This window comes from Candidatus Lokiarchaeota archaeon (genome assembly GCA_014730275.1).
Classification (GTDB): Archaea; Asgardarchaeota; Thorarchaeia; order Thorarchaeales; family Thorarchaeaceae; genus WJIL01.
The window spans coordinates 1-41,494 of the sequence record WJIL01000001.1; the positions used below are offsets into that span (position 1 = coordinate 1).

Below are 41,494 nucleotides of genomic sequence, written 5' to 3' on the forward strand. Positions count from 1 at the left end.
CGAATACGAAGCGATGGTTCCTGAAGGAGCCCAGATGTTTCGTGTATGATATGATGCAACGGAGATTGCCATGTCAGCAGTAGAAGGCCATGTTATTGTGTATTGATCATTGACTCCGTCAGAACCGTGCCATGCAGCACCACCACTCCATCCAGAAGCATCATCGGAGATGTAGAAGTGAAGCTGCGCATTGTGTGTATCGAATATGTCAACTGACCAGTAGGAGGTATCCTTGATTGTTCCTGAGATGTCAATCGCAATCATGTGATTGCCAGCTCGCGTCGAATTTGCGATAAATGTGTCAATTGTAATGTTGCTGGTCTGAACCGCCGTTATCCAGCTATTGTATCCCATGCCAAATGTCAGTTGATGTGTTATCGTGCCTGATGAAGTTGGCTCGGTTATGTTGACCTGAGCTGAGTTTACCAGTTTGTCTGACAGTATAGTCAGATAGACCTCGGTAGCACCTATACTACTTGGAACATTGAATCGTGTAGAAATCTGCGTTCCAGCTATGATAGACCGAAGAGCATGTCTTCCAGCTCCGTAGAGATTCCCTGCCGGAACAATTACTGGAATACCACTCGCCGTCAGTACGTCAATCATCTGCTCAACATTGCTTGATCCATCCAAGAACTCGTAAGTCCAAGAACCAACTTCTACCAAGATAATATCAGCACCATGATCTCGTGCCCAGATTAGTCCCTCCTCAACCGTTAGTCCATCATTGCCAAAAATGTTGATAGCCATGACTTCGGCATCAGGAGCGACACCAACATATTTCCTATAACCCAGTTGTCCACCGTTTAGAATGCCTGCGACAGCAGTCCCGTGGCCATCGGTATCGTAAAATGTGGAAGATGTTAGATTGACACCCTTTTCCCAAACTTGAATATTGCTCTGAGCGTTTTCATGTACGATGTATTTTGTTTTCGGCGTTTTCAGTGCTATCAATTCATCAACACCTGATAACGCATTGTCGCCGTCTGTGTCATTCACAACAAAAAAGGTATCACCGTCATCAATAACTCCAAGTGAAGAACCATTGTCCAGCCACACCCAGTCTATGTCAGCTTCAAAACTACCATTCTTATTGATATCGCGTGTGTAAAGGGTTTCATTGCTCTCAATCGCGCTATTGTTATTCAAATCAATCCCGTCAGTTCCATTATCGAAAGTCCATGGTGGTGTGAAGGGCTGCGTCTCAAAGTAACTGAAATTCCCTCCATCGGCGTAGAAGAAATCAGGATGTCTCCATTGAATCCCAGTATCCAAATCTGCAATAAGAAGGCCTTCGCCGGTCAGATTTCTCCCAAACAAATCTTTCATCTGCCAAGCAACATCAGCGTAGCAATCCTGCATTGAAACGTCTCTTGGCGAAACGTAGTGCTTCTTGTCGCGCTGTGGTTCAGCCACGACAAATAATGGGTCTTCCTGCAGCAGTTGTAGAGCTTCCTTTGAAACCTCTGCAAGATAGACGCTTCCTATGCGTTGGATTGAATCTCCAAAATCGATTCCCTTCAATCTGTAATACGCAATTTCGGCCTCAGAAAGCTCTCTTGAAAACCGAAGCGATACCTTTACTTTTTCTCCGTCGAAATCCATGCTGAGAGTGGTATCGAGTTCACTGGTGGCGTTGGTGTTGCTTTTGCCCGTGACCGTTGCGCTAGGAAAAAAGAATACTCCGGTCAGCAGACTACAAAGAATCAAGACTGCTATGCGTGCCTTTTTCATGTGATGTCCCTCCGCGGGACGTAATACTTCAAGGGAGAGCTTTCTAATAAGAATATCATATGTCTATTTCGATTTCAAGCTCTAAGTAAATTGGAGTTCCTTAGCATCCCTCAGTCTTCCCACAACCGTTTTTGATCCCAGATGTGAACAAGGACAATTAGAGCGAAGGGACCTCCTGCAAGAATTAGTAAAGCAGGAGAGAATCGTAAATGCATTCTCGTTTGAGCTTTATTGATTCCAAGAGAAGGCAAAATCCAGCGACATAAAATATTTTCAGCATCCGCTGATTCATGAAGTGTAGCCGCTGTAATTACTGTTACAATGCCCGCATCCGGTAATACAATGATGCCCTGCGAGCCCCATCCTAAGGCAAAATAGGCATTCAACTCGGGTAATGTCCACCAATGCAATGAATAGCCAACCTTCTCATTGACTTTGACTAGGGTTGTTGATGTTTCCTGAATCCAGTTTTGTGGAATTATTTGGACACCATCCCAGAGACCCCCTCGGAGAAACAGGTAGCCAATTTTGGCCATATCAAGTGGTTTCAACTTGAGCTTAGAACCGCCTTCGTTGATACCTCGGGGATCTGTCCCCCATTTGTAGTCCTCTATTCCCAAAGGCTCGAATAAGTATCGGTCTGCAAATGCCGCTGTAGTCATATTGCTGCTAGTCTGAATAATAGCAGACAGAAGATGTGACAGCCCTGAGTTGTATTGGAAAACAGAACCTGGCGGATTTACGACTTCCTTATTTATGACGTACTGAATCCAATCCTCTGAACGAATCATCCTGTTGTAATCATTTAGTTCAGCTGTGTAGTACTCTTCGCTCCAATCAAGGCCCGCAGTCATTCTGAGAAGGTGCGCAATAGTGACTGCTTTCTTCTCATCATCCAGACTTTCAATTTCTTTGTCCTGGAAGAAAGCTAGCATACTGGCATTCACTGAATCGATGAAATCTCTGTCTTCAGCTATTCCAACCAGGGGGGAGAGTATGCTCTTGGTAACTGAGAAGAGATGATGAAGATCATTCCCCGCATAGTGAGAGAAGTATTCCTCAACTACAAGATAACCCCTTCTCACTACAATCAAGGAGTCAATTGTGATTTCGTCGGTCGAGAAGTATTCCACCATGTTTTGCAGGATTGTTGAGTTGAGATTCACTTCTTTTGGAGAAGCGCGCATCCAAGAATGGGTTGGCCAAGGAGCATAACCTAGCAACGGGCCTGCACTACCAGTTCTAACTGGAGCTATCTGTGGAATCAAGAGAAACGCGAAAACAATGGCAGATAGGCAGCTCCTACGGTCCATATTCATTTGTATAACAATTTCTTAATGTATCTATGTAGTTCTACGCAAGCTGGAATCGGCCTATTCCTTCCAGCAGGCTACATAATGTCCAGGAGAAACCTCGTGAAGAACGGGTTCTTCATCCTCTCGGCAATCTTCTCCAATCTCTTGGCACCTTGGTCTGAATCTGCAACCCGGTGGCAAATCGACAGGCGTGGGAGTCTCACCAGGCAACATGATTCGGTCCCGTTCCTCATCGGGATTGGGAATTGGTACATTTGATACCAATGCCTTCGTATAGGGATGCCGGGGGTTATGAATGACATCCTCCATTTCACCCATTTCGGCAATTCGCCCCAAGTACATGACGATTATGTGATCACCAATGTAACGTGCCTGTGCAAGATCATGAGTGATGAACAGGTATGTCAAATCATGCTCGTCCTTTAGGTCCTCCATCAGGTTCATGACCTCGGTTCTTATGCTTGCATCCAGCATGGAGACTGGCTCATCTGCGATGATGACAGATGGATTAAGGATAAGCGACCTAGCAACACACACCCGCTGTAGTTGTCCTCCGCTCAATTCATGTGTATATCTCCGAGCGAAATCCTCAGCAGGAACTAGGCGTACATCTTCAAGAGCATCATAGACCATATCCAAGAGCTCTTCTTCGTCTTCAACGATGCCATGTATCTTCAGCCCTTCTCCAATAAGTGTGCTAACTGGAAGTCGTGGATCAAGAACTTCGAAGGGGTTTTGGAAAATCATCTGCATATGCAGTCGAAGTTCGTTCAGCTCCTGTCGGTTCATCTCGTAGATGTTCTCACCCCTGAAGAATGCCTGTCCTTCAGTCGGTTCGATCAGGCGAAGTATTGTCCGAGCCAATGTAGTCTTTCCACAGCCGCTTTCCCCAACGACGCAAAGTGAATCTCCCTCTTTAATTTCAAAGCTGACATCATCCACTGCCCGGACGTATTTGGTTGCTCCAAAGAAGGAGAATATACCACTTCTAACTGGAAACCACTTCCTTAGATTTCTAACCTCAAGTATGTCTTCAGATTGTGTCATTGTAATCACTCACTCCAAATCCAGCTCTCCTGCAAAGTGGCACCGAGCGAAATGCCCCGGGTTAACTTCTCGGTATTCAGGGATTTCTACCTTACAGATATCTTGGGCATAGGGGCATCGAGGGTGGAATTTGCAGCCTGACGGTGGATTAATCAGATTAGGTGGTGTCCCAGGAATAAACTCAAGTCGTTTCTTTGGTCCAGATACACTTGGGAATGCACCAATAAGCTTGTGGCTGTAAGGATGAAGACTCCGGTTGAATACGTTAGAGGTTGTACTTTTTTCTACGATGTTCCCAGCATACATTATCGCAGTACTGTCACAGTTTTCTGCAACAACGGAGAGATCGTGCGTGATAAACAGGACTCCTAGATCATACTTTTTCTGCAGACTCCTTAGCAAGTCCAGAATTTTGTTTTGTACAATTACATCAAGAGCTGTGACTGGTTCATCTGCAATAATCAGTTTTGGATCACATGATAGGGCTTGGGCGATGATTGCACGTTGAACCATCCCCCCGCTGAATTCATGCGGATAATCCATCATACGCTCTGGTTCCAAGCCAACCTCGTCAAAAAGGTCCGCTACTTTCTCTTTTGCATCAGACTCCGTGATATCATATTTCTCACGCATCACCTCGATTATCTGATTACCTATTCTGAGCACCGGATTGAAGGCGTTCATCGCGTATTGAAAGACGATTGAGGCGGTCTTCCAACGAATCTTTCTCATTTCTTTCATTGGTTTTGATATCAAGTCATCCCCATCTAGAAGCACTTGGCCGCCGACGATTCTCCCGTTTTCAGGGAGTATACGCATGATACTGTATGCAGTAGTCGTTTTACCACATCCAGATTCGCCTGCCAGTCCAAGGGTTTCCTGCTTGTCTATGGTGAAGGAAGCATCCTCAACCGCCTTAACCCGTTTTTTTCCCAGCAGATAGTGAGTCGTCAGGTTCTTGACATCCAGTACAACCATCTAAGCTCTCCTCCCTCTTAATCTTGGATTAACCACTTTATCCGCGGCATGGCTTACAAAGGCAAATGCCGTAGAAGTGAGCATAATCATAAGCCCCGGCGGGAAAATCCACCACCACTGCTCATTGGATAGCGCAGCCTTTCTAGAAGCCCAATAGAGGATGATTCCCCAACTTGGCTGACCATGAATCGGCATGAATCCCAAAAATGAGATGCCAGCCTCACTTAGAATAGCGTTAACTACTCCGAGAATAACGTTAGCCAGTATAAGTGGAAGCGTATTCGGGAGGATATGCCGAAATAGTATATAGCTGTCTGATGCTCCAATTGCATGAGCAGCCTCTGTGAGTGGTCTCTCTCTGAGAGAAAGAGTCTCGCTCCGAACCATTCTTGCGGTGCCAGTCCATCCGAGTATGGCAATTACAATGATAACATTCTGCAATCCCTGTCCATATAGCATCAGGAAAATGAGCATCAGGGGTAGACTTGGCAAACATAGGAATACATCTGTAATCCGCATCAAGACGGTATCAATCATTCCACCGTAATAACCAGCAAAGAGGCCAATCAGAGTTCCGATGATTACGGCAACGAGACTAGCTGTCAAACCAACCAATAGAGAAATCTGCGTGCCCCAGATAACACGCCCAAACAAATCAGCCCCATCATGATTAGTACCAAAAGGATGCTGGAGACTCGGCGGCAAGAACCAATCCGAACTACTAGGAGACTTGTATGACCAGTGGTAAATAGAACCTAGTGGAGCTATGATTGGAGCGAATACCGCCAGAAGTGCAATGCCAAGTATAAGTAGGAATCCAACTAGCCCCAGTCTATCATGAACAAACTCTTTCCAGAACTCCTCAATACCACGTCTCAAATCCCATGCCATCATAATCAATCTAGGTATGAATATGTAAAGCGGAATAATGATGAAAGCTCCAATGAGGGCGATCCAGGATAATCCGGCATTAGTCAACAAGCCGCCTACTGATCTTGTTAGAAAGGAGGGTAGTAAATCCGCACCAACGATATCTTCAGTCAAGAGAATCTCTAGAAACATCCACGTGCCCAGAAAACCCACCACTGAACCGTGGTATAATTTCATCTTCCGCTTGCTCCAGTTAACGAGCTGCTCTGGATTCCAGAGAAACATCACAAAAGCAGCAATTGCCGCGATTCCTATGCTAAGAACCATGAAGATGAGGAAAACGACTGAGAATTTCAATATGAGAAGGACTATCTTCGCGGGTCTCTTCTCATATAGCGGCTTTCCAAGGAACCCAATCCAGAGTGTCATAACGAAAAGAATGATTCCCAGTACCCGGGCCGCAAGAGTGAGTGTGGTGCTGGTGAAGTAATCCAGCTGGGCTATGTCGTAGGTTATGCTCGTCATGAGTGCGTTGACAGCAGTATCAACTGCGAAAATAATGAAGAATGAAAGCAGAATGAAACTGCCCAGAGAAATCAAATTCACATGCCATGATTTGCCGCGGATATCAAGTTTCTCCATTATTGTTCTCGTTGTTTCGTCTTCTGTTTCCCGTTGCGTTTTTGTTTCAGCATCTTGATTTTGCATACTGCACCCCTCCTCTAGTATCGTATCCTCGGATCCAGATACAGATATAATATGTCAGCCGCCAAATTAGCCAAGACAGTGATTGTCGCTAAGAATAGGAATATGCCTTGAAGAACCGGGTAGTCATTCGCAAGTACAGAGAAATATGTAAGAAGACCGAGACCCTGCCAACTGAATACGAATTCAGTCATGATAGCTCCTGAAATCAAATACGGTAGATTCACAGCAATCACGCTCACCATAGGGAGCATCGCGTTTCGCATCGCATGGGTATAGAGTATGGTTTTTTGCTTGAGCCCCTTGGCTTCGGCTGCCAGCATGTAATCCTGTGTAAATACATCTAGAACAGAGTCTCTCATTATCAAGTAGAAGCCGCCAATGAACGATAGTGTAAGAACAATAGTGGGGCCGATCATATGCCATCCATAATCAAGTGCATATTCCAAGAAGTTCGCGTGGTCATATCCCCTTGTTATTGTTCCAGCAATAGGTATCAGATCGAAGTGGAAGCCAAATACCAGCAATAGGAGCAGACCAATCCAGAAGACTGGTATGCTGTAGGCCACTAGGAATGTAATCGTCGAACCCGTATCAACCTTTGAACCGCGTCTAGCCGCAGCAACTACCCCCATTATCATTCCGATAATGATAGCAATGACAAGCGAGACACCCATCAGGAGAATCGTGTTCATGAATCTATGATCGAATATTGTATACCACACATCTTCGCCGAAATGGGAGAAAGACTCACCCAGATTTCCCTGTAACAAATTAGCCCAGTAGAGCAGATATTGCTCCAGTATAGGTTTGTCAAGACCAAATCGCTCCACGATTCGTTGCCTTACATCTGGTGGCATTTGTTCGGATATCAAGGAAGCTCTTGGATCACCGGGCATAATTCTGAATATGAAAAAATTCAGGGTCACGATGAGAAACCAGACAAGTATGGATTGGGCTACTCGCCGTGCTATGTATCTCAAGGGTTTTTCTGCGTTCTTTGATGGCATCTGTCTCTCACTTCTAGGCTGGTTTTGCCTCTATTAGACTCAACAATTCACAACATGAAATTAAAGCCTATCGGACAAAGCCGATATCTCAAAAAAAGAACGGGGGGAAGTAGGGCAACTACTTCCCGTTCATATACACTATTTCTTCTTCATATAGAAGTAGACAACAATAGCCGCAACGACAAGTGCTCCAGCGCCGACACCGATGATCAATATCAGGTCAACGTCACCTGCTGGTGGTGCAACACCTGGGAACTCTCTAACGCCGTCGTTGTCCACGTCAATGTAGCCGGCATCATCAAGTATCTGATTCGCCAAATCTACATCTTCCTCGAATATCCCACCCTCATCATACAGAGTCGGGAAGAATGATTGAGGAATGACGGTATCCGTCTCGGTTCCGTAACCAAGTCTGCCAACCTCGACCAGATAGGTTCTGTTCATAGCCAAGCTGATTGCTCGACGTACATCGAGATCATCAAAGCCAGGTATGGTCATGTTGAAACCAAGGACATAGTCCCACTGAGAGGTAACGCCGGTCACTAGATGGAGCTCTTCAGCTTCCTGTATGGTCTGAACGTACGGGCCAAAGACCTCGTATCTTTCAGAATCAGCTTCATCATTTCGCATAGCGAGGATACGTGCATCCTGACCTGCGATGACATCAATGCGAATGACGTCGATATATGGCTCGGGGCCCCACCAGTCAGTGTTTCTATTAAGCTCCGTGTACTCGTCAGGGTCTCGCTCATAGAATTCGAACGGACCTGAACCGACGTGAGCTGTTGTATTTGTGGCGTCATCCCATCGAGCATCATCAGCTGGTATACCTTCACGGATATGCTTGGGGAGGATGTACAGATCACCCAAGATTTGCAGACCGAATGAATACGAATCATCCAATTCAACAGTTACATCTTGGCCACTGATTGTGACATCCTCGATGTTCTGCATGAATGAATGCGCTATTGCATCCTCTGGTGCATTCTTGTAGTGATAGAAAGTGAAATTCACATCTTGCGGAGTAAGATCCTCTCCATCATGCCACTTCACATTTTCACGGATAGTGAATGTGATTTCGGTTCCATCAGTGCTAACACTGAAATCTTCAGCCAGCCAAGGAATAGGTTCAAGATTGTTGTTGTAGGTGATCAATGTATCGTAGACGAGCATATCGTACCAGTGAGAGCGCTCACTGCGATAGAACATAGGATTGAGTTCGCCTATGTCTGAACCATAAGCCATTACAAACTCCATGTCTCCGCTTGTATGGTCCTCATCATACATATAGATAGGAGTCTGTGGGTTGAATGCAGTGAATACACCTCCTGGTTTCTTGGTGTAGTTGACCCACTCTTTGCGGATGGCGTGGGTGTCGTCTGATAGCATTAATGGAATATATGGCATGTTATCAACTGCGTATTGTTGTACCAAGGCCGCGTTGTCCTCCAGATTGGCAGGAGTAGAGGTCATGAAATCGTCTAATGCGTCATCTACTGTCGCATTGTCTATGCCATAACAGTTGTCGCCCCAGTCTTTTATGTTCTCAGAGTGCATTCTCCAATACACATGATCTGGTACGCTGCTATAGCCGTGACTCATTTCATAGAGTTGGAATTGCCTCGGCTCTTGATAGATTCCTTCATACATAGGACCGTCGTCTTTGATTACGACTTCGATGTCTATGCCGATTTCCTCAAGCAGTGTCTCTATTGCACCACCCGTGTCTACGCTGATATCGTCCCAACTGAGCACCCAGAGTGGGTATGAAAGCTCAGGTGTGGCATCAGCCTGTGCGTACACTGGAATAGTAGACCAGGGTATGAGTAGAGCTACCGCTAGTAAGGATAGCATTGCTTTTCTCTTATTCATAGATAGGTCAAATCTCCTTCCTCTCTAACTGATAGGAAAGCTATTTCCTAACCTGTTCCTATTGCATATCCTACTCTTTAAAGCTTCGCTTGAAAATTTCAGTTAGATATTACAAGAATTTCTGAAAAATGAGACGAAAACATATTTGATTAAGAGAAAGCAATCGGGACATAGGACGTCCAGATTTTCTAGAATCATTCAAAGTGCCAGATAGAGGGCTTTCCAGAACCAATGGTCGCTTTTGTTTGGTTTCGATACTCTTGTAGAGAATCACTACCATCTCAGCAAACAGACGTGATCCGACTTCCACTCGAGTTGGCTTCTCAGATGGGGACAGGTTTAGTACAATGGAAGTCGCCTTCACCCATGCATCTACACTCGTTTTCTCTTGAGTCATAGTCTCCTGTTGGCGTATGGTTGTGGGTGATCGAGGCAAAAACAAAGATGCTGCGCTCCGGAAAAGAGAGTTACTCTCGCGGATTTTCTTATTCACAGTCTCCAATTCTTGTTGTTGCGACGTGCGTGAATCGAGCATCTTTCCCACGAAATCACAAATAGCATCCTCCTCTGCAATAGGAAGGCTATCAGTAGATACAAGATTCACTTCCTCGACTGCGGCTTCAGTGTATCTAGGTCGCCACAGCAGAAGCCACTCGTTGTTATCAGTCACTGATGAAAAAAGATACTCATCCAGCAGGCTCGATGCCAGCAATCTATTGGACTCACCAAAAAAATGGACTTCACGAAATGGATACAAAAATGGTTCCGAAATTACGTATTCTTCAGTTGGTTGCTTTGTGATAAAACCCTTCTTCTTGCAGTTTTGGTGGGCATATGACTCGATGTCGGCAGTATCGAAATCAAAGCCAGCAAGTATTTCCAATTCACTAGCACCCGCTTCGAAGAAAGTTTTCGAAAAGGATGCATAAAGAGCTTTGTCCAGTTCCTGTTGCCATTTTTCACTGTCACACCGCTCTTAGTAACCTCCCCATAAGCATCACATTGTCTATCAAGTCCGGATTACGGAGCGAGCTTATGTCTTTCAGGGGATCAACACCAGGCTTGAGAACTAGCAAATCAGCAGACTTGCCCTCTTCCAAGGTTCCGATACTACCCTGAATTGCTAATGATTTGGCAGCATGTAATGTTCCCGCAACGATTGCATCCATCTCCGACATGCCGCCCATTTCTACCAGTATCTCTAATTCCTCCATGGAGGATGTTCCAAAAGGAGTATAGGGCATTCCAGAATCGGAACCTAAGACAATAGCCAATTCAGCTGAAACAGCTCTTCGCAACCCCGCTTCCATAAGAGGGTAAAGCTCTTTCTCCTTGCGAATCATATGTTCCGGCAGGAGTCCCTCTTCATGATGGAGCTGGGACTCGTGATACGTTACGAACGTAGGCATGTACATCGTTCCATGCTCTTTCATGAGTTGGATGTTCTCTTCACTGAGTGGCTGACCGTGAACTAGCACATCAACCCCTGCACGTATAGTGTTCGCTATGCCTTGGTCTCCATATGCATGCGCGTGAGTCAGAATACCTACTTTGTGAGCTTCTTCAACTGCTGCAGCCATTTCTTCAACTGTGAATTGAACATGCATGCTTTCGGTGCTCTCGGAACTGATAGCTCCTGTGGCTGCTAGCTTGATGAAACTGACTCCCCGTGCTATTTCCTCTCTTGTCGCTCTGCGAACCTCATCCGGACCATCAGCCTCGTTGTAGTCATAAATTGGATCTCTTCCCCCAGTGATTGTAATCATACGTCCGCATGGCAATATTCTGGGACCATTGACTAGACCTTTCTCAATCGAATCTCGAATTGCAAAAGGCACCTCACCTCGTGCTGCTGCATCACCAACCGTGGTTATCCCTGAACGAAGTAGATGTTCTGCAAGCTTAGCTGCCCGAATAGATAGATATTCATCAGACAGCTTCCGACTCTCAGATGGATCTGGTGTTCCACCATCGTGGCATAGGTGTACATGTGGATCGATAATCCCAGGCATAATTACACGGTCAGAAAAGTCAAGTTTCTTTGAAGCGCTTTTGGTAGGCTTCTTAGTCGTGATCTTTGCTATCTTACTTCCCTCAACAAGCAAAAATGCGTCTTCCAAGAGTTTGCCATTTCCAACAATAACGGTTCCAGCACTGATGAGGTAGCTAGTCATGTCATTTCACCTTTCAAGATTCAAGGGGCTACTTACATTTAAGCCGCCCTATTTGTCTCATAGAGAATCTATTCTTGGAAAGGTGCTGATAAGCTGAACTCATAACAGATAAAAAGCCATGACCTAAGTGATATTCGCTAGATGAGGGGGTTCACCTGTCCAGTCTATATCGTTTCAATTGGCCTAAGATATGTGCAAGATGTGGCTCTACCGAGAATCTTTGTGAAGATGTTGTTAAGATAATCAAGGACAAATATGTGTCCAGACCGGGGCCTGATACAGTAAGGAGCGTAGCATTTCATGCTCGAATCTATTTATGTACGGATTGCGAAATCATTGCAAAAGAGGAGCGGGAAAAGGAAAAATCTGGAGGAACGCAGAAAAGCAGTCAGCTCTGTATCTTAGCATTGGCAGTTACCATAGTAGGGCCGATTATAGTTACAATAACAGCTCTTACGATTTCAAATGCCAGCATGGCTTTATTTCTATCACTAGGCATTCAAACCTTGGTTTGGACTCAATGTATGACTGCAAGTCGTTCGAATCAGCGAATCAGTTTCAGCAATCCAAGAAGACTCTATGTAGATTGGGATACCAATCACAGGATTACATTTACGAACCGTAAGCTCATGCAAGCCTTCCAAGAAAAGAATCCGAGAACGCGTGTCAAGTACACAGATTCAGTAGTTGAAGACAAGCTTGAGTCTGCCACCTTGGGCGATATTTTTGCAGGATGTTGCGCCAGCTTTTTCGGTCTTGGTATAGTATCATGGATTATTCTGTTTCTTGCAGGTAAATGGTGAATAAAGATGGCTAAACACAGAAATTCAAATCGGGATATGATTCAAATCAGAATCACCATCACAAAGCATCTTTTCTCATTTGCCTTTAGTTCTAAACAGTAATTCCATGGAAAGCAATTCATATTCCTACCCGGTAGTCCACTCATCGTTTAAACTTCACAAGTAGGACACCCACCAGCATAGAGAACTTGGTTTTCTAGGCAACCGTCCCTGAAGACAGTGATTCCTTTCAGGTCAAGCTCATGAGCAAGGCGAAAAACCTCCTCTACATCCTCAATTGTGGCGTTGTTTGACAGATTGACGGTTTTGCTTACCGCGTTGTCAACATGATTTTGGAAGGCAGCCTGCATTTTAACGTGCCATTCTGGTCTTATTTCATGAGCTGTTTTGAAAACGCGCTTAACGTCGTTCGGTATATCTTCGATATCCTGCACCGATCCGGTCTTTGCTATCTTTTGTTCCAAGTCATCGCTCCAGAACCCCCTTTCTTTTGCAACTTCCTTGAACTTCTGGTTGACCTCAACTAGCTCAGTTCCTTCCGCTAGAATCCTACGATGTGTTATAGCGAAAAGAGGTTCAATCCCACTGCTCGTTTGTGAAATCAAACTGATACTTCCAGTTGGTGCAATGGTTATCAATGCGGCATTTCTCTTCCACGTGTTTCTTTCTTTCAAATAGGCGAAGTTCTCGAAGTTACCCCTGATTTTGGCCAGCTCAGCCGAAGCCCGTTCAGCTTTCTGCCGGATGAATGACATTACCCTGTCAGCTAATTCAAGAGCTTCTTCCGAGTCATATGGCACACCCAAATCAATAAGCAATTCAGCCCAACCCATGACTCCCAGGCCTATCTTTCTATTTGCTTTTGTCGTCTCCTCGATTTCTTTGATTGGATACTTGTTCAGCTCTACAATGTTGTCTAAGAACCGAACACCAAGCTTCGTAACCTCTTCAAGGCGATCCCAGTTGATTTCTCCATCTTCAACCATATTTGAGAGATTGATACTACCAAGCACGCAGGACTCATAGGGCAAAAGAGGCTGTTCTCCACATGGGTTTGTAGATTCGATCTCCATGCCTTCCAGCGGATGGTCTCTGTTGATTTGGTCGATAAAAACAATACCAGGATCTCCAGTATTCCAAGCATTATGGCAAACCGAATCGAAAATAGCCCTAGCGCTCATTGGCTTTACAACTTCGCCCGTGTGAGGAGAGACAAGGTCGATATCGCCATCCACCTCTAAGGCTTTCATGAATTCGTCGGTAACAGCCACGGAGATATTGAAATTCTGGAAGGAATTCCTATCAGACTTGCAAGAAATGAAGTCCATTATGTCCGGATGGTCACATCGAAGAATTCCCATGTTAGCTCCCCGCCTCTTTCCGCCCTGTTTTATTGTGTCGGTTGCAGCGTTATAGATTCGCATGAAAGATATTGGGCCACTTGCGACACCTCCTGTTGAACCGACTGTCGCCCCCTTCTCTCTTAGGCGTGAAAAGGAAAAGCCTGTTCCTCCACCGGACTTCTGAACCAAAGCCATGTGCTTCAAGGAATCAAAAATCGATTCCATGCTATCCTCTATTGGAAGAACAAAACAAGCACTGCATTGTCCAAGGGGAGTACCTGCATTGAAAAGCGTCGGGCTATTTGGCATAAACTCAAGATTCGCCATCATCGAATAGAATAGCTGCTCGTATTGATCCACGTCCGCATCGCTGTCAAATTTCTTCTCGATACCAGCTACAGCCGAAGCGACCCGTTTGAAGAGTTCCGAGGGGGTTTCGGTGGGTTCCCCATTTTCATTCTTGATGAGATACCGTTTCAGTACAGTAGCAGCATTGGCACCAAAATCCAAATCATCGATGACGCCCATCTTCTGGAGTAGCAATCTTTCCTCTCTATGCCTTTCGCGGTACTTGATGTATGCCCGTGCTACATCGGTATAACCTCGCAGCATCAGAGTGTCTTCTACAATGTCTTGAATCTCTTCAATGTGAATTGTATCGACATCTCGCTCGCGGATAATTCTAACAACTTCGTTGGTTAAACCCGAAACAGGATCCACTTCCACTCCTTGCGATTCAAAGGCACTGCGTATAGCTTTTTCAATCTTGGAATTGTCAAAATCTACAATCCTTCCATCTCTCTTTTCAACTTTCAATTTGTTGCCTCCCGGCAGCATTGTACAGTTTGTGAGTAATCAAAAAGACGCAGCTGCAAAATGCCGATACCGGTTCCATTACGTCTTCCGATTTAGGCCTTTTCCCGAAATCGGATGCATGACATACTAATGATTCAATTTCAGAAATTAGTTATGCTCAGACCTTATGAAGTCCAATATTGTGTTCAAGGTTGTCAAATTTTAAGTACTTAGAAAACGAGTCCGTGCTAACAAGATATCATTTTGGGCAACATCTACGTTTTTCCGTCTATGAGTTCGTCTTTTTCTTCTATTCGAATGCAAAGAAAAGTGTGGGCGACATTGCCTAGGAGTGCAATGCCACCAGTCTGCACTAGCGTTTCTTCATCAGCACGATGATTAGAATCAGAACCAAGGCACCGATGGCAGCTAGCACGATTAGAGTATCAACACCAAAGATAGTCTCTGGGAGCCCGAAGGGACCTGTGTCTGTTGGCGTAGTAGTTGTCTCTGTTGGGGTGGTAGTTTCTGTTGCTGTTGTTGTGGTTGTTGTAGTTGAAGCAGCTATGAAGACGGTAACATTCTCAAGAGAAGTCCAGTCACTCCAACGTCCCAGAGTATCATTCGAGCGGATTCTATACTCGATTGATGTGTCGTTTTCGAAAGTACCAAGGCTTACATTGAATTCGTCACCAGAACTAGGCTCCATGGTCACTGTTGTCCAACTAGTACCACCGTCAACGGTGTAATTGCAAATCACAGAGGATATGCCAGAGATATCAGTGACATTCGCTTCAATCCAAATTGAATCGGCTGGTTCAGGTGAGCTGGGAGAATGCGCGAACTCCAATATGGTCGGGCCCATGTTATCAACTGTAAATACTGCGTCCGATTCATCCATCGAATCAAGTTCGTAGTCCCTTGCTATCACTCGCACTTGAAATTCCGCGCCATCTCCAACACTTGTTGTGTCCCAAGATACACTAGTGCCACTAAGATTGGTACCGATAGAGTACCAGCTTGATCCAGAATCATCACTGTAGTAGACATCAAACAGAATCTGGTCCTTGTTTGGATCCTGGGCTGACCAAGTAATTGCTGAGTTGTCTGAAAGGGTCTCTCCCCCATTAGGAGACACCACAGTTACCTCCGGCGCACGATTCTCTGCTAGCCACCCAAAAGCGTTGGAAACAAATAGATCGTTATCACTGTCATAAAGATTATTCTCACCATCTCCATCATTGTCTGCATTGTACATCAAGAATCTATAATCAGCAGCGTAGACTATCCTACCAAGTCCAAAAGTGCTAGCGGCAATCACGGAAAGGTCATTTGCTGTACCACCATCTGACCACGTACAGGTTCCATCATCATCAGTATTTAGAAGAGAGACGGCACCCCCTATGCTGTTGAAAGCTGAGCTATAGACTAACTCCATTCTCTTCGTCCCTTCCATTATCCGATGGTTGCTCAAGTTTGCTTCATCATAGACGATAACACCAGCTGAGGGAGAGTCATCCGAGTCTTGCAGATAGCCGGTGTTGTTTCTATCTATCCCGAACGCATTTCCAACCTTGTCGGCCTCAAGACCAAATTGACCCCATCCCCCACATATGAACAAGCCTCCACCTGAATCAGCAAAATTCTTCAAATAATCTATTTCGGATACTGTGTAGTTCTCCCACCCATCTTGGATGACAATGACATGCGCCCGGTCAATCATCTCTTCATCAAATTGAGTCATCCAATGCACAGTATGACCATTTTCGGTAAGGAAGTTCGCAAAACCGTAGTATGAAGCATTGATCCAGAGATTTGCGCGGTGAGATTCATCGAACAGGACAATACGCTCTTTTTGTCCAGCTCCAGATAACCAGCGAATGGAGTTCAGCAGAAAAATCTCATTATTGCTGTCATAGAAGTTTTTCGTGCCATCCATATCGGTGTCAGTGTCACCCTTAAGAAGAGAAGAGTCACAATGAACCAAGACTCTTCCGGTACCCACGGTAGTTACTGCGGTAATCACCATTCCTTCAGCAGACGTACCGTTCGTCCAAGTCATCTCTTCATCCGCCACGGTAATTTTCGTTGCATCATCTGGTATCTTTGTCAATGCTGTGGCTCCATGATTTTCTATCCTTGCCACACCGACCGATACAGAATGGTTTCGTATGTGATTTGTATTGTTTAGATAGAAGCCGCCACCCACACCGACACCGTTAGATCCATTTACTAGACTGTATGTTTTCTGTCTCACGAAACCGAATCTTTCGATAACAGGGTCAATTTCATCTCCATATTGTGAGTATTCAGCTGCAACAAATAGCGCACCGCCTCCCTCAACAAAATCCTCGATGGTGTCTACTTCGAACTCTTGGTATGTATCAAAACAATATGTTAACACAAGAATATCACACGCCCCAATCCAATCGGCATCGAATGTCTCCATACTCGATACTGCAAAACCGATAGATGTAAGCTCTTCAGTGTAATTAATGAACCCACTCGAAATGCTTTCAAGTTGGGAATGCGAATTATCAAAAACAACATGCCTATGAAGTCGAACAGCATTGGCCAGAATTGTATCGAAGTATATTGACCTTGTAAACAAGTCAAAACCAAGCAATGCGATATGGCCTTTTCCTATGATTTTGTGAGTCACTACTGCCTGGGAACTGCTATTCACTGATGGAATTCCATCATAGACATCAAACGCCACTGTTCCACTGACTGCAGGGAATGTTGAATCGTATATGCCCCTAGGAAGTGGATCACTAGAGTTCTCCAGACTTAATGTTCCAGAACCGAATGAGCTTGGATTGTAGACCTGCAGCAAACCAGTTTGGTTTAAGATTCCAGCAGTAATCCCACGCGTACTCATAAACGAACCTACGTAGTCCATAACAATCAGTATTCCTCCCGAAGCTACGAAGTCCTCCAGAATCGATTCCCAAGCAGATGCAATAGTTGTGATATTGGTCGGATAAGCATTTTCTTGTTCAACAATCAACAAGATGTCATGCTCGTCAATCTTGTTGGCCAATTCTGTATAATCTGTGAGATTCTCATACCGAAACACGGGGCCGTAAGTTGATTGAAGCGATTCTATTGTGTTCCTGAATTCATTATTTGAGGTAGAAGTCAAATCGGTAAACTCGGTATACACAAGCAATGATACTGGCAGACGGTTTTTTGAGAATGCCGACGGCATCTCGGCCCCAGTAAAGGATCTCGTATTGAGATTTCTTTTTAGCTCTAAAATCTCGTTTGCATCATCCCCCTCCTGACCTGTATCTATGATACCAGTAGGCGAAAAAAACAGGGTTGAGAAAACGAGCAACGTGGATAGAAATATGAATACACTTTTTCCCATGATATTCACGCAGCGTGCTTTTCGTTTTAAGAAACATTTTGACATATAAATACTTGGAGAAAAAGATATACAGTTGGTAGCATGGTTCTACATTAGCTCAATTGTCGGAGAGGGGATGGAATTGCTGAACGATAATACCAGAAGGAAAGGTACTTAGGAGAAATCTAACCGAAAAGGTAGATAGCAGAAGACTCTGAACAATGAATTATCATATCGTACTTACCCGACGATGTAACCTCAATTGCGTCTATTGCCATGGTGGAGAACAAACTGAGGATACAGAGATACAGTATTCCCTTGATGACCTAGGTGATTTCTTGGAAAAAGAGCGAACACACACTACTCTAATGTTCTATGGAGGCGAGCCAACACTCCGCATTGGAACAATGATAGAGCTGATGGATAGGTACCCTGATGCGCGATTCATGCTGCAGACCAATGCCCTTCTCCTCCACAAAATCCCAGTTGAATATGTTAAGAGAATCCATTCCATTCTCGTTTCAATTGATGGGAGGAAGCACGTAACCGACGCATACAGATCAAAAGGTGTGTACGACAAGGTCCTTGAAAATGTCAGATGGCTTCATGATGTCAATTATCCAGGAGATGTGGTAGCCAGGATGGCAGTCTCGCAGCAAAGTGATATCTACAGAGAAGTTAACCACTTGCTTGAGCTTGAAAATCCGCACTTCGACCATGTTCACTGGCAGTTGAATGTTGTTTGGGACGCTGAAGGAAACTGGCAAAACTTCGACAAATGGGTAGCAGAATCATACAACCCGGGTATCACGCGTTTGGTAGAGGAATGGTTTCAAACTATGCAACACGGGCAAGTAAAAGGGATAGTGCCCTTCATGCCAATCATGTATACTCTGCTCACAGGAGAGCCCTCGAGACTTCGATGCGGTTCCGGGCTAGATACCTTTGCCATCCATGTAGATGGAAGAATAGGTATATGCCCAATATCGCCAGACTGGGATTTTTCCATTGTTGGAGATATCTACAATACAAAACCCGAAGAGCTGCAAGAAATTATGACAGTGGATGAGCCTTGTCCATCATGTGAGGTGTATCACATATGCGGCGGACGGTGTCTCTTCGCCAACAAACAGCGACTCTGGGGGCAAGAAGGATTCGACAAGATTTGTGCGACTGTTAAGCACCTTATCGAGGAGCTTGAAAGGTATGTTCCTGAAGTGAAACGACTCATTGATCAGGGTGCAGTGGAAATCGAGGATTTCGATTATCCACAGTATAATAATGGCTGCGAAATCATTCCATAATTGGAAAATTCCTCGGAGAATATGCAGAACTTGAACTCTAGTGAGGATGACACCAACTTCTTGGCATTTTGTGATGTTTCGGAAGCTTATGAAAAAGCATTCATGCGATTTAGATTCGGAATTCATCCTCTTCGGGGATTTCTTCTTCCTCGCACAAATCCTTCCTCATGACGATAATCTCTTCTCCAGCCCGTTCCTTCCGCTCGACTTCACTGAAACCCATGCGATCGTAATAATCAGCCTGGTAATCAATGCTCCCGTAGACTTCAATTTCTATACATGTCGCATTCTGGTGATCCAGCAAGTTATCTGCGTATTCCACCATGATTGTGCCAATTCTTCGGTTTCTGAATTTCTCTCGTACCGCCATTCGGCTAACAACACCGACTTGGCCGCGCATGCCGATTCGCATTGTGCCAGCTATTTCGTTTCCAATGAGTGCTACATACTGGTTGCCCATCTGAATGTGTCTTGCGATTTTGTCCATGCCTTCTTTCAATGCACCGGGCATTCGTGAAAGCTCTTTCTTGATAGGTTTGTATGCTTCTCGGAGAATGTCTTTGATGGCGTCTACTTCCGACAGTTCGGCTCGCCTGATTTGGATTTCGGCATAATTATGCATGGCTTTCACTACCAAGTAGCGGTATTCTATGTTCCTATTAGGATAAACCATTATTAGGGTTTATTGTGCAACAATACAATTCTGAGCGAGAACAATCTCAAACAAGCTGGTCATGAAGTTTTTCAACAATAATCCAACATGGGAACGACTACCTTTAATACAATCATTGATATGCTCAGTTAATAGGAGACTATAGTATGCCTAAAGAGAATGAAGAAGAAGTTGTCGAGTCTGATAAGCTGACAGATAAAGACAAGCAGGAGCTTCAAGAGGGAGCTTGTGTTAACTGCGCAATCATAGCTTTCCTTCTAGGAATAGCTGCTCTTTCCACAATGTTGCTTTGAACTGGTCGGCGCCAGCATGACATTCCTGATTGATCCGCCTTTACTTATAGGCTTAGCAATGCTTTCTCAATACTTGGGTTCTAAGCTCACAGGACACAGCAACCGAAGAGCAGGACAGATTCTTGCGCTTTTCAGTTTGTGTACCATCATGTTCACTAGTACCTCATTGTATCTTAACATGGGGTATATGGACTGGTTCTGGATCCCATTTCAGCCCGCTGTTACATCAGGAAGAGACCTCATGATTAATTCAGGAATCTTCTCTTTCGAATCTCAAAACACTACTGGTCTTATCGATGCGCTTGCAGCATTTCAGATATTGCTTTACCCGTTTTGGATTTATGCGGGTTACAAGCTATACTACATACTCAAGCCTTCTCAGAACTCATAGTCCCGCCGAAGTGAAGAAGAAAAGGAGTTCTACTCCTCTTCTTCCTCTTCTTCTCCCAATCGTTTTCCAGGTTTGAAACGAGCCTTCTTTCTGTCCACTGAAAGTCGACCTGGGTCAGGACTTGAGAGCTCATGTCCCGGCTTTCCTTCCTCAATACCTCGAGCGTGTTCACTTGGCCAAGCTTCTCCTTCTTCTGGAGCGGCCTCCATTATTTCCTCATCAACTTCGCCCTTTTCGAAGTATTCACCTTCAGCTCTCGCTTGTGAAATGATACGTTCAAGGCGCTCCTCTTTCAAGTAGTACAGAATTGTGCCCATTGAGACAATTGGGAAGGCCATCAGCTTTGCAACATCTCTGAAGATGAAGGTAGCATAATTGACAGCTGCATCCCAATCGGCAAAGAACCATTGACTGAGCATAGAGCCAGCGTCGGCAGTAACAGCAATGATGCTGTCAACAAAGAAGAAACCACTTGCCAAGAAGAATGTGAAAAGTGGTCCGAAATCACGAAGCCTCGATCGTGATTCTTCAACAGTTTCAGTTACTGTGCGTCCAATACCGCTCATAGCATAAATCAAGAAGAAGAACGACATCCCAATATCTACTACGGTCATTGTTGGTGCTTCAGTTCTTCGTAGTATGTTGAACAGGAAGTATCCACCGTACACCGCAACGAAAAGGGTCAGGAGCGAAATATTGAGCGCTGCACCTCTACCACCATACTTCACAAATGCTGCAAGAACTGCCAGCGCAAATAATCCAAAGAATGCATATGCCAGCAGCACAAAATTATACTGAATCTGTATGTTCTCCATCGCGTTTGGCATTGGCAGCGGAAGTGCTGACTCGATGAATGTACCAATTCCTAAGATATTGTTGGGAATCAGATACAGGGCTGCTATTGCTTCAGCTGCAATAAGACCTAGACCAATCAGCAATAAGATGAAGCTTCCCAAGCCCATAGCCAGTCCCCCTTTCTTTGGTTCACTTATGGTGGCAAGTCGCAGACTCGTCCTAGCTGAGAGATATGCTTGAAAGGCGATCCAGCCAACCCAGCAGAAAACAGCGAAGAATAGGAGTGCAAGACGTCCCACGAAGATAGAAAGAAACACAGAAATGAAGAAAGAAACAGAAATCCAGGCTACACCTTTGAGTTCTGTTGCTCTTCCTCTTGCTCTTCGTGTTATCCATAAGCTATCCAAGCCTAAGCCAGTGAACAAAGAACCAAGCATGAAGTAGATCGTGCCAGTAGCACCTAGGTAAACAAACACATTCACCAGAATTACTTCTACGCTTGTTCCTGCGAAGTAGCTTAGCAGGAAGGATACAAAAAATGACAGAAAAATACTTGTGACGAATACGATTAGATATGCCACGTATCGACGTGTTTTGAAGAATGTTTTCAGACCTGTAATTATTCCGGAGAGTATGGGGATTTCCAAAAGGGTCTCCTCCTTGTTTGATATTGAAGAGTCCCGTCAGGATTTAAGCTTTGCATTGATAGACCTATCAGGAACTCCTTTTTAGCGCCATCTGACCTGCAAACCAAAAGGATTTTAATATATCCTATTAGGATATTAGCTATTGGAAAGTATTCAAAGCCCCCCACCTAAAGAGGTTAACACATGGAGGGTATGCTACTGGGCAGGAAAATCTTGTACGTAGGAGAGAGCGACGCTCTCCGTTCTGCAATTGATAATAGACTCAAAGAATCACCACTGAGTTTTGAAATCATGCAGTCCTCCACGATTGAGAACCTAGGTACGCTCTTAGAAAATAATGATTTTGTGGGCGTTATAACGGACGTCAAAGCATCCAGCACGTCACTTGTGGAAAACATCTGCGAATTGTGCAACGAATGTGACATTTGCGCCATTTTGATTGTCGTTATTGAAGAAAATGTTGAGGAGAAAGGGCAAATCCCTGTTACTGAAGGCAACAGCATGTTCATCATCACGGATCAAACAAGATTTCCTAAAGCTGCCCTCAAAGCAACGGACATAATCATCAGCGAAGTCATGCGGGAAGAATCCCTGGCACTGCGCACAGGATGGCCGAGAGAGCATTTCAGAAGCATTTTTGAGAATGCGCGGGTCGGGATTAATCTGGTAGGGTTAGATGATAGAATCATCGAGGTGAATCCTGAATTCCAAGATATGGTTGGCTATTCCGAAGAAGAGCTAAAAAATATGACAATCACAGAGGTGACTCACCCAGAGGATTTAGAGAAGGACTATGAGCTCCTCAACAGAATGCTAGCCGAAGACGAAGATCGCTATCAGATGGAGAAACGGTACATCACCAAAAGCGGAGATATAGTATGGGCTAACCTAACCGTGACAGTAGTTCGAGATGATAATGGCAATCCCCTCTGGACAATTGGGATAGCACAAGATATCACGAAACAGAAGAAGACCCAACAAGAGCTGGAACGAGCTTTCAAGGCAATGGATAGTTCAATAGACGGTATTGCTATTCTCAACGAGAACCGGGAATATACCTACCTCAATGATGCTCATGCCGATATCTACGGGTATTCGAGGCCTGCAGACCTCCTGGGACTATCGTGGAAAGTCCTATATGGCCCCGAGGAGCGAGACAGATTCCAACAAGAAATAATGCCCTATCTCGACGAAAACGGGCATTGGAAGGGCGAAGCAGTCGGCAGAAAGAAAAATGGTAAAGAGTTCCCACAGGAAGTATCGCTTACTCTTCTTGAAGACGATGGGCTCATCTGCGTTGTAAGGGACATCAGCAAAAGGAAAGAAGTAGAAGAAAGGCTTAGGAAACAGAGAGAAGAGCTAAGTGAGTTTGCCCATGCAATGAGCCATGACCTATCAAATCGTCTGCACCAAGTTAGTGGATACCTAGATTTGTATCATCAAGATCATGACGAAGAAATGTATCGAAGAGCCCAACGCATAATATCTCATATGGGAGATTTGCTCAAGTATAGTGTTGAGCTCGCCGATGCCGGACAAGTTGTTCAAAAGCAATCTGATGTAGACCTTGGCGAGGTTTTGATGGAAGTAGCAAGCACTGTACTACCAAGAACCATCGACTATTCGCAGGAGGAACTACCAACCGTCGAGGCGGATAGGACAAAGTTGCTCCAAGTATTTCGAAATATCTTCGATAATGCCGTAACGCATGGGAAGCCCGAGAACATCAAAGTCAGTGAAGAGAGGGGAAACGAGGGAATCCATCTGCAAATAATGAACGATGGAAAGCCGATTCCTTTGGAACATAAGGAGAACCTGTTCAAACGGGGTTTCACCACAAGCCCTTCGAACACCGGATTTGGGCTTACGATAGCAAAGAAAATAGTTGAGGCTCATGGCTGGAAAATTTCGCTCAAGTCCGTTAATCCACCAATATTCGATATTTTCATACCAAAGGTATTCATTCAGTAGCTACGAGTTCAGCTACGATATGCTGGATTACCCTAAACATATTTGATTGAACGTAACTAATACATAGAGCGGTTCCTAAGAGTCAAATGAACAATGGAGCTTGGTTTGCTTGAGAGTAGTTGTAATCGGTGAAACAGATAGGGATCTTGTCGGGATTAGCAACCTATTGAGAAGTGAAGAACAAAGTGTAGACACAGCAAGTAAATGGATAGGAGAAATATCAAAAGCTCGCATACTCGATGAGGAAGATCCCGAGTTCGAACAGAAGCTCATTGATGCGAATCCCAATGTGGCCATCATCGTATTGGATTCCGAGAAAGAATATGTACTCCGGTCAAAGAGTCTAATCAGAGATGTTAGAAAAAAGATTCCGGGTCTTATTGTGATAGGACTTGTAAATACAACGGGATCAGAAGAATCGTTACCTATTGATAGAATCGAATCAGTGCTGGGCGTTACCTGCTACGAATTCCCGCCTCCTGAAACATAATGGGTTTCACCAAATTCGGTTTATTAGGAGGAATGCTCGTAAGGTACAGTAACTGTGATAGACGATGGCATCGCCTACACTCATTGCACTCCTCTTCAGTTCTGCGGCAATCAGCCTTATTGCAATGGCTGTAATATTTCGATCTTGGTGGAGGAACAGGCTACTGACTTCTTTTCTCTATATCCTCGCAATAGCTTGCTTCGCAGGTATGGCATGGGATATGCTGCTTGACCAGGTGTATATGCCATTCAGAAACTGGAGACTGAACATCGGTGGCGAAACGATTTGGGTGTCCAATCTTTTACTTGCCTTCCTTCTTGTAGGAGGCTTCATTTTCTGGTACTTCGCGGTACTGTATTCACAATACGAGACTCTTCCTCCCCGATCAAACGTTATTGCATTTCTTGCTGGAGCGGCATTATTGGCAGAACTTGAAGTGGAAAGCTGGTCTGCTCTGTTTCCACTCGTAATTGAAGCCATTGCCTTTGGATTATTCATAGTAGAGCTCATTCGATATGGTAGGCGGGTTAGTCGGCTAGGGCATCATGACAATGAGAGACAGATTCATCTTCATTTCTCAGGCTTTCTTGTATGGCTCATGGCTGGGCCGTTGGGTGTAGTTCTTGGGAATGTACCCGGAGTGCCAGGCTGGATTGGTGATCTCTGGCCTATTCCATACGGGCTTGGGTTGTTGATGGTTGCTTACTCTGTGGCGGTGAATCCACGAATGTTGATACTCAGTGAAGCGAGACCATTAGATTTGTTGATATTAGACAAGAAAGGGAATCTTGTAATTGCTCAGAGATTTGAAGAATACCCGCAAAGTGTGGATTCTGAGCTTATGGGCTCGGCCTTGTCTGGAATACTTAGCCTGATGCAGGATATGCTCGCTTCAAAGAAAGAGCTAGAACGAATTGACCATGGTGATGTCAAGATCATAATAGAACATGGTGTACTTACCACTTTCATACTTGTAGCAACACTTGAAACACCAAGCCTGAGACAATCCTTACGAAATCTGTGTATGGAATTTGAAGCCAACTATCGCAATCAGCTGGTTGAAGACACCAGCCTAGTCAGTTCATATGAAGACTTCAAGGAACGAACCGAGCAGGTACTGCGTTGAAAAACTGGAGAAGTACCCATGGTCAGAGTAATAAGACATCTTGAGATGACTGGATGAGAGGTCTTGAAAGTGGGAGCATCAGCTACTACTGTACTTTTCATCTGGGATGTGCGTGAAGATCTTCGGGAATACATAGTAGATGGCCTTGCAGATGTGAAAGGGGCCAACCTGATTTTTCCAGAGAGCTCTGATGAAGAGGATTACATCGAGTACGCTCCCGATGCTGATATCATCGTTGGGTGGAGGCCAAGTAAGAACCTGCTAGAAACCGCCCAGAATCTTCGGTTGTACATAAATCCTGGAGCTGGAGTACAGCACCTTCTTGATAAATTTCGATCTTTGGATCCTTCACGAAATGTCACATTGGTGAATGGCCATGGGAATTCCTATTTCACCGCCCAGCATGCTGTAGCTCTCTTACTTGCTTTGACGAATAAAGTAATACCTCATCATAATTGGATGACCCAAGGAAAATGGCGGATGGGAGATGAGCAAGCGCAATCAACACCAATGAGAGAAAGGCATGTGGGATTGCTGGGGTATGGAGCAGTAAACAGCAAAGTACACAGATTCCTCAGTGGTTTCAGGCTCGAGTTCTCCGTCCTCAAGACCAGCTGGGAAAACGAGCATGATTTACCCACACCTATCACAAGATACACCCCTCCAAATCTTCACGCGTTCTTGGAAGCAATAGACACTCTCATCATAGCAGTCCCATTGACAGACAAGACAGAAGGATTGATTGGAGAAGAAGAGCTGAAGCTTCTTGGAGAGAAGGCTTTCTTGGTTAACATGTCACGAGGCGATGTTGTTGACGAGGGTGCCCTCTATCGAGCATTAAAAAATGATGCCATCAAGGGTGCCTCTATTGATGTCTGGTACGAATACAAACCAGAACCAGATGAGAAAGACCGTAAGTTCCCTTACGATGAAGAGCAGCATCCATTTCACAATCTGGAAAATGTCGTTCTATCGCCACACCGAGGTGCATCGCCTATGAACGACCTCAGGCGGTGGAATGAAGTAATCGAGAACATACGACAATTCACAACCAAAAGAGAGAATTTCCTCAATATAGTCGACATACAAAGAGGCTACTAAGCGCAGCTGAGATTTATTAGGTACGATGTATTTTAGTTTTCCAACAAAATACACCATTAATGGTCCAATGGCTGAGATTCCACCTGTCGAATCAAGGTTCTACCGCACGTGCGGAGCTGAATCGACAAAGTAATTCGGATGTAGGAGTTACACTGGAACTCAATCATGAGAGGATGATGAGTGTGGAAAATTGTCGCGTCAACGGAGGAGGAAAACCCTTGAGGAAAATCCTGAGCTTATTCTTCATAACAATCATGCTAATTTTACCTGTTCAAACGCAGTTTGTGCCAACGAATCAACTGAGTGTGGAACCTGCACGCACCGTCTTAGCGCAAGAACCTGGAACTCGACTAGAAGGTGAAAATCTTGCACCCCATGTTCCCATCTATATCAATGATACGACGGATTTCCAAAGCCAAGGATGGCCTGGTACTGGTACTGAAGGAGACCCATTTGTGATATCTGATCTCAATATCACCTACGATATAGACCAAGTGCTGATTAGAATCTATAACGTAGATTCGTATTTCGTTATCAGAGACTGCTATCTTGGTCAATTGTCAGTCAGTTGGGGAATTCACATAGAGAATGTAACAAATGCTGCCATTGAATTCGTTACAGTATCTTCGAAAGGAAACGGAATCAACTTCGTTAACACAATCAATTCTACCATATCCTACGTTGATGCAAATGTCGAGACCCCAGAGGGTTTGAACGTTCTCAGCTCTGCGAATGTGGAAATCGAGCATAATCGGATTTCAGGATATGGGCTTTATGTCAGAGAGAGTAGCGGAATCGAGGTGCAGTACAACGAGATAACAGATGCAGGAGCGATTGGTGCTCTCATCTATCAATCAAATGGCACTATGATTTCATCCAATCAAATTCTGCGCACAACGAATTTTGGTGTTCGACTGGAGAATAGCAGTTTCTGCGAAATCAATGGGAATACCATTGAAGAATCGGGAACCAATGGAATCCATCTTGTACTCTCTGAATACACGATTATCGAAAACAACGAAATTCGCTACGCAGGCAGTCGAGGTATCCAATTTGATAGCGACGAATGGATAGAAATTGTAGGAAACCACATTAGCAACGTTAGCAGTCATCCAATTTACACTGGAGATTCAGCCAACGGCATAATATCTGGCAACGAAATAATGGATAATCCATCAAGTGCGGGGGTTGTCTTTCAAACAGCGGTGGAGAACTTCACAATCAGCAACAACTACATCGAAAACACTTGGGGCGGGATATTCACGATGTCTGGTTCCAATGTAAACATGACAGGGAACATCATAGAAGACGTTCATAATTACTTCATTGCGCATCAATCAATACCTGACGGTTTGGTATTCAACAATACCTGTGCAGATTCAGATGAGTTCGGTCTGTACGTGACGATGTCTCCCAGAACAGTTGTTTCTAATAATGTTGTAAACGGCTCTGGAATTCGCTCAATAATTGTGGATCGCGCAAACATCACAGTAAGTGGAAACCTAGTGTACGACTCTCCATTAGGAATCCAGGCAACCTCAAATGCCAACAATGTGAGTGTCTTTGATAATCAACTGTACTCGATAGACGTAGCTATCCAGATATCTGGAGATGACGCTTTTGTTGATTCGAATCAAATCATGGATTGTGGTACAGGAATCGAAATAAATTCGGGTGCAGAAGAAGCTGATATTTCTAAGAATGACATTGACAATGTGGATGATGGGATTTACCTCACAGGGTCCAATATATCTGCCAGCAACAACACCATCGGTAATGCGGATTATGGCATTTACATAGATAGTGCTGTGAATCCAGAATTGGAAGACAATATCATCGGAGCCTCAACAATTGGAATCTATATTCATTCTTCAACCAATGGACTATTCGAAGGCAACAACATGACGGAGTGTGGTTTCTATTTCAGTAATGGGCAGTCCATTGCTAACCTCAATCACTCATTTGCCGAGAATCACGTAAATGAGAAACCCGTCTATTATGCCCTTAATGAACAGGCACTTGGTCTCGATGGAGCGGATTACGGTGAAATCATTTTGGTCAATTGCTCAGACTCTTCCATCAATGGTGGTGTGTTTACGTGGAGCACTTCTGCTTTCTTGATTTATCATTCAGAGAGAATCGACATATCAAATGTTCACCTGTCAGATTTATGGTATCCAGTGTCGGTTTATCAGACCGCTAATCTTACAATCGAGGATTCCATTTTCGGAGGCAGGTTGAATACGGCCGTAATTTACGCCGACTATTCAGATGGTTTGGCGGTGTACAACGGATCGTTTACGCAACTAGACGGAGATGCAATCTCCATCAGGAACACAAACCCATACTCAGTTGAGCAAAGTCATTTCTCAGATATCACAGGTTCTGCAATATTCACCTATTCGGTCTCTGATGGAACTATACAAGGAAATGACTTCATCAACGCTACATACGGGGTCAGGTTCACTTTCACCTACGATACTCTTGTCAATGATTGTGTGTTTATGTGGAATACTTATGGCATTCATTCGTCTTCGGAATCTGACGATAACAATGTAACGTTCAACACCATTCATGATAACCAGTATGGAATAAGAATGGATGACTCCTTCACATGGTACATATACAACAACACAGTAAGATGGAATTCCTACGGTGTATATATCACCACTACAAATGACGATCAGTGGATTTACAATAACACATTTGCCTTGAATGCCATATACAACGGATATGATGATGGTGCGGATTATTGGGATGACCGTACTGATGGGGGCAACTACTGGGGCGACTATGATGGCACAGGTGTTCACGATATACCCGGCGGAACTTCCGTAGATCGCTGGCCCTACAAATATGTTGAGACAGAACCGATTATCAACAATCCGCAGGACATCTGGTATGCTGAAGGGTCGGAAGGCAATAAGATAACATGGCTGCCTTTTGATAACAATCTTAGAGATTGGACTGTGGAAATAGATGGCAGTCTCTGGGCATCAGGCGCCTGGAATTACAATAATGTATCTGTAAATATTGACGGGCTCCCATACGGAATGCATGAAGCAATAATCATGGTGCGAGATCTTGATGATAATAATGTCACAGACTCAGTGCTGATTCATGTCTTTGATGACACCGCACCGGAAATCGACCATATTCCCGATAGAATCGCATTCGTTGATGGAACAGATCAAATGCTCTCATGGGAGGTTTCCGATCTAAATCCTGCAACCTATCAGGTCTATGTCGATGGTAGCGAGCTAGAAGACGGAACTTGGACATCAGGCACTCTCGAAGTGGATATAGATGGTTTCGCAGCTGGAATTCATCAATTCCAAATCGTAATTACAGATGTGGATGGGAACGAAGCTACCGATACTGTTGATGTAAGATTCATCGAAGATGATGAGGGGCCAACCATCGACAGCCCACCGGATCTCATGTATGTCGTGGATACGACTGGAAATTCCATCGTATGGTCACCGTCTGATGAGTATCCAGACTATTACGTCATTTCAAGCAATGAGACAGAAATCAAGCAAGGGAATTGGGGAGGATCCCGAATAACACTCAATGTGGATGGTCTTGATGTTGGTACTCATTCATTCACCTTGACGGTTTATGACGGCAGTGGTCAGAGCGCTTCAGATTCTGTGAATGTGACGGTTCTACCCACGCAGCCAACCACACCAGAACAACCGCTTGACTATCTAACAGTCTTGCTCATAGGAGCCGCGATAGGAGGGACTGTTCTTGTGATTGCTGGCGTCCTTTACTACAGGAGGGAAAAACAGTGAAGAGAAATTCAATAGCTATCATTGCGCTGACAATTCTAGTATTGCAACCGATTCTGATAATGGGTATCGGATGGCCCATTTCTGAATCAGTACCACTGGCAAGTAATCCTTTTACTACGGCACAGGAACCCGGCTCACGACTAGACCCAGGTGAGTACACACCGCATGTGCCAATCGTAATTGACGAAACTTCGGACTTTGAGACACAAGGTTGGCCAGGGTCAGGAACACCTGCGGATCCCTATGTGATTTCCGAGTTGAACATCACTTACGATGTGGATGAGCACTTAATCAGTATCATAAACACGAACGCATCCTTTGTAATCCAGGATTGCTATCTGGCCCAAGATTCGTTGGAATGGGCAGTCAGATTGGCCAACACAACTGCGGCCGCAATCGAGTATATAACTGTCGATTCTGCAAGAGGGGGAATCTATCTTGATAATTGCAATAACACGCAAATCATGCATTCGGACATTGCAGCTCATTCCACAACTAGCGGGCTAGCCTACGCAGTTTATCTAGGCGACTCGGCATATTGCTCAGTAGAAAACAACAGGTTAGAAAGCGAGTATCGTGTGGTATATGGAATAGAAAGCCACAATCTGACCCTTTCGCAGAACACAGTATATGGAAATGTCGGATACTTCATATTCTGGTTGTCATATTGCAATGACACAAGCATCTTATCGGAAACTCTGTATGGTGGGTACGATCTGCTTGTCAGCCACTGTCATCACCTTACGTTCAACAACTTGTTTATCAACGGTGCTGGGGGGCTTCATTTATCACAATCAACTGATATTCTGATAGAAGACTCAGACATCACCGCTTCCAACTCAGAGGCGCTTGATGCAGAGCAGATGCATCATACCGTACTTCACAATACTGTATTTAGCTCGGGTAGCTCTGTTGGTATGGAAATAGATGGAAGCAACAATCTGGATATCACAGAATGTACAATAGCCGATGCTGCTGTTCATGGTGCCATCATTGATAATTCGGCCAATTTGTCAATGTCCGACCTATCGGTATCCAATACAGGCGGTTACGGACTGAATCTCAACGACGTCTACAATTTTACTTTGGAAAACAGTGATATTTCGAATACTGGAGACGAAGGAGTCTATTTCGATGGCTGTAATAATATCACGTTCGTAAATAATCTCATTTCCTATACGGGAGAAAGTGGGGTATATACCCAATTTTGCGAGAACCTCACTTCGACAGACAATCATGTCCAATATGCTGACGAATATGGCTTCTACCACAATCTCGGAGATAATTTGGTATTTCATCGGAATACAGTGAGCTATGCAACCGACGATGGAATTCGTATTGATATTGCCGACGACGCATCGATTATGGATAATCAGGTAAGCTATTCTGAAGAAAATGGATTATCGATAAGCGACTGTGATAGAGCAATCATTCATGACAACTCTGTTGACCATTCTGAGGACGGAATACAAATTGATTCGTGTGTGAACACCAGCATAATGCACAACACCGTTCAGGATGCAGTTGGAACTGCAGTCGATCTCTCTGATATGGAGACCTGTGTAATAGACAGCAATACCATAGATGCAGAAGCTAACTACGGTGTATCGCTTAGCCTTATGGAAGATTGCAATATAACAAACAACGCGGTAACAGGAAGCGGTTTCTTCTGGAATCCTACGCACCCGATAGGATACTATGAGCATGTCTTCGAAAACAACACAGTCAACGGTATGGACATTTACTTCGGAATCCACCTTGATGGGGAGGACATTACAGCAGGTGATTGGGCGCAGATATTCCTAGTGAATTGTACAAATATGAATGTGCACGACGGGGTTTTCAATCAGATTACAATTCCAGTCGAACTCATGCATAGCGACAATTGCGCGGTCTCCAATATTGAATCCACGAACAATGTTCAAGGTATCCGTCTTTATAGAAGTGAAAACGCTTCACTAGATGCCATTGAATATGTTGGAATAGGGCGGAGTTATGGGGTAATAGCCGAATACTCCCATGGGCTTGAGATGGCCAATTCATCAATCGAAGCTTGTTACGGTAATTTCTACTACGGCCTGCAAATCATAGATTCTAACAGAGTTAGGATAGAAGACTGCAATTTCAACCACAATTACAGACATCTATACGTCTATGACTCATTTGACGGCGTTATTTTGGACAACGAGTTTCATAATTCGATTTCATATGGCATGTACATAACACCACAGACCACAGAGTATATTCGGATTATGGACAACCTTATTTTGAATGCAACCTATGGAATTTACATTGACAGAGCAAACAACGTTACTATCCAGAACAATACTGTTAGATACTGCACGGGGCATGGTATTCGTTACGGTGGTTCCTCAATCAATGCTCTTAATGTCACACTGAACACCTTGGAAAACAATCAGGACGGCATCTGGATTAGCAATAATGATGTGTCGTTAGTTAGCAATAACACGATTCGCTGGAATTATCGCTACGGAATATATGTTGATACACCAGCGGTTCCCGATATATACTACAATATCATTGCTCTCAATCACGAAGCCAACGGTGAAGACGAAAATGTGGGAACATTCTGGGATGATGGCGTCGATACAGGAAATTGGTGGGACGATTATGCTCCACCAGGAGCCTATGATGTAGATGGTGATACCCAGGATAGGTATCCAATGCAGTACTTGCCCACCGAGCCAATCATAGACCAGCCCCAAGACATCTACTACGCAGAGGGTTCCACAGGCAATGAAATCATCTGGTATGCCTACGATGATTATCTCAAAGAATGGTCAGTCAGTATTGATGGTGACACTTGGGATTCTGACGCGTGGAATTACGACAATATAACTGTGGAAGTTGATGGCCTTGAATATGGCACCCATACCGCAGTGCTTACTGTGTGGGATATTGAAGACAATTCAGCAAGTGACACGGTGATTATTCACGTCTACGATGGAACCAAGCCGACAATCAGCAACACTCCCAACACGGAGGCTTTTGTTGATGGTTCAGGGCAGACGCTTTCATGGAAGGTATCAGATCTTCATCCGGACACCTATACCGCATATCTTGATGAGGAGGAATGGGATTCCGGTTCATGGTCCACTGGTACGCTTCAAATCAACATCGATGGCATGTCAGAAGGAGAGCATACGCTCAAGACTGTAATCAGAGATATTGACGGAAACCAAGCATCAGATACTGTCATCATTCTTGTAATTGATGATGATGCATCCCCGACAATAGACAGTCCCGCAGATATGGCCTTTATAGAAGGTACGACGAATAATCAGATTGTGTGGAACCCAACTGATGCATATCCCGATCGATTTGAGGTAATCAGCAACGATTCAGTCATAGTGGAGGGTTCTTGGGGAGGCTCCAGAATAGTTGTGACTGTAGACACCTTAGAAGTTGGCACACATACACTCACTCTAACAGTCTATGACAAGAGCGGTAATTCCGTGAGCGACTCTGTGGAAGTTGAGGTAATACCTGTTTCAACACCCCCTGAACCAGCTCCAGAGATTCCCTGGATTATGATAGCCACAGCAGCAGCTGGTGTCGGTGGTGTTGTGGCGATTGGAGCTCTGCTCTATATGAGGAAACGGAGGGCAGGTTGAAAACAAGGAGGTTAACACAAGATGGTCAAAACTACTCTAGTAAATGTTAAAACTGATAGATTGTCTATGAAATCAAAATCAAAGAGGTGCACGCCCATGCAAAGAAATGGGAGGAGATATGTACTAACTCTAATCTTACTATTTGTAACCCTGCTGGGGCCCGCAATAGCGACTGTTGACGCCGCGTATGTCACAGCTATCACCGAGACCCACAGTCAAGACTTCGAAAGGGCAGCAAACGGGCATGCTTACGTATTTTCCGACGAACCGCCGTTATCGTCTGCGGATACAACATTCCTTACTCATGACGAGGATGTTGTTTACAGTCGGATAGATTATGAGATGGGAAATTGGGATACACCCGGGCCTTATGCAGCGGATGGTCCAAGGGAACACAAATTCGACTTCGGTTCACGTTATGAAATGGATGCTGGTTGGCTTCATGAAGGAACCTATTTACCCGATTTCTTGGATTTCGAAAACACTACCAATGACGTAGAAATCGGTATGAAGGTGAAACGTGCGGTATTTCCAATGACGCTCAACGAGGAATTTAGCGTCATGTTGGAATCTGGTCTGATCAACTGGGGCACGTTCAATCTTACCGATGAGGAGTTTCTCCACATTCAAGTAGCTGGTGGACAGGACAACCTAGAAGCTGAATTTGGAATACTCGACCCTAACGGGAGGCCTCTATGCTTCGAATTCGTCGAAGGAGCAAATATCGTTAAGATGCCATGTCTTCCCTCAGGTGAAGGCATGTATACATTCTTGATTTTTCCGTACAACACAGACTACGGATTGATTTCCATGGATATTCTCATAGAGTCTGTTGTCCCCCAAGAAGTTCTCTTTGGGGAGACCATAGAAGATACTCTAGAGGGAAGTGAAGATGTTGTAAAAGAAGATGGTTCAGAGGTCTACCAAGAGAAACCGCCCGTTGCCAGGACATACAAGTTCAGTGCCAACAGCACACACCCTGGCCGGATTAGATATGCTTTGAACTACCCCGAGGATGGAAATGGTGGACCTGACCCGGCCCAAATCCTGATTACTGGTGGTATTTTTACATATGAAATGGGTCATATGAGATGGCAGGATTACTTGGATCCTTACTCCGATGAGTTCCATTATTACTCGTGGGCAAACGAAAGCTATTACCTTACAATCGAGGGTCTCGATGAGATAGAGTACACCCTCCATCATGATCGACCAAACGTACCGATGCTGCCTCAGAACCAAGAATTCTACATCGAGAATTTACTATCTGGAGGTGTGAGATACCCCTACAGATTGCCGCTCGCTCAGGACTCCGTACTCCGGGTAAATGGCTCATCAGGTATGGTGGGCTTCAGTTGGAGAATCTGGAAGGTTACTGAGAATAAAATTAGCTTTAGTCGGTCGATTGGTTTCGGCAGTCAAATCGAATATGCAAACACCTACTACTTGCCGGCTGGAAACTACTTAGTTACTGCCTCAGGCGGTGAAGGTGCCATTGGTCGTTTCGAGTTCAATCTTGGGCCGATTCTAGATGGTGCCGGTAGTGTTGCTGTTGATGCCGGTGACGTTATTGGACTTCGGGTCGATACGAGTCCATTAACGTTCTACAGAAGCAATATTACCCTCATGACCCACGATAATGTCAGTGTCAAGTCTGAGATAGATTATCTCAACGGTTACGGCGGAAATGAATTGGCGGATGACATGACCCTTGGGAATCAACAGTCTGGAACGAGTTGGGTTGCCTTCGGTGCCAATACAACTTCATTCCAACTTGGAACTGACACTACGTCCTATTCGATGTTCTGTGAGGGTGATGGGATAATTGTGTTGACACCCTATCAAGTCAATAACAACACGGCAGGCATTGGGGAAGAGTATCACCAATACACGGTGGATTACGAAATCACCTTCGAAGAGTATGAAGGATTCATCAATGCCACCAACTCAGAAACCGTGACTGGTACTCCCGTGTGGTCCAACTTCACACTGGGAGACCCGGCCGACGCAACCGAAACATATGTGTTCCGTCTTAGTGCTGTCCGTGGTACTTGGTACAACTTCTCAATCTATACTCACGATGTTGACTCATGGGAGGCATATCTTTACCAGAATGTAGATGATTGCAGCCACTACATTGATTGGACTGATGATCTTGAAGATGTGTTCACAGGCTCCCTCTCTGGAGATGGCTATCTCGAGCTCGGCAGTATCAGCAATGAGATGTTGTTTGTCTTTGAGATTGACCGCAGCGAAGTTGAAGAGGGTTTCTTTAACATACTTGTTACGCCGCATACCACGAACACCCTTGAAACTCCTCCACCGCTCGAATACCAAGGTGGTGATGGAGGCGAACCACCAGGCGATGATTGGCTGTCACAAAATGGACTTCTCCTTGCCGGTGGTATTGGCGCTGCTGCCGTCGTGGTAGTCGTTGGTGTGTACTTCTGGAGGAAAAGAGCAGCGTAGCAACCAAAAATACAATGGATGGGCAGGTCAGGTTTCTGGCCTTGCCTGTCCTCTATCATCTTTTTCTTTAGAAAATCACGATTGCATTGTTTCAACTTGGAAACGAAATCTTATCCAGCTCACCTTGTACTATTTCTTTGTCTTCCTTGCTTTCAATTTCTGAAATCGCTTCTCGGGTGTGTTCCATGTATTCGGTGAATTTCTCCCTATCCTTAGCAACAGCATAGGCTCGGGTCATGGCTTCATATGCAAATGCTAAATCCCAATCTCCAACGCCCGTATCCTTTGTTATCTCAAGACAGCGCTTTGCATGGTGCAGAGCAGATTCAGCCCGACCCATCGCAGACGCCACACGTGAAATCATGTAATCAGCGCGCGCCAAGTTGATCGGTTTCCCAATTATCTTCCAATGATAGCGCGAAGTATGGGCCATGTCCAGGGCATCCTCAAGTTCCCCTTCCGATGGGTCTTCTTTGTCTAAAATAGGCCAAATGGCATTGTTTGTTTCAACAGCTATCTTCTTGTGGAATTCTTCAATCGAGAGTTTCTCATCGTCTGTCATGATCTTCAACCGTGATGTTAGGACAACTTGCGCCTTATTTCATTATGGACAAGAATCATATTCACAGATTGTAGTTTCAGAGTCTACTGTCACCGAAAGCTTGATGCACAGCACCTTCTCTCAAAGGAATATGAAACTAGGAGACATTTATCACAAAATCGTTGAAATGGGAATCGAAGCAGATCCTCGAAGCAAAGAGAAAATCGACCAAATCCTTGAGAAATCAAAGGAGAAGCTAGACAAACTGGAAGGCAAGAAGAAAGAACTTGCTGACAAGGATGTGACTTGGAACCCATATACTGATTGCCGTCTGCTCTATGGCGACGAAAATCGGGAAGTGGAGAGCATCCTCTGTGGCGTTGATATTTCACCGGGTGAGCTAGTTCTTGCCGACAGGCTAAGCGAGAAAGGGCAACCCGTGGATATGGTTCTCGCCCATCATCCGCACGGGATTGGCTCCTCTAAGCTCGACTGGGTGATGCAACTTCAACCAGAGCAGTGGGCGAACCTGGGTGTTCCTATCGCACAAGCTGAATCCGCAATGGCTAAACGATTGAAAGAGGTTCATTTTAGCCTTAAAGCAAGAAATCATACCAGAACAATCGATGCGGCCAGATTGCTCGATTTGCCCTTCATGTGCGCTCATACTCCTGCTGACTCAGTAGGCTATCAATTCATCAAGAAGTTCCTAGAAGAGAAGGATCCACAAACGCTAGGTGAGCTGGCCGACGTTCTGCTGGAGCTTCCAGAATATCAAGCTGCAGAGAAAGTTGGAGCTGGGCCGGAGATTCTTGTTGGTAGCGAAGACGGCTCCGTAGGAGAGAAGCATGTCTTTTTCACTGGCGGAACTTCCCCAGGACCAAAAGCGATTCCAAAACTTGCCCGAGCAGGAGTAAGTACAATCATCAGCATGCATTTGCCCGATAAGTTGAAGGAGAAGTGTGAAGAGGAAGGCCTCTACGTCGTGATTGCAGGGCATATGAGTTCTGATTCCATTGGCCTCAATTTGATACTGGATGAACTAGAGAAGGAAGGTATGGAAACATACGCGTGTTCAGGATTCACCAGACACAGTCGGATTTGAATTCATACAAGGGAGGAATAGGATCAAGGCTATGAGAGATTCCAATTTGCAGGTTTAGATGGATCTACCCGCTTGCCAATTGGAATGCGTCTCCAGCTATATCCTTGTTTCGGAGCGGAGAAACCATAATTTACCATAATATTTCATAAATATACAGAAAATATAAAACAGGATCATGGGAGGCCTAAAATGCGAGATAGACGATATCTTGTTCCTGAATCTGATGTAGTAGGCCATGAACAACGCAAATAGTAAGTCAAAGAATAGCAAGTTAAAGCGAAAGGACTGCTGGATAAATGACACAGGAAAAACCCGTGCCCAACAATGAAATCCTTAGACTTGTCGATTTGTTCAGGACAGGCCTAAAAGATTCCGTGTATAAATGGTTTGAAGAAGCTAATCTTTGTACTGAAGAGGAGCTCAAAGTTTTCGAAGTAGTTCTCGATCGAATTGGACATTTATGGGAGAAAGAAGAGATCCCACTGACATCTGTTTATGTATCTTCCAAAATCGCTGAAGAATTGGCAAACACTCGACTTCGCCCCGAAATAGAAGGGAAGAGCCCCAAGGGCACCATCGTCATGGGAACTGTAAGTGAGGATACACACTCTCTTGGAAAAAACATTGTCAAGCGGTTCCTTAGTCCCTTCTTTGAAGTCCACGACTTAGGCAACGATGTTCGCCTTGAAGACTTCATACACCATGCAAAACGAACCGAAGCAGACATAATAGCTGTATCCGCATTGATGATGAACTCCATACAACAACTCCCCCATTTACGAGATTTAGTTGAACAAACAGAATGGACGCAGAAGCCTAAGATTCTCGTGGGAGGAGCTCCATTCTCAATCAATCCTGAGCTTTGTGAGAAAGTAGGCGCAGATGATTGTTCAGGTTTTGCCTTTGATACAGTTGAAAAAGCAATGATTCTGCTGGGGGATAGTAGATGATGAAACCTATTGAAAGGGTAGCAACAACACTGAAACACGAAGAACCCGACAAGGTTCCAATATTCATTCTGACAACCGTCCACGGGGCGCATGCAGTTGGCAAGAGCTATGGAGACTATTTCTCGAATGCAGAATTACTTGCAAAGGGACAACTCAAACTGCAGGAGCAACTTGGACATGATTGCTTGTACCCGTTCTTTTACGCAGCAAAGGAGGTCGAAGCTTTCGGCGGAGAAGCATGCGTCAAAACTCATGGCCCACCAGAAGCAGGAGAACCAGTGTTTGAATCTGCTGAAGATCTAAGAGCAACAGAATTGCCAGAACCAACCTCAGACGTGTTCGATCCAATAATTGAAGCACAACGTATCCTGTATGATGCAAAAGGGGACAGCGTGCCCATAATCAATGCCATTGTTGCTCCATTTTCGCTTCCAGTTATGTTGCTTGGTTTCGAGAATTGGATAGAATGTATCGTGAGCAGACCAGATTTTGCAAAAGAAATTGTGGAACGCCTCCTTGAATATTCTGTTCAACTATCAAACTACTTGTTCGAGAATCATGCAACTGCTTTGGCGTATTTCAATCCTGTTGCAACAGGCCAAATCACAAGCCTTGTTGAATATCGGCATCTTTCGTTGGAGGTAGATAAGAAATACTATAGGAAAGTAGAGGGGCCATGCATATACGCTCTTGCTGGAAGTAAATCTAGGAGCATCTTGCCTACTCTGGTGGAGGAAATAGGGATTCCGGGAGTCACAGTATCCAGCAATGATGATTTGAAAGAAATAAAGAGAGAATATGGAAAAAAGACCACCCTTGTTGGAAATCTGGACAACCTCGCCATGGCGTCTTGGTCGGCTGAGGAAGCAAAAGCACAGGTTAAGAGGTGCATAGACTCAGCGGCAGAAGGAGGGGGTTACGTCATATGTGATCATCACGGAGACATCCCAGAGAATGTGCCTAACGAACTTTTGGAAGAATTGGTCAAAGCCAGAAATAGATGGGGTAGATATTGATGACGAAGCCTAAAGAAAATCCACCAGTGAATTATGTCAATATGACCGAGCTGGAAAGAAATGCTCTGAAGTATTCCCAACTAAGATACATTCTCAGTGAATTGGTTGAAAGTCATTCCCCTAGTTCGATATTGAATTTGATTATGGATTTGATGGTAGACCTCACAGGGGGGGACGCAATTATAGCAAAAAGGAAGGGACCAGGGATTTGGGAAATGTTCAGCCCTTTTGAGGATGAGCCCATAACTTGGAAACCAACACGACCCTATCTCGCTGATATCTATGAGACCTCGATAAGAGAAGGGCCTATGATATTTACCTCTAAGGACAACCAGAATGAGAACCTCTCAGAGAAGCACCAAGAAGCCTTGAAAGCACATGATTACAAGAATGCATTGGTCATACCCGGCGATACAAAGAATCTCGATTTCGTTATAGAAGTAAATGATATCAATTTGATAGAGCATCTAGAGCGATATCAAAAGGAGCTAGAAGACTTCATTCTCCCGCTTGCCTTCACGATTGAGACCGCCTTACATCTTGACGAAATCCAAGAGTCGCAACGCGAAAGCAATCTACTTCTGGATCTACTGATTCATGATATCCGGAATCACATAACCAATACAAGAATGGCGCTAGAGCTGCTGAACATCAACCCAGATCATCTAGAATCTATTCAGATTGCGAGAAATCAAATGAAAGAAGCAGAGAAACTCGTGGAGCGAGTCAGGAACACGCTTGTGCCCGGAGAAGAAATGCAGCTACAACCAATTCATCTTCGAGAAGTCGTGGAAGACAGCATTCAAACCGCCATAGCGGACACCAATGTAGGTGACGTGGATTTGATAGTCGAGGATACAAACGCACCTGAGAATCCAACAGTCTTGGCGAATGAATTACTGGCAGATGTATTTGTCAACCTCTTCACAAACGCGATAAAGTATACAAAACAGACACCTAAGATTATCGAGCTGGAATGGAAACCATGGAAAAGCAATCCAGTCTTCCTTCACATTCGCATCTCAGATCATGGAGTGGGGATTTCTGATGAGAAGAAAGCCCAAGCAACAGAGAGATTCGGTTTGACGAGTGACAAAGGCTTTGGTCTTGGGTTAAGTGTTGTTTCAAGATTACTCGATAGCTACAACGGATATTTCTGGCTAAGTAATCGTATTCCAAATGATCCGAAAC

At 44.6% G+C, this 41,494-nt stretch carries 29 protein-coding genes; 15 read left to right on the forward strand and 14 right to left on the reverse strand.

Annotated elements, in window-relative coordinates; all coding sequences use genetic code 11:
• The 9 genes from GF309_00005 to GF309_00045 form a co-directional block, all read right to left on the reverse strand.
• Positions 1-1,734, reverse strand: a 1,734-nt coding sequence (locus GF309_00005) for a S8 family serine peptidase (GenBank protein MBD3157142.1), incomplete at its 3' end; no start/stop codon positions are given.
• 110 nt (positions 1,735-1,844) lie between these two features.
• Positions 1,845-3,053, reverse strand: coding sequence for a serine hydrolase (locus GF309_00010; GenBank protein ID MBD3157143.1), 1,209 nt, complete (start codon positions 3,051-3,053; stop codon positions 1,845-1,847).
• Positions 3,054-3,107: 54 nt separating this feature from the next.
• Entirely contained in the window at positions 3,108-4,097 is a 990-nt protein-coding gene (locus GF309_00015; protein MBD3157144.1) for an ATP-binding cassette domain-containing protein, read from the reverse strand.
• Positions 4,098-4,106: 9 nt separating this feature from the next.
• Positions 4,107-5,075: an ATP-binding cassette domain-containing protein gene (locus GF309_00020; GenBank protein ID MBD3157145.1), complete on the reverse strand. Its 969-nt coding sequence runs from the start codon at positions 5,073-5,075 to the stop codon at positions 4,107-4,109.
• A complete protein-coding gene (locus tag GF309_00025) occupies positions 5,076-6,653 on the reverse strand; it encodes an ABC transporter permease subunit (protein ID MBD3157146.1) in 1,578 nt (525 codons plus the stop codon).
• Between the two features lie 14 nt (positions 6,654-6,667).
• Entirely contained in the window at positions 6,668-7,660 is a 993-nt protein-coding gene (locus GF309_00030; GenBank protein ID MBD3157147.1) for an ABC transporter permease subunit, read from the reverse strand.
• A gap of 138 nt (positions 7,661-7,798) precedes the next feature.
• Positions 7,799-9,532 (reverse strand): hypothetical protein, encoded by a 1,734-nt coding sequence (locus GF309_00035; protein ID MBD3157148.1) that lies wholly within the window; start codon positions 9,530-9,532, stop codon positions 7,799-7,801.
• Positions 9,533-9,641: 109 nt separating this feature from the next.
• Positions 9,642-10,415, reverse strand: a complete 774-nt coding sequence (locus GF309_00040; protein ID MBD3157149.1) for a hypothetical protein — start codon at positions 10,413-10,415, stop codon at positions 9,642-9,644.
• An 82-nt stretch (positions 10,416-10,497) separates the two neighbouring features.
• Entirely contained in the window at positions 10,498-11,706 is a 1,209-nt protein-coding gene (locus tag GF309_00045; GenBank protein MBD3157150.1) for an amidohydrolase family protein, read from the reverse strand.
• A 257-nt stretch (positions 11,707-11,963) separates the two neighbouring features.
• Here GF309_00045 and GF309_00050 point away from each other — a divergent pair, with 257 nt between their 5' ends.
• A complete protein-coding gene (locus GF309_00050; protein ID MBD3157151.1) occupies positions 11,964-12,509 on the forward strand; it encodes a hypothetical protein in 546 nt (181 codons plus the stop codon).
• A 149-nt stretch (positions 12,510-12,658) separates the two neighbouring features.
• On the opposite strand, the gene GF309_00055 is transcribed toward GF309_00050, so the two are convergent.
• Together GF309_00055 and GF309_00060 are read right to left on the reverse strand one after the other, a co-directional pair.
• Positions 12,659-14,689 carry an adenosylcobalamin-dependent ribonucleoside-diphosphate reductase gene (locus GF309_00055; GenBank protein MBD3157152.1) on the reverse strand — a complete coding sequence of 677 codons (2,031 nt, stop codon included), beginning with the start codon at positions 14,687-14,689 and terminating at the stop codon, positions 12,659-12,661.
• Between the two features lie 331 nt (positions 14,690-15,020).
• Positions 15,021-18,020 carry a hypothetical protein gene (locus GF309_00060; GenBank protein ID MBD3157153.1) on the reverse strand — a complete coding sequence of 1,000 codons (3,000 nt, stop codon included), beginning with the start codon at positions 18,018-18,020 and terminating at the stop codon, positions 15,021-15,023.
• 200 nt (positions 18,021-18,220) lie between these two features.
• Here GF309_00060 and GF309_00065 point away from each other — a divergent pair, with 200 nt between their 5' ends.
• Positions 18,221-19,303: a TIGR04084 family radical SAM/SPASM domain-containing protein gene (locus GF309_00065; protein ID MBD3157154.1), complete on the forward strand. Its 1,083-nt coding sequence runs from the start codon at positions 18,221-18,223 to the stop codon at positions 19,301-19,303.
• Positions 19,304-19,412: 109 nt separating this feature from the next.
• Here the strand turns inward: GF309_00065 and GF309_00070 are convergent, their stop codons facing one another.
• Positions 19,413-19,976 carry a GNAT family N-acetyltransferase gene (locus GF309_00070; protein MBD3157155.1) on the reverse strand — a complete coding sequence of 188 codons (564 nt, stop codon included), beginning with the start codon at positions 19,974-19,976 and terminating at the stop codon, positions 19,413-19,415.
• A gap of 146 nt (positions 19,977-20,122) precedes the next feature.
• On the opposite strand from GF309_00070, the gene GF309_00075 reads away from it, so the two are divergent.
• Both GF309_00075 and GF309_00080 read left to right on the forward strand, forming a co-directional pair.
• Positions 20,123-20,269: a hypothetical protein gene (locus tag GF309_00075; GenBank protein ID MBD3157156.1), complete on the forward strand. Its 147-nt coding sequence runs from the start codon at positions 20,123-20,125 to the stop codon at positions 20,267-20,269.
• Positions 20,270-20,285: 16 nt separating this feature from the next.
• Positions 20,286-20,660, forward strand: a complete 375-nt coding sequence (locus GF309_00080; protein MBD3157157.1) for a hypothetical protein — start codon at positions 20,286-20,288, stop codon at positions 20,658-20,660.
• Between the two features lie 29 nt (positions 20,661-20,689).
• On the opposite strand, the gene GF309_00085 is transcribed toward GF309_00080, so the two are convergent.
• Positions 20,690-22,102 carry a hypothetical protein gene (locus tag GF309_00085; protein ID MBD3157158.1) on the reverse strand — a complete coding sequence of 471 codons (1,413 nt, stop codon included), beginning with the start codon at positions 22,100-22,102 and terminating at the stop codon, positions 20,690-20,692.
• A 183-nt stretch (positions 22,103-22,285) separates the two neighbouring features.
• Between GF309_00085 and GF309_00090 the strand changes: the two genes are divergently transcribed.
• From GF309_00090 to GF309_00120, 7 genes are all read left to right on the forward strand, one after another.
• Complete coding sequence (locus GF309_00090) at positions 22,286-24,073, forward strand: PAS domain S-box protein (GenBank protein ID MBD3157159.1); 1,788 nt, start codon at positions 22,286-22,288, stop codon at positions 24,071-24,073.
• Positions 24,074-24,182: 109 nt separating this feature from the next.
• Positions 24,183-24,563, forward strand: coding sequence for a hypothetical protein (locus tag GF309_00095; protein MBD3157160.1), 381 nt, complete (start codon positions 24,183-24,185; stop codon positions 24,561-24,563).
• Positions 24,564-24,627: 64 nt separating this feature from the next.
• The gene (locus GF309_00100) at positions 24,628-25,689 is read left to right on the forward strand and encodes a hypothetical protein (GenBank protein ID MBD3157161.1); all 1,062 of its coding nucleotides are present in this window, start codon (positions 24,628-24,630) and stop codon (positions 25,687-25,689) included.
• Positions 25,690-25,752: 63 nt separating this feature from the next.
• Positions 25,753-26,790 (forward strand): hypothetical protein, encoded by a 1,038-nt coding sequence (locus tag GF309_00105; protein ID MBD3157162.1) that lies wholly within the window; start codon positions 25,753-25,755, stop codon positions 26,788-26,790.
• Between the two features lie 59 nt (positions 26,791-26,849).
• Entirely contained in the window at positions 26,850-30,587 is a 3,738-nt protein-coding gene (locus GF309_00110; GenBank protein ID MBD3157163.1) for a hypothetical protein, read from the forward strand.
• Entirely contained in the window at positions 30,584-34,222 is a 3,639-nt protein-coding gene (locus tag GF309_00115; GenBank protein MBD3157164.1) for a hypothetical protein, read from the forward strand. The genes GF309_00110 and GF309_00115 overlap by 4 nt, the downstream gene beginning before the upstream one ends.
• Before the next feature lie 96 nt (positions 34,223-34,318).
• The gene (locus GF309_00120; GenBank protein MBD3157165.1) at positions 34,319-36,691 is read left to right on the forward strand and encodes a hypothetical protein; all 2,373 of its coding nucleotides are present in this window, start codon (positions 34,319-34,321) and stop codon (positions 36,689-36,691) included.
• 91 nt (positions 36,692-36,782) lie between these two features.
• On the opposite strand, the gene GF309_00125 is transcribed toward GF309_00120, so the two are convergent.
• Positions 36,783-37,253: a hypothetical protein gene (locus GF309_00125; GenBank protein MBD3157166.1), complete on the reverse strand. Its 471-nt coding sequence runs from the start codon at positions 37,251-37,253 to the stop codon at positions 36,783-36,785.
• Positions 37,254-37,383: 130 nt separating this feature from the next.
• On the opposite strand from GF309_00125, the gene GF309_00130 reads away from it, so the two are divergent.
• The 4 genes from GF309_00130 to GF309_00145 all read left to right on the forward strand — a co-directional run.
• Positions 37,384-38,337 carry an NGG1p interacting factor NIF3 gene (locus GF309_00130; GenBank protein ID MBD3157167.1) on the forward strand — a complete coding sequence of 318 codons (954 nt, stop codon included), beginning with the start codon at positions 37,384-37,386 and terminating at the stop codon, positions 38,335-38,337.
• A gap of 296 nt (positions 38,338-38,633) precedes the next feature.
• Positions 38,634-39,287 carry a hypothetical protein gene (locus GF309_00135; GenBank protein MBD3157168.1) on the forward strand — a complete coding sequence of 218 codons (654 nt, stop codon included), beginning with the start codon at positions 38,634-38,636 and terminating at the stop codon, positions 39,285-39,287.
• The gene (locus GF309_00140; GenBank protein MBD3157169.1) at positions 39,284-40,303 is read left to right on the forward strand and encodes a hypothetical protein; all 1,020 of its coding nucleotides are present in this window, start codon (positions 39,284-39,286) and stop codon (positions 40,301-40,303) included. Before GF309_00135 ends, GF309_00140 begins: the two co-directional genes overlap by 4 nt.
• Positions 40,303-41,494 (forward strand): hypothetical protein (locus GF309_00145; protein ID MBD3157170.1); only part of this gene is annotated, 1,192 nt, incomplete at its 3' end. The genes GF309_00140 and GF309_00145, both read left to right, overlap by 1 nt.

Excerpts from the sequence above, each read along its gene's own strand:
- GF309_00010 (MBD3157143.1), bottom strand. The coding sequence starts at position 3,053 with ATGAATATGGACCGTAGGAGCTGCCTATCTGCCATTGTTTTCGCGTTT.
- GF309_00015 (MBD3157144.1), bottom strand. The coding sequence starts at position 4,097 with ATGACACAATCTGAAGACATACTTGAGGTTAGAAATCTAAGGAAGTGG.
- GF309_00020 (MBD3157145.1), bottom strand. The coding sequence starts at position 5,075 with ATGGTTGTACTGGATGTCAAGAACCTGACGACTCACTATCTGCTGGGA.
- GF309_00025 (MBD3157146.1), bottom strand. The coding sequence starts at position 6,653 with ATGCAAAATCAAGATGCTGAAACAAAAACGCAACGGGAAACAGAAGAC.
- GF309_00030 (MBD3157147.1), bottom strand. The coding sequence starts at position 7,660 with ATGCCATCAAAGAACGCAGAAAAACCCTTGAGATACATAGCACGGCGA.
- GF309_00035 (MBD3157148.1), bottom strand. The coding sequence starts at position 9,532 with ATGAATAAGAGAAAAGCAATGCTATCCTTACTAGCGGTAGCTCTACTC.
- GF309_00045 (MBD3157150.1), bottom strand. The coding sequence starts at position 11,706 with ATGACTAGCTACCTCATCAGTGCTGGAACCGTTATTGTTGGAAATGGC.
- GF309_00055 (MBD3157152.1), bottom strand. The coding sequence starts at position 14,689 with ATGCTGCCGGGAGGCAACAAATTGAAAGTTGAAAAGAGAGATGGAAGG.
- GF309_00060 (MBD3157153.1), bottom strand. The coding sequence starts at position 18,020 with ATGGGAAAAAGTGTATTCATATTTCTATCCACGTTGCTCGTTTTCTCA.
- GF309_00065 (MBD3157154.1), top strand. The coding sequence starts at position 18,221 with ATGAATTATCATATCGTACTTACCCGACGATGTAACCTCAATTGCGTC.
- GF309_00070 (MBD3157155.1), bottom strand. The coding sequence starts at position 19,976 with ATGGTTTATCCTAATAGGAACATAGAATACCGCTACTTGGTAGTGAAA.
- GF309_00075 (MBD3157156.1), top strand. The coding sequence starts at position 20,123 with ATGCCTAAAGAGAATGAAGAAGAAGTTGTCGAGTCTGATAAGCTGACA.
- GF309_00080 (MBD3157157.1), top strand. The coding sequence starts at position 20,286 with ATGACATTCCTGATTGATCCGCCTTTACTTATAGGCTTAGCAATGCTT.
- GF309_00090 (MBD3157159.1), top strand. The coding sequence starts at position 22,286 with ATGGAGGGTATGCTACTGGGCAGGAAAATCTTGTACGTAGGAGAGAGC.
- GF309_00100 (MBD3157161.1), top strand. The coding sequence starts at position 24,628 with ATGGCATCGCCTACACTCATTGCACTCCTCTTCAGTTCTGCGGCAATC.
- GF309_00110 (MBD3157163.1), top strand. The coding sequence starts at position 26,850 with ATGGTCCAATGGCTGAGATTCCACCTGTCGAATCAAGGTTCTACCGCA.
- GF309_00120 (MBD3157165.1), top strand. The coding sequence starts at position 34,319 with ATGCAAAGAAATGGGAGGAGATATGTACTAACTCTAATCTTACTATTT.
- GF309_00125 (MBD3157166.1), bottom strand. The coding sequence starts at position 37,253 with ATGACAGACGATGAGAAACTCTCGATTGAAGAATTCCACAAGAAGATA.
- GF309_00130 (MBD3157167.1), top strand. The coding sequence starts at position 37,384 with ATGAAACTAGGAGACATTTATCACAAAATCGTTGAAATGGGAATCGAA.
- GF309_00135 (MBD3157168.1), top strand. The coding sequence starts at position 38,634 with ATGACACAGGAAAAACCCGTGCCCAACAATGAAATCCTTAGACTTGTC.
- GF309_00140 (MBD3157169.1), top strand. The coding sequence starts at position 39,284 with ATGATGAAACCTATTGAAAGGGTAGCAACAACACTGAAACACGAAGAA.